Source organism: Pedobacter frigoris, assembly GCF_005116445.1.
In the GTDB taxonomy this organism is placed as follows: domain Bacteria; phylum Bacteroidota; class Bacteroidia; order Sphingobacteriales; family Sphingobacteriaceae; genus Pedobacter; species Pedobacter frigoris.
In genome coordinates this window covers 1,037,768-1,095,438 of the sequence record NZ_SWBQ01000001.1, presented here as the reverse complement: position 1 = coordinate 1,095,438, position 57,671 = coordinate 1,037,768, and the positions used below count along the sequence as shown (strand labels likewise).

Sequence of the window (57,671 nt, the reverse complement as noted above, 5' to 3'; positions counted from 1 at the left end):
CATGGCCTTAAAGGTTATAGTAAACGGACAGCTTACGGGCAAAGTAAGCGAGCTTGTTTAATTTTTGCTTTTGAACTAAATAAGAGGCTGGCTTCAGCCAATTATAGCACCATTTCTGTAGCTGCACATCCTGGACTAGCTAAAACAAACCTAGATCAGTACTTCCCAAGTTTGATTAGGCCTTTAGGCAGTCTTTTCTTACAGCCTGCAGAAATTGGCGCACTACCCGTTTTGTACGCTGCCCTAAGTGATGATATAAAAGGTGGAGAATTTGTTGGCCCAGATGGCTTTCAACAATTAAGGGGTTATCCTACCCTAGTAGAAGCTGATGAATACACAAATGACGAGGAAGTTGCCAAAAATTTATGGCAGGTAAGCGAAGAGATGACTGATGTTTTTTATCTTGATGAGCTTGGTAGAAAAAGGACTAATTCTTAAGAAAGCAAGCTATTTTTTAAATATTATACATAATATCTAAAAATCAAGTTAACTATTTCAACCTAAGAACAAAATATATTGTAGCTATAAACCATTAATTTTAAATATGCAATTAAGTTATCACAAAAAGTATTTAGTGTAAAAAATTACTTATGAAAATTTTAAAAAAAATTATAACTATTTCTATACTGTTAATATTTCCAATAATCGTAAACGCCCAAAACAGCGGTAGCTTTTCTGGAAAAGTAATTGATAAATTAACACAAAAACCAATTCCCAATACCACCATCTTTTTAGAAGGGACATCAAAAGTTGCCGTTGCAGATTCAAGCGGTTCATTTAGAATCAAAGAAATAGTACTGAAAACATATAATATCACATTTAGAAATATTGGGTACAAACCAGTAACGCTATATAACATCACAATAAATTCAGGAAATGAAAACAATGTAAACGTAGAATTAGAACCTACAGCTAGTCTTTTATCAGAAGTAGTGGTAAAATCAAATAAACGGACTGTTGAAGCAGCAACGTTAGAAACGCCTTTGAGTGTACAAAAATTAACTACCGAAGAGATAAAAACCAACCCTGGTGGCAACTTTGATATAAGTAAGGTAATTCAAACTTTACCTGGTGTTGGCGGCGGTGCAGGCGGTGGCGGTTTTAGAAACGACATTATTATTAGAGGTGGTGGTCCAAATGAAAATGTATTTTATTTAGACGGTATTGAAGTTCCAGTTATCAATCACTTTCAAACACAAGGAAGCTCTGGAGGCCCTCAAGGCATTTTGAATGTATCATTTATAGAAGATGTGAAATTGAGTTCTTCAGCTTTTGATGCAAGATATGACAATGCATTAAGTTCTGTATTTCAATTTAAACAACGTACAGGAAACCCAAATAAGGTGCAAGGTAATGTAAGGCTAAGTGCAACAGAATTAGCTACAACGTTTGAAGGTCCTTTATCAAAAAATAAAAAAACAACCTTTCTAGCATCTGCAAGACGTTCCTATTTACAATTGCTATTCTCTTTAATTGATTTACCGATTCGCCCAAATTATTGGGATTTTCAAACAAAAATCACACATCAAATTGATGAAAAAACCACATTATCATTTATAGGCTTGGGAGCATTAGACAAATTTAGATTTGGAGAAATTAAGCAAGCTACTCCTGAAAAACTTTATATTATTAATTCTGCGCCATTTATAGATCAAAACACCTACACAGCAGGCTTAACTTTTAAAAAATTGCTTAACAATGGGTTTTTGAATATTGCATTAAGTCGTAATTATTTTGATAACAATATAAATCAGTTTGAGGATAATAAATCGCAATTGCCATCTCAGCAAATATTATCTCTAAACTCAACCGAGGTTGAAAACAAATTAAGAATAGACATAAACAAAAACAAAAACGGTTGGAAGATTTCTTATGGTGCAATGTTACAATTGGCAGAATATAATAATGAAACATTCACAGTGTTAAGGAAAGAACTTAGAGATAATAATGGTAATATTATTCAACCAAATGTATCTCTCAATTTTAATAGTCCATTAAATAATTTCTTAAAATACGGTGCTTTTATGCAATTAAGTAAACGCTTTTTTGATAACCGCTTGGGTGTAAGCGGAGGCTTACGTACTGATATGAATAGCTTTACAACAAACGGAAACAACCCTTTAGAAACATTATCTCCTCGAGTTTCATTAAGCTATGTTTTAGCCGACAAATGGACAGCTAACGCTTCAATAGGTAGTTATTTTAAAATCGCCCCCTACACAATTTTAGGCTTTGCCGATAACAATAATTCTTTAGTGAATAGAAATAGCAAATATCAAAAAAGCGACCACTATGTAACAGGTATTGAGTATTTACCAAATGATGGCTTACGCTTTACAGTAGAAGGCTTTTATAAAAATTATAACAATGTACCCGTATCAGTTCGTACTGGCATATCATTAACAAACTTAGGCAATGATTTTAATGTGTTAGGAAATGAAGCAGTAACTACCAATGGAAAAGGTAATACTTATGGACTAGAATTTTTTGCACAGAAAAAGTTAACCGACCGTTTCTTTGGCATCTTCTCTTATACTTATTTCAGAAGTAAATATAGCGGTGCAAATGATGTATTGATCTCTAGCAGTTGGGACAATAGACATTTGCTAAGCATTACTAGCGGATATAAATTTAACCGTAATTGGGAGTTAGGTATAAAATTCCGTTATCAGGGCGGTGCTCCTTACACACCTTTTAATGAAGAAGAATCCAGAGCTAATTATTTATCTCAAGGGCAAGGAATATTTGATTATTCAAGACTAAACTCTCTTCGTTTAAACGGGTTTAATGGGAGTGATATTAGGATAGATAAAAAATGGAATTTGAAAAAAGTGACTATTGATTTATTTCTTGATATAACAAATTGGTACGCTGCAAAAAGCACAGCAGTTCCATCATATACATTTCAGAGAACTACAGACAATACTGCTTTTGAAACAACAGACGGCTCGCCAATAAAACCTAACGGTAGCAACGCTATTCCTTTGCTACTTAAAAATGATGAGGCTCAATTTACACCTACAATAGGTTTTATTGTTGAATTCTAATTGTTACAAATAAACCCCGTAAATATCTAAAAGAGTAGAGTTTTCTGATAGACAGGCGATTTTTCCAATGCTTGATATCTATGTAAATTGTCCTCATTGAAACTCCAAATTTTCCGATAAGTTTCTCCAGTCAACATACCATTTTAGACAATTTACGAACTCAGTAATATGCTATAGTAGTGAAATCATAAAAAACTCTACTAGATAACTTTCAATATCTGTCATCTAATTCATCGGCCAAATTAATTATACGTTTTAAATCTGACACAAAGTGGTTCGAGAAAATGTCAGTGAGGTTCACAGAAATTAAAAACCATCTTCAAGGCGACTTAAAGATGGTTTTCTGTTTTCACGACGATTTTACTCTTGCTTAAGATGCCTAAAAACGCAGATTTTGTGTTCGATGTCGGTGATGTTACCAAAGGCGCAAGAAATTGCGCCTTTGGTATTTAAAATGTATTTTAAAAGGCATTTTTCAAAAAATACTTTCCGTACAACTACCAATATCATTACTAAATAGCTAAGCGATCTCTAAATGATGCGTAATCATTTTTAAATAGGCTGTTGGCGTTTGTCCAACAATCTCTTTAAAATACCTATTGAATGAAGATTTAGAATTAAAACCAGCATCATAAGCCAAGGAAAGCATATTTATTTCGATATCTTTTTGCGATAAGTTTTCTATCTGCTGCTTTACATATTTTATCCTATACTCATTCACGAAAGTATAAAAAGGCTTATGTAAAAAATGGTTAAGTGTTTCGCTAATGTGGTACTTATTATGTTTAGTTAGAGATGAAAGCTTATCGAGTGTGAGTTCACTATCACTATAATATCTTTCTATATTCATTGCGTTTTCTAGTTTTAGTGCAATGCTTAACATTTCATCCATGCTTAACAATTCTTTCCTTTCGTTTATCATTATTGCAGATGAGGAAGATAGTGTTAATTTATTTTCTTGTGGCGAATTTTTTATTGCTAATGGTAAATCTTGATCAACATTACCAACCTGCTTAAATTTATCTTGATTATTTTGAGAAATAGAATTTAGACCAAAATTTTCTATTGCAACATTCATAAAAGCCGAATATCTGAAAGTGATAATTCTAATACAAATTACAATAAGCACCGAATAAATTATACTTCTACCAATGTAATTATGAGCAAAGCCAAATGGTTTGATTACTATAAAACTAAAACTCAACAAACTCGTAGCCAAAAATAATGAGGCTAACTGAATAATTAATCTCCTTTCATTAGATTGAGTGTTTAGCTTTTTATTAGCATAAATAATAATCCAACAAGCCATAATGGCATCGAATGATAAAATTGCCCATACACTAATTGCGTTATACCACGATAAAATTTGATGCCCCGCTTTAGTACTGGTGACTAACGCACTTACTACAGAAAAAAAACAGATAGCGCCAATAATAAGCGGAACAAATACATACCATTTAGATGCTGGTATAAAACTAGGCTGAATAGTTTTTAGGGTATATAGATAAAGTAACGGCAAATAACAGAACCATATAAATGTGTTCATCATCGTTAACACCTCAGTATCTAACACAAAACTATATATAAAAAATTTGATAGAAAGGTGTAGGCAAATGCTAACCAAAAGTGCAATCAAAAGATCGTCTGCTTGGTTACGAATTCTACTTCTCCATAATAAAATAGTTGCAGCTAAAGCCTGAAATATGCCTATTGCAATAATATACTTCATATAAGTGCTATCATTTATACAAAAGTAGCAAATCGGTGTTAGCTCCATGTTAACAAAACATCAATAGTCTAGCGTTAACATTTTAATAACAAAGCATAATAAACTGATAATCAGTACTTGGTAGTGCCAATAAAATAATTAATACCAATACAAGTACGTGTTGTTCAAGACGGTCGAATGGGCGAAAATCCCCTTCTACTTTTGTCGAAAAAACAATCCACAATTATGTTTAAAATTTTTACTTTAAAACCTTGGGCAATTTACAAGCAGCTATTTGCAATTGCTATGCTAACTACGGGTGTTACCTTACCTGCATTAAGCCAAACCATTAAAGGTACTGTAGTGAGTGATGCAGGAACCTTGCCAGGAGCTAGCGTTAAGGGCATTTCATTTAAAAGAGCAGTCTCGTCTGATCTGCAAGGTGTTTTTACTTTAGTTGCACCAGATACTGGTTTAGTTACCATTGAGTTGAGCTACATTGGATACGAAATGAAATCTGTTACATTAAAGTTAGTTAAAGGCGTTAATGAAATCGGGTTAGTTAAAATGTTGCCAGACACCAAAGGTACTTTGGGAGAAGTTGTAGTTAAAGGGACAATGGCACCTTCGCAAGCCAAAGCGTATAGCATTAAAAGAAATTCGAACGCAATTATGGATGTAATGGCTGCAGATGCTATAGGTAAATTACCAGATCGTAATGCTGCCGAAGCAGTACAACGTATGCAAGGTGTAGCCGTTGCTCGCTATCACGGCGAGGCAGACCAAGCTGCAGTTAGAGGCACACCTTTTTCTTGGACTTCTACATTATTTAACAATAACCGTTTACCAAGTTCAAATGTATTGGGTAACCGTTCTTCTGTATTAGATGTTGTGCCTTCAGAAATTATCCAATATGTGCAAGTTGCTAAAGCAATTACGCCAGATATGGAAGGCGATGCAATTGGTGGTTCTATCAATTTTATTACCCGTACAGCACCCACTAAACGCACCTTAAATATTAGTGGTGCAGGTGGTTACAATACTTTTAGTAAAAATAGCACCTATAACGGGTCATTAGTATATGGTGATAGATTTTTTAATAATAAACTAGGTATTATTGTAGCTGGTGCCATTTGGAGCAGACAATGGGGATCTGATGAGCTTGTTACTTCTTATAATACTGGATTAGCTAATCTTCAACAAAAAAACTCTATCAATACCGTTTTATTTAAGCGCTACATGGGCGAACGTGAAACCAAAGGTTTAAATGTTGGTGCAGAGTATAAAATTACGCCTTCGCATAAAATTTTCTTTAGAGGAATGGTTAATAAATTTGATGACATACGCCCAGTATACGAATCATATGTAGATTATACCAATACCCGTTTTCAATACAATTACCGTTATTCGCATTACCAAACTACCTTAAATGGAATAGAAATTGGTGGGGAAAATCAGTTATCGTCAAAATTTAAATTAGATTGGAGTTATAGCAACCACAAATCTGACTACTTTTTAGATACCCCTCCTACTGCTAATGGCAAAGGATTACCAATCGCTACCTTCCGCCAAAAAATTACCAGTGGTTTTAACAATTTATCAAGTGATGGTAAACGTTATTGGAGCTTCGATTCTCCAAATGGTGTTGGTGGCACAGCCGATGAATTTCAATCGGGAATAAAAGATGTTACAGAGGTAATTAATCCTAATAAATTATTGCTTTCGCAATTGGTTATTGCACAATTAGATAATAGCGAGCATGATCAAATAGGACAACTTAACCTAAAAGTTGATGCTTCGGCTAAAATTCATTTTAAATTTGGAGCTAAGTATCGTGAAAAAGATCGTACCAGTACTTTCGGATCTAACTTAGTTTATTTACCTGGTGCAGCATTGGGCATACCAAACTCACCTGCATTACGTAGCTTATCTTCATTGCAAACCAGTAGTTTCCCAAAAGGCACAACGTTTTTTGGAACCATGAAAGGCAATTACGACCAATATATTGTAAATCCGTTAGTAAAAGAACAACTGTTTGATATGTTTGGTGCTACTTTTCAAGCTGCAAACGGTGTTATTGATGCTACTGCTAAAACAAACGCTACAGCACTTTATACAGCCGAAGAAAATGTAACCTCTGGCTACGCCATGGCAGAAATTGATGCAACTGAACGTTTAAAAATTGTTGCAGGTATTAGAAATGAGTATACCAGCACTACACTAAACGGCATGAAATCAACAACATCCGGTACTCCTGCTGTTGTAAACGTTAGTCCGTCTGTTGTGGAAAATAATTACAATGCATTTTTACCAATGTTGCATTTTAAATATAAACTTACCGAAAAAGCAAACATTCGTGCTGCTTACACTCGCTCTTTTGTACGCCCAAACTTTGGCGATATGACTCCGGGTGGCTCAACCAATACAACAAGCGCACCAATGACCATTTCTCAAGGAAATCCTGATTTGAAACCAACATTCAGTAATAATTTTGACTTGATGGGAGAATACTATTTTAATAACATTGGTATTTTATCTGGAGGTGTTTTTTATAAAGACATTACAGACATCATCTTCACAGATGTAAATATGCAAAATGTTGGTGGTAGCGATTTTATGGTAACTCAGGCTAAAAACTTAAACAAAGCAACTTTATTTGGTTTTGAAGCAGGTATTAATAAACGTTTCGATTTTCTTAATGGATTTTGGAGCGGATTTGGTGTAGAAGTTAACTACTCTTTTATCGATTCGAAAACCGAAGTACCGCGTTTAGGTAATGCAAACCAATTGGATAAAACTGGTTTACCAAATCAATCTAAACACTTGTTTAACTCTATTTTGTTTTACGAGCGTAATGGTGTTATGGTTCGTTTAGCAGGTAATTATCGTGGTAATTCTGTTGAAACTATTAACCAGCAATTGGGTCCAGATTTTTACACTTGGTCTGCTGCTAACTTTACCATTGATGCATCTGCAACGGTAGCTATCACTAAAAAATTAAAAGCTTTTATTGAGCTTAATAACTTGAGTAATTCTCCTGTTAAAATGTACATGGGCGATAAGCGTCGTTTAACCTCTTCAGAATCTTACGGAAGTAGAGGTCAAGCCGGTATCCGTTTAGATATTTTATAATCACACATCATTAAAAAAAAATAACATAGAAATCATGAAAAAAATAATTATTGCCATCGTTTTACTTACACCAGTTATAGCTTCTGCGCAGTTGGCAGATAGTAGCAAGAGATTAGTACCTGTAAATGCTGCAAATTTTCGCGACATAGGCGGCTATAAAACAACCGATGGGAAAGAAGTAGTTTGGGGTAAAGTTTATCGTAGTGCTGCCATAAATAAACTTACTGATGCAGATTTGTTATTATTAGATAAAAAAGGAATACGTACTGTGGTAGATTTTAGAGGCACTAAAGAGGCTGCCGCAGCTCCAGATCGTTTATCAAAAAATACAGATTATACGTTAAGCCCTGCTGGAAGTGAAAATCTGCCAGATGCTGCACAAATGGTTGCATTATTAAAGCAAGGTGGCTTTTTAGGAAAAATGTACGGTGTAGATGGTGCTAAATACGCTGGTGATCGTTTTCGTTCTTTGTTCATGAAATTGCTTACCGTAGATAAAAAAGAAGCTGTGTTGTATCATTGCACTGGCGGTAGAGACCGTACGGGAATGGCTACAGCCTTACTTTTATATATTTTAAAGGTACCACAAGAAACCATCGAAGCTGATTATGTAGCTTCTAATATTTACCTGGCAAAAGCAAATAAAGATATGTTTGCACCATTGGCTAAAATGAGTGGTTTGACTGTTGAACAAGTGGAGAATGAAATGGTTTTAAAGCCAGACCTTTTACGCGATTTTTTTAACGAATTAAAAAAACAATATGGAAGTGTAGAAAATTTTCTTCAGCAAGAATTAGCCATAGGGCCAAAGGAAATAGCCCAACTAAGAGCAGATTATACTAAATAATACAATAAGTAAGAGGGCGATTTTCATAACGAAAATCGCCCTCTTACTTATTCAACTTATTGTCGATTAGCAGAAATACTTTGAAAATTTAAACAGGTTTTTATGCTCATCGATCCTACAATTAAACTTTAGGGAAAAAATATTTAAATTTTGTTCAATATAATGAAGGCATTTCGCTCTGGATAACTGGATCCTCCATGTCCAAGATCGCCTCCATGATCTGTTGATACGACAATTAACCAGTCTTCATTATCGTAGGTAGATCTTGCTTTTAATGCTGTTAAAATTCTCCCAACCCTTGCGTCTGCCCACTTTACAGAATCCATATACATTTGTGTAGTGATCCGGTAATTACTCGCATGACCTGTTTCTGGATGTGCCAAAGCACCACCCTCAGTTATACTGTCACCTATAAAAACAATATTTATTTTTTTATCTTTTTTTCCGGAAAAAGAAGTCAAAACAAAGACCAAGAGCAGACAGGCATAATTAACTATACGCTTCATTACTTTTAAAAATTGATGATTTGGATTCCTAAAAAACCTAATATAAGCTTAATAACGTGTTAATCCTGCCTTATTCCATCGAAAACAAACCAAAAGGGTTTCCTTCAGTATCCACACAAATAGCGCAAAAGCCAAATTCTCCGATAGAAAACTTGGACCGGTTAACCATTCCACCCGCAGATTGAATACGGGCTTCTTCTACGCTACAGTCCTGGCATGGAAAATACACCATCGTATTGACACAGTGTCCGTCACCTTCTTTGGTGCCAGGCATTTCAATTAAAGCTCCCGAAACGCCCTGATTTTCCGTAGGTGAGAAAAATGACATTTTCATACCTCCGGGTGATTCGCCTGGCATAGGACTATCTATAAAATTAGTACCTAATACTGCATTGTAAAATTTCTTTGCTCGTTCCATGTCCTTAACATAGATTTCAAACCAGCAGACGATGTTTTGATTCATAATTGTAGATTTTAAGTTTTGTTACCCGAATTTAACTAAATTGAGTTGTTAATACCAACTATTCTTCAAGATATCAACTAGTTGAAAATATTTTGCATATTTTAGCTTAAATGACCATTGATTGATATGAATGCATCATGGAATAGATATATATGAGAATTTTAACTTCCTTCCTAACCAATTTGTTTAGTAGCTTTATTCTAAGCAAGCTATGAAAAAATTCATCTTATTTTTATCGCTCCTATTTTCTATCTTTCAGACCGCTCTGGCACAGAAAACTGAAATATGGATTGTCCGTCATGCAGAAAAAGGTGTGAACAATCCCAATGATCCGGATCTTTCTGACAAGGGTAAAAAACGAGCTGAAGATCTCGCTGTTATTTTAGCTAAATTTAAATTTGACGCTGCATTTAGCACGCCTTATAAAAGAACACATCAAACATTAGATCCTCTGGCAAAGAAAAACAAGATCAGTATAACCGATTACAAAAGCATCACCACCCTTGTTGATGACATCAGGAAAAACTATTCGGGCAAAAAAATAATCATTGCCGGTCATTCTAACACTGTTTTGGAAACCATAGAGGCCTTCGGTATTCAGCGGCCAAAAGCAAAAATAACAGATGATGAATTTAACAACATATTTCATTTGACTTTAAACGGCAACAAGACTGAACTTAAAACGAATACTTATGGCAAAATTTAGTCTATTATGGATATAAAGGCACACGAGATTGGCAATATTAAAATAGCAGAAGTAGTATCAGCTGAAGTCATTGTTAAAAATGCAGAAGAGGGCCTCCAACTGCTTGTAGATGTTTATTATCAGGATTTCGATAAAATTATCATCCATGAAAAGAATATCACTCCAGATTTCTTTAATTTAAAATCTGGAATTGCAGGAGAAATTCTTCAGAAGGTATCTAACTATAGAATGCAATTATTCATTATTGGTGAATTCAGTAAATATCCTGGAAATAGCATTAAAGACTTCATCTATGAAAGTAATAGAGGCAGACAGGTTAATTTTCTCGATTCTGTAGCGTCAGCTATAGAGAGATTGTCGAAAACTTAGAAAAGATCGATGAGCGAAGAATTTCCAATATTGGGTCTGGAAAATTTTCATACCAGTGAAGCAGCCGAAATCTGTTTGTTAAATCACGTGACCCACGGTAATAATAAAATTAAGACAGCACACAGTCATGATTTTTACCTGTTTTTCCTCGTAGCACATAGTAGCGGTACACATACAATTGATTTCGTTAATCACCCTGTTACAGATCATCAAATACACATTTTACTTCCCGGACAAGTACATCAATGGGAGTTGCAGGAAAACACAAAGGGCTATCAGCTGATGATCGGTAAAAAGTTGTTTCAAACATTCAGCAATCACCTTAGCTTTTCACCCATTCTTTATTTTAAGCATCCCGTTATTACTTTAAACACGGAATCTTTTGAGCAACTGAATTATGAATTCAAACAATTTGAGCAGGAGACCACGCAAGCAAAGCCGCAATGGGATATCGTTTTGCTGAGAAGTAAACTGATCGCCTTGTTTATCGAGCGGGAAATGGAAAAGTCATTTAAAGACTTAAGTGCTTTAAAAAACAATCCTATCGTTGCCAGATACATCAACCTGATAGATGAATATTACAAACAAGAAAAATCTGTTTCCTTTTATGCTGATTTATTGAACATCACTCCCAACTATCTCAACATCTTGTGTCAAAAATATGCACGTCTATCAGCCAACACGATCATACAAAATCGACAGATACTGGAAATAAAACGATTACTGCATATTTCTGAAATGACGATTAAACAGATTGCTTATGAACTGGGGTTTAATGATCAGGCATATTTTTCTAATTTCTTCAAAAGAAAAATGGGGGTTTCGCCAAAGGAATTCAGAGATAAGTTATAATTATTACAAGTATTAGCGCTTTTTCTATAAAAAAGAATAAGCATTTGACGTTACTTTTGGGTATACAATTTTCAATATGAACACAGACGGCCTTACACGTAAAAAATTTATTAAACAAACCATGAATGTTATGGGCTACGGGTTATTATCTTCCACGTTACCGGGTACGTTATCTGCTATGGAAACAGGAGCGGATTATAAAATAACAGATCGGTTGGTTTTAAAAAATGTAAGGCTGGAAACCGGCTTTACCAAAGACGATTTTGAGGTAACAGGTACAAAAACCGAACTGTATGTAATCATAATAGAAAATGGAAAAATAAAAGAAATAGCACCAAATGGCAATATTGCGGGAACAATAGACGCTAAAGGTTACTTAATGCTGCCGGCGATGAAGGATATGCACATCCACCTCGATAAAACTTATTATGGTGGGCCTTGGAAAGCGCATTCCAAACGTCAGCGATCGGTAAAAGATATGATTGCACTGGAAGAAAAAATCATACCTGAGCTATTAAAAAAATCAACTGAACACGCAGAAAGGATCATAGAACTGTTGCAATCAAAAGGATCTGATTTTGCGAGAAGCCATGTTAATATAGAGCCGACCTCACAATTAAATTCGTTAAAAAACCTATACAAAGCTATTGAACGTAAGAAAGATGGGTTTGGAACAGAGCTTGTTGCTTTCCCGCAGCATGGACTCTTTAAGTCCAAATCGGAATCTCTCATGAAGGAAGCTGCTCAAATGGATATTAACTTTATAGGCGGACTGGATCCATACTCAATTGACGGTAGTGTAGAGAAATCCCTGGATTTTACAGTGCAACTGGCGTTGGATTACCATCGTGGAATTGATATTCACTTACACGAATCAGGAGAAAGCGGTTTGAAAGCCGTGCAATACCTGATTAATAAGGTCAATGAAAATCCTGTTTTGAAAGGAAAAACCTTTCTAAGTCATTGTTTTGTTCTGGGATCCTTATCAGAAAAAACCTTAAAAGATACCTGTGAGCAACTGGCGGCAGCTAAAATTGGAATTATATCCACAATTCCATTCGGTCGCCTGATCATGCCTATTCCAACTTTATATCAATATGGGATTAAAGTAATGACTGGTACGGACAGCGTTGTAGATCATTGGAGTCCATTTGGAACGGGCAGTATGCTACAAAAGGCTAATCTAATGGCTCAGCTTTATGGTTATTCATCTGAGCTAGAACTGTCCAGATGTCTTCGCATCGCGACAAACGATATCTTGCCCTTAGATCAGGGTGGCAACCAACAGTGGCCGAAGGCCGGAGATCAGGCTAATTTTAACTTAATAGATGCGAGTTGTTCAGCTGAAGCTGTTGCACGAAACTCCGATATCAAAGCACTTTATCATAATGGAAGACGTGTTTTTAGTCAGGTTTAGAAAAACAATAACTAATTTTTCCTGCGCATGAAGTTATGCTGCTTATGTAATTTTCGTCTAGTTTAAAACTTAGCTGTTGCCAGTTTTGACTATTACTTACTACGTTCTTTTGAAGTATATGTTCGCCATCCAGGGTTGGGTACAGTTTCAAATCATCGCCAATCCCCTGACCTGTCGCTTTTAAAAATGCTTCTTTTCTTGTCCAAAGTTTAAAAAACCTTTCAGAGGAATTCATCTCATTAATATGACTTATCTCTTCCTGAGTAAAATGATCTTTAATTACCTCCTGATAAGGAAAATCAGGATTGATATATTCTACATCAACTCCTATTGGTGCAGTAGATATAACCAAAAGTATCACATCTGCAGCGTGTGAAAGGTTATAATAGATTTCAGATGTATCGTTCAATAAGAATGGCTTTTTATGATTGTCTAATTTGAATTGTAATGAACAGGCAGGTAGATTTAAATATTTACCCAAAATAATCCGCTGCATGCCTCTGCTTATCCTAAAGCGTTCACGATCTTTTTGCTGAAAGTACCTATTTGCTCTGGCTATTTCATCCGGACTTAATAAAGAAATAAATTCATCTAACCGTTGTAAATACATACTTATCCTAATGTCAAAAACATGTATTTGATTTGACTCCAACTCATACACCGGACCGTCCCAAATGATGTGATCAGCAAATGAATTCTTAAGCGTGTACATTTCAGTCATTATTGATCTTATTTAAGCATTCCTGCAATACTTCAGCAAATATTCTATCATTAGGTGCTTTAAAAATTGTGTTGTGTTCGCCTGGCACCTTATGTATATTCACACCCTTCAATGCATATGGTTTCCAGCCCATATATTCAAAGTCATCTACATAAAATGACCGTTCCTGCGCACTGAAAACTTCTATGGCAATATTGTAAGGTGTAATTTGATAAAGCCTGGAAGCGATATCATTCTTTTCATCTATTTCATTGGCATAACCGAAAAAACCTTCCTGCACCTGCTGCTTTCCATATTTGAGTTTCCAGTAAACTCTTGTTAGCGCACGTTTAACAGCCTGGCTCCTATGTGCAATCGTTTTTTGTATCCCTTCCTGAAAAGTTAATGAATACCACATTTTTCTACCAAAATATAACCCTTTATTGATGTATTTAGTAATAAACGGATCATAATGAGGGGTCCTGTAAGCGTAAGTATCAAACATTGCCAGCATTCTTACCTCTTTATTTTGTGCTTCAAGCTGCTTTGCCATTTCAAACGCAATTATTCCACCAAATGAATAACCTGCAAGTGCATACGGACCGTTGGGATTTTGTGCTAGTATGGCGGAGATATAATGTGCAGCGATATCTTCTATCCTTTCCAACGGTTCGTCTACCCCATTTAATCCTTTTGCCTGCAAACCATAAACAGGTTGGCCCTCATCCATATGCATAGCAAGTGTATTGAACAGCAATACATTTAGTCCGGCACCATGAACAATATAGATAGGGATTTTAGTACCTGATGTTTTTATTGGGACCAGAGAATCCCAAGTTATAGACTTACCATCCATATTTAGCATTAACGCCAGCCTTTCTACTGTTGAATTTTCAAAAAGTACTGCTAAAGGCAACCGCTTACCTGTCTCTTTTTCAATCTTCGACATAACCTCCACAGCGATAAGTGAATGGCCTCCCAATTCAAAGAAATTATCATGGATACCGATATTTTCAATACCCAGGCTTTTTTTCCAGATCTCTGCGACCATTTGTTCTACATCAGTACGAGGCGCCATATGCTGATAATTCCTGGATTCCGGAATCACATTAGCCTGATTACTCAATTGTTTCCTGTCGATTTTACCATTCGGAGTCAAGGGCATTTCTGTCAATATCACAAAATCATCAGGGACCATATATTCAGGAAGAGATGTTTTTAATGTATTTCTCCAGTCTTTCGCAACTTCATTGTTACCTCTTTCAAACCCATAATTCAATACCACGAAAGCAATTAATCTGTTGATGTTCCTGTGATCAGCAAGGGGCATTACTACAGCTTGTTTTATTTCCTTTTCCTGGCATAGGAAATGCTCAATTTCTGCCGTTTCTATTCTATAACCCCTTATTTTAACCTGTTGGTCGATCCTCGAAATATAGATCAGTTCTCCTTCTTCATTAAGTCTCGCCAAATCGCCGGTACGGTACATTTTAGCGTCTTTTATTTCAGAGAATGGATCATCGATGAATTTGTCGGCTGTAAGTGCTGCCTGATTTAGATAACCTTTGGTTACTCCTGCCCCTCCTACATAAATTTCACCCGCCGTCTCGGTTGCCACCGGATTTCCAAATTGGTCGAGCAAATAGATAGTGGTATTATCAATTGGGCGACCAATGCTAACATAGTTGTCTTCAGCCTTAACTTCTGTTACGGTAGACCATACTGTAGTTTCAGTAGGCCCGTAAACATTCCATAAAGATGATGCACGTTTTAAGATGTTCTTTGCCAGATCTAAGGGTAAAGCTTCACCACCACATATGGCTTTTATTTTTTCCTCTCCCCAACCGGCTTCGAGTAGCATTCTCCAGGTATATGGTGTAGCCTGCATTACTGTTATCGCCTCATTTTTTATGATATCTAGTAACGCACGTCCATCTTTTATGGATTCATCATCTGCCAGCACAATTTCAGCACCAGAAATCAAGGGCAAAAAGAGTTCTAGTCCCGCGATGTCAAAACTAATAGTGGTTACAGCAAGTAATTTGTCAGCAGCCATAAGCCCCGGTCGCTTTTTCATGCTATACAGGAAATTAACCATATTATGATGCGCAACCATTACTCCTTTTGGCTGTCCGGTAGAACCTGAAGTATAAAGAACATATAATAAATCCGTACCCGTTATAATTACTTCAGGATTTGTCGAAGGGTAACCATCGAGTTTATGCAGTGTCTCATTCAATACAATCTCCCTTATCCCCGCTTTATTTTCTATTTTACCGGATGAGCTGGTCAGTAAAAATACCGCACCTGAGTCTTCAAGCATATAATTGATTCGGTTTGCGGGGAATTTAGGATCAAGAGGTACATATACACCACCGGCCTTTATAGCGGCCAGTATTCCAACGACCAATTCTGCAGACCTGTCGAGCGAAACTGCAATTTTGTCGCCCTTTTTCAGTCCATTTTCTATCAAGAGTGCGGCAAGCTGATTGGCTTTTGCATTAAGTTCAGAATAAGTAAATGATACGTCTTTAAATGTCAAAGCACTATGATCAGGATACATGGCCACCACATCGCTAATGAGCTGAGGCAACGATTGATCTTCCGGATAAAAACAGGCAGTATTGTTCCACTTTTTCAACTGATCTATCTGTTCATCATCAATTTTTGAAAAAGAATTTCTGATAGGGGTATCTGGTGCAATAACAAGCTGACGCAAAAGGTATTCATAGCGCTGCATCATTTTTTCGATACTGGCTGAATCAAACAACGCTGTATTGTATGACCATTCCAATATCAGCGCATCACCGTTATTGGTGATATTCAGAAAAATCTCGAAGGTTTCATATTCACGGGGATTGCTGATGTATCTGTGGGTAAGGCCTTCAAATTCCACACCTTCGTCCATACCTATGTCAATATTGAAGATTACAGGTATTAAAGCCAATCGTGAAGGATCCCTCCGCAGGTTTAATTTCTTAAGTAAAGTACCAAAAGTATAGCCCTGGTGATCATATGCATCTAATATCTCCGTAGTCCTTTGTTTCAGATAACTTGAAAAAGATTTGTTTACATCCGGAAAGCTCCTTAAAGGTAAAAGATTTACGCAATGACCTACCAAACCATATTTACCTGTTGCAGATTGTCCGGCAACCGGCAATCCAATTATGATTTCTTCCTGCCCTGTTAATTGTTGCAAAAATAGCTCAAATGCTCCAAGCATTGTGGTTACAAAGCTGCTGCCTGCCTTACGTGCTACCTGTTTTATTTCTTTAACCAAATCAGCATCCAGATCAAAATCTGCACGCTTGCTTTTGTATGTCCTTTGTACTGGTCTTGACTTATCAGTTGGTATATCCAGTGGATTATGACCGCCTTCAAATTGCTCAAGCCAGTATTTCTCATTTTCAACATTAAGTTTACGATGCTCTTCCTCTGCATATTCACTGAAAAGTTGTGCGGGAGGCAGCTGTAATGGCTCTCTTTTAACAAGCGACGAATAAATCTTACTAATTTCCTGCATCAGAATGCCAATAGACCAGCCATCGCAAATGATATGATGGAGCAGCAACTTCACTATATACCGGGTATGACTTAGCTTAAATATTGTAGCTTTAAATAATGGTCCATTCGCCAAGTCGAGTTCCATGGTTGCAGACTCATAATTGTCCTTAGCAATAAACTCTTCCTTTAGATTCTCCTTTTTTGCCGATAAATCATGGACACTTATATTTACAGGCAACTCTTTTCGGACGATCATCTGCTGACCCTCAGCGCTGAATACAGCACGTAGAGATTCATGTCTGTCAGAAATTATCTGTAATGCTTTTCGCATCGCTTCTTGATTAAATGCCCCGCTCAATTCGATTGAAGCCGAATCATTGTAAGCACAGCTGGCCTGCGAACCGCCAATCAGACAAGCAGTCCAAATTTCAAGTTGCGATTCAGTTGCCGGTACAGTCAAAATATCTTCCCTGTTCGTAGCTTCAACAATTTTAGAATCACCTGAAGTATATAAAAAACCAGCCTTGATCATTTCCTCAATGCTCTCTTCAAAAGCCTTTACTATCGCGGAAATATCTGCATCAGTATGTGCTGTAGTCATAAAACATGGGAAGCCATCCAATATATGAATCCCTTTCAACCGCATCAGGGTAAATAACAATTCGCTATACGGAACATCTTCGGTAAATCTGAGTCTCCATAAAGATCCAAAACCCACCACAGTAAGTGGCAGTTTTTCTCTCTTGCAAACAGCATCCATATCCAGAATAAACTGCTGTGTAATTCTAGTTAAATTCTCCTGTAATGTATTTCCTGCTTGCTTCATATGCAGCAAAGAAGCCTTTGCTGATGCCAAAGCCAGCGGATGCCTCACGAAAGTACCTGCAAAATAAGTAACCCCTACCTCTGGCATCGAAGCATCTCCGTATTTCCAGTAACCTCCGTCTAATGCGTCCATGTATGCTTTAATACCCGCAATAACCCCTATAGACAAACCTCCGCCAATTACCTTACCGTAAGTAGCAAGATCAGCCTTGATTCCAAACAGGGCCTGTGCCCCACCCGGATGCATACGAAATCCTGTAATCACTTCATCAAATACAAGCGCTATCTGATTTCGGCCCGTGATCACTCTTAGTTCCTTAAGAAACTCAACAGGTTGGAAATCGGGCCGGCGACTTTGAACAGGTTCCACCAATACCGCCGCTATTTCATGTGCCCTTTCTCCGATGATCTTTAAAGATTCATCTGTGCCGTAATCAAGAATCAGCATATTCTGCACTGCTCCGGGTAAGATGCCGGACGCCGCAGGAATACTTTTTAAGTTTTTTGTGCCTCGTACAATCACTTCATCAATGATTCCATGGTAAGAGCCGCTGAAAGCAACAATCAGCTGCTTACCAGTTACGCTTCTCGCAATCCGCATAGCACCCAAAACAGCTTCAGACCCAGTATTACAAAGTCCTGCGCGGTCAAAACCAGTAAATTCACACAACAGTTTAGCAACTTCTCCGGCCAGTTCATGCTGGGGACCGATCTCATAACCCCTTTCAATTTGTTGATGAAGGGCATCTTTAATGAACTCAGGCTGATAGCCGAACATATTGGAACCAAACCCGTTGAGCGCATCTATATATTCATTACCATCCACATCCCAGAGACGGCTACCTTTAGAGTGTTTTACTATAACAGGATAAACCAGCTCTTTCGTCATAGGTCTGAAACCACTGACAACACGCGGATCTGCCATGTAAGAACGACTTTCCTGTGTTTTATTTTTACTCCCCGAGGTCCTTTTGTTATAGTCAATAATCAGTTTACTTAAAAAAGACTGTTGACTGTCAATCAATCCTTTACTTTGTTTTTCTATACGAGCAGCAGCACCGAAGGGTTTATTAACTAAACTCATCTCTTCCTCATCGAGTACGGGCAACACCGGCTCTACGGTAACAGCAGACGACAAAGACTGAGGAGAAAAATTTTCACTCAGAAAAGCAGATAGACGGTCTATAGAATTTAGGGTTTCAAATAGTCTTCTAAAGGTGATATGAACTTTAAAAATCTTGTTAATGTTGGTCGCAATCTGTGTAAGTAATAAAGAGTCAAATCCAAGTTCAGCAAAACTGATATCACCTGCTACATCCTTCATTTCTATACCTGAAGCATCTTCAAAAATCGCTTTCAGTTGTTTTTCCAGCAAGCCGCCCGCTATCTTTGCATTTTGAGGTATCGATACAGTTACTGTGTCGGGGGTATTTATAATAATTTGTTGATTTGGTTTTACCCAATATCTTTTATGGTCAAAAGCATAAGATGGCAACCTCAATCTTCTCCCCTCTGTTTCGTAGAAGGATGTCCAATCTATGTCTACGCCATTAAGCCAAAGCTGTCCGGCCGACTTTAAGAACGATCGGTATTCATTCTGTTCTACTGAATGTGTTATTCCTCTGATGATTGCGCTTAGGTTTTTACCTTGTGTCTGTTGCTTAGCAAATGTTGTAAGAGCGTGGCCGGGTCCCGCTTCAAGCAGCAGACAATCTCCTTTTACTGAGAGTGTATTGATTGCCCTATCAAAACGTACTGTTTTTCTGATGTGCTGCGCCCAATATCGGGGATCCGTTGCCTCTTCATCAGTCAGATAATCACCTGTTACCGTAGATATTATAGGCAAAGATGGTTTATTGAATTTAACAGTTCTTAAGACTGCTTCAAATTTTGCCACTATGGGCTCCATCATTTCTGAATGAAAGGCATGGCTTGTATTCAATACGATCGCAGGTACCCCGTGTTGTTTGAGGACAGCAGAGAATTTATCAACCTCTGTAGTCTCGCCAGCCACAACACAAAGCTTGTCCGTATTTATCACAGCAACCGATAATTTTTCCGGCAATATTTTTTTCAGCTGTTCACTTTCCATCCTTACGGAAAGCATGCTTCCCCCAGGTAATTCTCCAACTAATTTAATCCTTTCTGTAATCAGCCTTAATACATCAGACAGACTAAATATCCCGGCAAAATGAGCAGCTACAAATTCACCTATACTATGTCCAACAAACATTGTTGGCGTTATCCCCCAGCTCAACCATAGTTTACTGACTGCATACGAGGTTACAAACATAGCAGATTGTGTAAACCGTGGATCCCCACTTATTAACTGCTCATAAGAAGGACCATTGAGTATAGACAAGCATTCATCCACTGCCTCACAGAATACCCTTTCATTTTGATACAGTTCAAGCCCCATGTTTGCATATTGAGATCCTTGTCCGGGAAACATAAACACCAGAGTATTTGCTTTATTTTTTAAAGACAACGAACTCTCGCTATTTCTTCTAAAGTCGCTCAATTGCTGTAAGAGTTCATCTCTATTGGCCGCTACTATGAAATTTCTCTCTTTAAAGCCGGCTCGGCGGGTATGCAGGTTCCAGGCAATATCTGCCAATTCTACGTCGGGATTTTTTTGAACATACTCTAAAATTCTTTCTGCATAATGTACCGCACTTGCAGGTGTTTTTGCCGACCAGGAGACCAGCTGCAGAGAACGCGAAGATGAGGTTTCCTTAGGCTCCGGTAAATATTCTTCCAGGATCACATGTACATTTGTTCCGCCTACACCAAAAGAACTCACACCGGCAATTCGCTTATTTTCGGTATTCCAATGCTTTAACTTGTCATTTACAAAGAAGGGACTGTTTTCAAAATCAATATTTGGATTTGGCTTGTCATAAAATAATGTAGCCGGCAATTGCTGATGATGTAATGAAAGTACGGTTTTGATAAATCCAGCTACACCCGCTGCTGCCACCAGATGCCCCATATTGCTTTTTATAGAACCAATGGCACAAAACTGTTTGCTTTCCTGCTTACCAAAAGCAAGTTTCAATCCTTCAATTTCGATAGGATCTCCCAAAATAGTACCAGTACCGTGAGCTTCTACATAGCTGATAGACCCAGGTTCTATACCTGCATCATTTATTGCCATAGCAATAGCTCCCGCTTGCCCTAAAGCACTTGGCGCTGTAAAGCTGGCTTTCGCATGGCCATCATTATTTAGTCCCACCCCTTTGAGCACTGCATATATGACATCACCGTCTCGTTGTGCTTCTTCAAGCCCTTTAAGCACTACTATACCCGCTCCATCGCTAAATATTGTTCCGTCAGCCTTTGCGTCAAATGACCGGCAGTGCCCGTCACCACTCAACATAGTCCCCTGTTGATATAAATGTCCGCTATTGACCGGAGTATGTACTGATGATCCACCAGCCAGAGCAACGTCACACTGTCCGTTGCGTATACTTTCTGCAGCTTGTACAATAGCCAGTAAAGATGTTGAACATGCTGCATGCACGCTCACAGCCGGACCATTCAAATTCAATTCGTATGCCGCTCTCGTGGCTATATAATCCTTTTCATTTAAAGTAGAAACCAGAAAATCACCCACATTACTCACGAGCTCAGGATTGGAAAGCACATTTTTTGTATAGTAAGTATTGTTTCCACTACCAGCAAATACACCTATTTTTCCGCTATATTTTTCAGGAATGTGACCACTGTTTTCAAGTGCTTCCCAAGCTAACTCAAGGAATATGCGCTGCTGAGGATCCATCAGTTCAGCTACGTTAGGTGGAATTCCAAAGAAGTTAGCATCAAAATCTCCTGCGTTTTCAATTACTCCTCTAGCTTTTACGTAGTGAGTTGCATCTTTCAGTTCCTGGGCTATACTTGCATCCAGTTCAGCATCAGTAAAAAAGGATACCGTTTCCTTTCCTTTGGCCAATATCTCCCAAAGTTCCTCTATGCTATTGGCACCAGGAAAACGTAGTGACATACCAATCACCGCAACGTCTTTCTTTTTTTCTGATCGACCTATTTTAAGTGGGACGAATCTTGAAATTGTCTCCTTGTTTTCCAGATAGTCACCAATACCGCTTACTGTTGGGTATTGGTATAGCTTTGTGATGGGCAATACTTCCTCATACCTCTTTTTCAATTCAGTAACACTCTTGACTGCAAGTAAAGAGTTACCTCCCACTTCGAAAAAATTGTCATTTCTTCCAATCCGGTTAAGCTGAAGCAATTCAGCCCACAATGCTGCTATCCGAATCTCTGTCGCAGAAATTGGTGCAGAATAAGGAATTGATAATTCCGGACGTTGCAGATCAGGCAAGGGCAGTGCTTTGCGATCTATTTTACCGCTGCTTGTCTTTTCAAAACTATCTACCCAAATAAATAGAGCGGGGATCATATAATCAGGAAGCTGATCACCCAGATTAATTCTTAAAAATGAAAAATCCTTTTTGATACCCGAAGATTGCATATAAGCGATGAGGCGTTTTTGTCCCTGAGGATCCTCAGATGCAACTACAACACATTGTTGTATACCTTCAATTTGATTTAAGTGTGCTTCTATTTCACCCAGCTCTACCCTGTTACCTCTAATTTTTACCTGGGTATCTTTGCGTCCCAGAAATTCAATATTGTTATCTGAAAGTATTCGACATAAATCACCACTCCTATACAAATGCACAATGTTTCCATCCTCATCTATCCAATCAATAAATTTTTCAGCCGTGAGTTCAGAATTGTTAAGATAACCATTAGCTACGTTAATTCCGGTGATACAAAGTTCTCCCTCCTTTCCAATAGGAACTTGTTTCATTTCTTCGTCCAATACAAATATTGATGAATTGGCCACAGGTTTCCCAATTGAGGGCAGTAATGGCCAGCTTTCCGGTTTACCTTCTAGTCTTAATGCTGTCGCAAATACAGTAGTTTCAGTTGGCCCATACATATTGTAAAATACGCAACCAGGCAAGGCCTGAAAAAACCGGGAAATCTGCGGGCTGATCTTAAGCTGTTCACCAGCAGTAATCACCTCCTGCAAAGAAGAAGGGTGCCGCTTTTCAATATCTGCAACTTCTGTAAGGTATTGTAAAGCTACAAATGGTAGACTGAGCCTGTTGATCTCATATTTTTCAATATAATCCAACAATTTTAGGGGATCAAGGCGTGTTTCTTCGTCCACAAGCACTAAAGTACCACCAGAGCAAATGGTACAAAATATTTCCATTACCGATACGTCAAATGACAATGGGGAAAATTGAAGAGTGCGGAAACCTTGCTCTAAATATGGAGAAATTTCCTCATGCCACTGAATCAAATTGATCACCGCAGGATGATCAATACCGACCCCTTTCGGTTTTCCTGTCGACCCTGATGTATAGATGACATAGGCTAACTTTTGTTTCTCAGAAATAATTTCCGACTCCCTTATAGAAACATTTTCGTTAGGCACAATGACCTTATTAATCAAATCTTCAAAAATTTTCTTATCTAAAAGCGGAGCAACACAAATATCCAAACCTGCATCTTCAATGATGTCTTTCAACCTTGCATAAGGCATAGCAGGATCAAGAGGTAAATAGGCCTTTCCTGCTTTTAATATAGCAAGAAGACAGACAATTGTATCAATACTACGCGTTGTGCTTATACCTATAATCTCAGATTTAGGGGCTGCATGTCCAATGGTTGCTGCAAGCGCATTAGCCCTTTCGTTGAGCTGCTGATAGCTGAGATATTGATCTCCCATTTGAACAGCGGTGAGATGAGAATTATTCAAAACTCGTGCTTCGAACAATTGATGTATTACTACATCCGGGTTAATTTGATATGCTTTGTTGTGGCTCAATTTTATTCCTTAATAGCGTTAATGACTATCAGTATATACCAATAACTCCGCCAATTTAATTCATGCATCAAAGTTGTTATAAAAGGCCATCACAAGGATGGCCTTTTTCAAAAACACTAAACTAAAAAAACTGCTATTTGGATTTCTCTTTCAAAAGATTTAACTCTTTTTTCAAGAGTTCAATTTCTGCCTGTTGTTCTTTGATAGCTGCAACCAGTAAAGGAATCATACTTTCGGTATTAACTTCACTGTATCTGGCTACCTTTGAGGCATTTTTTCCTTCGTTGTACACTTTAGAAGCTTCATAAACCATTTCTGGAAATTCTGGTCTTACATTGCTGGCCAAAAAACCATACTGCTCTCCCACCGGAAGTTTAAGGTATTTATATTTATCTACATCATATTTAAAAGTAACCGGTTCCAGGTTCTTTAGGTGTTGTGTAGAGTTTTCAATCTTACCTATTTTAATCTTCAATTGTTGTTCTTCAATTTTTTGTGCATTTGCGGATAAAGTAAATGCAGTAAATAAAAGGCCTATTGCAGACCCCTTCAGTATTAATGGATATCTCATAAAATTATAATTGGATTCAAAATTTCCCTGACATGATAATGCCCGGATCTCGTTAATAAATAAGTATTCTTTTTTAATTTAACCAACCAGGATGTTGGGAGGAGGACTAGGGAGCGACAAATGTACCTTAACGGTTTCTGGAAAACTAAAATGATTCAGTTTCTCGGAAGACCGAAGCTGTTCGATCCATTCAAAGCCAGGACTTATTTCATCATCCAGTGAAAACTCCACTTGTTTGTCTTCTTTTGAATCATCTGGGAATTCTTCACCTGGTTGTTGCAAATGATAACTGATCAAAACCTCTTCATCATTACACATTACAAACGAGGCACTCTTTATCATCAAAAATGATATTAGAATAAGTAAACCTGTTAATTTTTTAAACATTTGTCCCTGATCGTGATTGGTGTGTCAACATTGCAAATATAGAAACCTAATCAAAACACACAAGTTTCATTGAATAAATTACATAAAAAAGTCAATTGGATTCTATTCAAAAGTTTGCTTTTTTTCGTGAACATAGGCCGACGGTGTAATTCCAAATTGCTTTGTAAATGACCTACCAAACTGTGCCTGGGAACTAAAACCCGTCATGTCTGCAACCTGTTGAATCTTATGATCTGTTTTGATCAGCAGTTCCGCTGCCCTTTTCAATCTTGTGATATTGATGAGTTCATTAGGTGAAAGGTTAGATATAGATTTGACTTTCCGATAGAAAGTAGCTCTGCTCATGTTCATGATGTCTGCCAGCTGATCTACATCCAGATCTCTATTGGAGAGATTTTTGACAATAAAGCTATTCAGCTTATCCAGCAGTATCTCATCCGGTTTAGAATGGGCAATACTCTTTAGGTGTATCAAAGGAGAACTCGCAAAATATGCTCTTAGTTTAGCCCTGTTATTTAATAGGCTTTGTATTTGTGCCATGAGATGATTAGGTGAAAAAGGTTTTTCCATGTAAGCATCTGCCCCAATCTCCAGTCCGGTTATTTTAGACTGAGATGTAGTTTTTGCGGTAAGCAAAATCACAGGGATATGACTGATCTCTATGTCCGCTTTAATAGCAGTACAAAGCTCAAAACCATCCATCAGTGGCATCATGACATCACTAACCACGAGTTGTACAGCATGAGTCTTGATAAGACCTAATGCTTCGAATCCATTTGCGGCTTTCAAAATGTTGTAATTACTACCAAGTTCTCCGGACAGATAATCAATAATATCTAAATTATCATCTACCAGCACGATCAATGGTTTTTCCTCCAAAGAGTTTGTCTTTCCTGAAATTTGTTCATAGGAGCTGCCGACATCAACGCCTTTAAAGGGGCGACTTTCCTGTTTCTGTTGTATTGGAAGACTAAGAACAAAAACATTCATTCCCCCTTCATCATGAACACTAAGCTTTCCGCTATGTAATTTTGCTAAAGAACGTGCAAGGGCAAGACCTATACCTGTACCAACTTCAGAAGAAGTTTCGTCGAGTCTTACAAAAGATTCAAAAATCCGCTCCCTCATACCATAAGGAATTAAGTAACCGTCATTTCTAAAAATGATCTGCAAAGTTTCATCAGGATCAGCACAAACTTCGAGTTTTACATTAATGGTGCTTTTTGCGTACTTAACTGCATTGCTGAGCAGGTTACTAAGTATTTTATTAACTGCCTCAGAATCTAAGGAAGCATAAACCGGATTTTCCGGCAATTGGATTTCATAATTAATTTTCTTCCCTTCTGTCGCAGCTTCAAATCTCACAAAGTTTGCATGTAACAAGGCACAGACGTCCGATTTAATGTAATGCAATTGATATTCCTTCGATTCAATTTTCCTGAAATCCAGTAACTGGTTAGTGAGATCAAGTAACCTGTCCGCATTTTTTTCCATAGTATGCAGGTAATTTAACACCTCCGTACCTGGATTAAATTTATTTATTACTGTTTCTATTGGCCCCTTAATCAAAGTCAAAGGGGTCCTGATCTCATGCGTAATCTGTGTAAAGAACTCGATTTTAGCTTCATAAAGCTCCTTTTCTTTCTGATTTTTCAACACCTCCAATTTTCGTTGGTTACGAAGCTTTACCTTGTTGTTAAAATATCGAACAGTAAAATATAGTACAGATAAACACAGTACAAGATAAAAAATATAGGCCCAGATGCTCAACCAAAATGGAGGTGAAATACGAATAGTCAATTTTCTGGGTGTCTCATTCCACTGGCCACTACTATTCGTTGCCTTCACCAAAAAGGTATAAATACCTGGAGACAGTTTGGTATAGAATACCTTTCTGTTCTTTTTGAGATAGGTATAATCCTTATCCACTCCTTCGAGTTTATAGGCATATTCAGCAGTTTCATAGTCTGTATATACTGGAGCCGCAAAATCAATACTAAAAGTAGACTGGTCATAGGTGAGATTAATCTGGTCGGTAAAAGTGATAGATCTTTTCAATGGCGAATTGCCTTCATCAATACGCAACTCTTCATTGAACACCTGGAAACCTGTAATCTGCACCTCCGGAACGATGGCGTTTTTTACAAAACCAGATGGATTAAAAGCGATCATTCCATTTACACTTCCAAAGAACATCTTTCCTGAATCATCTTTAAAGGACGAATTGTAATTAAACTGATCGTTCAACAGGCCATTAGCCTTTGTATAGACACGCATTTTTTCTGTGATGGGATTAAAACATACCAAACCCTTCGAAGTACTCAGCCATAAATTACGCTCTTCGTCTTCTTCTATCCTGTAAAAGACATTACTTGGAAATCCCTCATCTGTCCCATACCTGGTAAACGTACCTTTTGCCTTATCCAGTTTGTTAAGTCCGTTTTCTGTAGAAACCCATATGGTATTGTCTTTTGCAATAAATACATTATTCACAAAATCATTACTTAGACTATTGAGCTTTTCAGGGTGATATTTATAAAATCCCTTTTTCCTGGTGACTGGATTATAAAAATAGAGCCCTTCCCGGATGGGTCCCACCCAAATGTTTCCGTCTTTATCCTCATTGATGCTCATGACGAACAAATAATCCGGAACATCTTTAATCAAGGTAAAATCGTTTGAACCTGTATTGTATTGGTATAATCCATAAGCAGTACCGACCAAAATCTGTCCTGCACGAGTACGATAAATACATTCAATGAAATTGGAATTAAGGGAATTCAACCCAGCTCCCTTTTCGTAATGGCGGACAACTTTACCAGTACGGATATTCATCACATCCAGCCCCTGCTCGTAAGTACCAATCCATAGTTCATCATCAACTGCCATGAGCGCATGGATATTGGTATGTGATATATTGGTTTTTGCACCATCAGGACTAAAAACGCTAAGTATATTTTGACCTGCAGCTAATTTATTCAATCCGGCGTCTTCAGTCCCGATCCATAAATTGCCAAACTTATCTTTAGTAATTTCCCGAACTGCATTCCCACTGAGCGACTTCTCTTTCCCTTTGCCCTGAGCGAAGAATTTATCAAAGGAAGTAAAAGGTTTAGGATAGTAATTAACGCCTCCAAAATAAGTACCCACCCATACGCCACCCTCCTTATCTTTAGACAGCGCATAGATTGCGTTGTCTGAAATGGCATAAGGATCACTGAAGTTTTTTCGTAAATTAGCATACTTGCCCGTACTGATATTGTATACAAATACGCCGGACTCGGTTGCGATCCAATAGATATCTCCTTCGTAATGAAGAAAATTCTTAGCATAAATGCTGGTTTTATCCTGATTAAAAGTCAGCACATCTCTATATGATAATGATTTAATGTCAAACAGCTTAACACCCTGATGTGAAGTACCTATTAAGATAGAATTCCCTGCCGGATAAATTTTATCTATCCATTTTGAAATGACCTCAGACGAATGGTTATACAAATCAAATCCTTCAAAGTAATCTTTGGCTTTGTTGTAACGTTGAATCTCTCCCGTCCTTGTTGATGCCCATAAAGTACCGTCAGCTGTAAAGCAAATGGACGATGCTTCAAAATTCTGGTTATTACTGAGCGGTACTACCTCATTCCTGGCTTTATTGTATCGATAAATGGTAAAATTAGAAATAAAAAGTATGCTGCCTTCCCTATCATCCAATAAATCCCATACTGCTGATTTCCTCGTCGATGCTATACCCTTAAATACCTCCGTAGTATTCTGATAAAGATATAATCCAAAAGAAGTGCCAATCCATAAGCTACCGGATTTATCTTCGCAAATGGAGCGAATTACATTATTCCCTATACTCTTCTGGTCCTTGGGATCATTTCTGAATACCTTAAAATTATAACCATCGAAGCGATTGAGTCCGTCTTTAGTGCCAAACCACAAAAATCCTTTGGAATCCTGCAAAATACTAAATACAGAGTTGTATGACAGCCCCTGTTCAACCTGGTAATGTCGGAAATGAAAAGGCTGTGCTTTCAGTAAATTAGCGCAGTTACACAGAAAAAGCAAAATTAAGAATAACCTTTTCAATTTATATTTGGTTGTTAGACATGATACAATTGTAGCGGACGCATTATGTTGCTGCCAGAAATTTGAGACAAAATGCATAAAAATTGAGACATATTAATGAAGCTAAAGCGTTTTATTTGAATATTAATTGTCGCAACACCTAAGACTGCGCCAATAAATATTTTAACCACAAAAAACCAAATATTCGATTTTATGAAACTAAAGACCTATGTAGTCGGACTATTCCTTAGCCAATCTCTTATCGTCTCAGCACAAACATGGAAGCCTGTACCAGGAAAAATTGCTTCACCATGGGCGGAAAAAGTAGATCCTTTAAAACCTTTACCAGAATACCCTCGGCCACACCTGACCAGGAACAACAACTGGAAAAATCTAAATGGCTTGTGGGATTATGCCATCACTGGAAAAAATGAAACACCTAAGGCGTATCAGGGAAAAATCCTTGTTCCTTTTGCTCTGGAGTCTTCTTTATCAGGAGTTGGAAAAACCATAGATAAGAACAATCTGCTTTGGTATAAAACCAGCTTTATTATCCCTTCGACAATGAAGAACAGCATTTTGCTTCATTTTGGTGCCGTAGACTGGAAAACAGACATTTGGGTAAACGGACAAAAAGTTGGTTCGCATGAAGGTGGATTCGATCCGTTTACATTTGATATTACCGTGTTTGTTAGAAAAAGCGGGAAACAGGAACTTACCATCAGCGTATGGGATCCAACAGATGAAGGACCCCAGCCAAGAGGTAAACAAGTAAAAAAACCTGAAGGCATTTGGTATACTCCGGTTAGTGGGATTTGGCAGACAGTCTGGCTCGAAAGTGTACCTAAAACTTATATAGCTTCAACCAAACACACACCTGATATTGATGCGAAAACAATCTCAGTAAGCGCAGATGTACAGTCGATTGTTAGTGGTGACAAAATCAGGATCACTGCTTTTGATGACAAAACCAAGATAGCGGAACAGGAAGTTGATGCAAATACAAACGCCACATTAGCTATCGCCAATCCAAAATTATGGTCACCAACCGACCCATTCTTATACGACCTGAAGATTGCCGTTATTAGAAACGGTAAAGTGATTGATGAAGCAGGCAGCTACTTTGCCATGCGTAAATCTTCAATCGGCTTGGATAAAAATGGTGTGCAGCGCATGCTGTTAAATAATGAATTTGTATTTCAATATGGGCCCTTAGATCAGGGATGGTGGCCAGATGGATTATACACAGCCCCTACTGACGAAGCGTTGAAATTTGACATCATTAAAACTAAGGAAATGGGTTTTAATATGATCCGAAAACACATTAAAGTTGAACCTGCACGCTGGTATTATGAATGCGATAAAATGGGGATGCTGGTATGGCAAGACATGCCAAGCGGAGATCTAGGTAACCATTGGGAGCCTAAACTGGGCCAAATGGGCGGAACAGATAAGAACCGGACACCAGAATCTGAAGCAATGTACCGCAAAGAATGGAAAGAAATCATGGATGATCTACATAACTTTCCGAGCATTATTGTGTGGACACCTTTCAACGAAGCATGGGGACAGTTTAAAACCAAAGAGATTGCTGAATGGACTAAAGCAAAAGATCCTTCTCGCCTGGTCAATAGTGCGAGTGGCGGCAATCATGTGATCACCGGTGATATCGTTGACCTCCATCATTACCCTGACCCTCAGATGCCTCGTCCTGATCTATTTGGCCCTACTCATGCCATCGTATTGGGTGAGTATGGCGGATTGGGATTACCGGTACCCGGGCATACCTGGAAAGAGAAAGATAACTGGGGATACCAGAGTTTCAAAACTGCTGATGAGCTTTTCGAGAAATACGCATCGTTTATGAACAGAATGGAATACCTGATCAAAAAAGGGCTTTCAGCTGCTGTATATACACAGACTACAGATGTGGAACAGGAAACCAACGGATTGATGACTTATGACAGAAAGATAATCAAAGTACCTGAGGCAAAACTTAAAGAGGTGACGAATAAATTGTACAATAAATCACTGGTAGAACTTAAATAATAAGCGTATTATGAGTTTTAACATAAAAAATACAATAATCCTGATGGCTTTCTCGCTGTCAGGATTACCTGTACAATATAGTATTGCCCAAAGTATCAAAGCGGAGGTAGTAAAAACGACCAGCAATAATATACCTAACAGCTACTATGTAAGTAATAAAGCTCCCCTGCTCAACAATCACTTTATAAAATTGCCTATTGGCACCATTAGCCCGGGAGGATGGCTTAAGCAAGCGTTAGTACTCCAAAAAAATGGCTTGACAGGAAATCTAGGAGAGATCAGTATTTGGCTTTCTAAAAACGACAATGCATGGTTGAATAAAAGCGGTGTGGGAAAACACGGATGGGAAGAATTGCCCTACTGGCTAAAGGGCTATTCCAATATAGGCTACATGCTCAACGACGATAAAATGATCACAGAAACCAAATTCTGGATCAATGCGACATTGAACAATCAACGTGACAATGGTGATTTTGGCCCATTTGTAGAAAAAGGAAATGGTAAACGGGATCTTTGGACAAATATGCCGATGCTTTGGTGCCTTCAATCTTACTATGAGTATACTAAAGATTCAAGGGTTATCGATCTGATGACCAAATATTTCAAATGGCAATTGAGCATTCCTGATGATAAATTATTGGAAGATTACTGGGAAAAAAGCCGGGGCGGAGATAACATTACCAGTATCTATTGGCTTTACAACCGTACCGGTGACAAATGGTTGCTTGATCTCGCAACGAAGATTGACAAGAACACTGCCAACTGGAGACAAACAGACAACCTGCCCAACTGGCACAATGTAAATATTGCACAATGTTTCAGGGAGCCGGCTACCTATTACCTGCAAAGTCATGACAAGAATGACCTGGCAGCTTCTTATAGCAACCATCAACTGATCAGGAATATCTATGGACAAGTTCCCGGAGGTATGTTTGGAGGCGATGAAAACTCCAGAAAGGGTTATGACGATCCCAGACAAGCTGTAGAAACCTGTGGCCTGGTAGAACAAATGACTTCTGACCAAATGATGCTCGGCATAACAGGAGATACATTTTGGGCAGAAAACTGTGAAGATGTAGCTTTAAATACCTTTTCTGCAGCGTTTACTCCAGATTATAGGGCTTTGCGTTATTTAACCGCCCCGAACATGGTGATCAGTGATGCGAAAAACCACCATCCCGGCATAGATAATACCGGCCCCTTTCTGATGATGAATCCTTTCAGCAGCAGATGCTGTCAGCACAACCATGCTGCCGGATGGGTATACTATGCTGAGAATACCTGGATGGCTACACCTGATAACGGAATTGCTGTCCAGCTTTATGTGGAGGGTGAAGTTAAAGTAAAAGTAGGCACCGGCACTGATATCACTCTTACCCAAACTACGAAATATCCTTTTGACGATTTGATCAACATCACAGTTAAAACGCCAAAAGCAGTAAACTTCCCGCTATACCTCCGTGTACCGGAATGGTGCAAAAATCCCATTGTAAAAGTGAATAACAAAATGATCCCTGTAAATACCAGCGGCAGTGAATACATTAAACTGAGCGGATCATGGAAGAACGGAGATAAAATCGCTTTAGAGCTCCCAATGAGTTTAAAGGTAAAGACCTGGGAGAAAAACAAGAACAGTGTAAGCGTAAACTACGGCCCATTGACGTATTCTTTAAAAATCGAAGAGGATTATATACAAAAAGATAGTAAACAAACTGCTATTGGAGATTCACAATGGCAGCCTGGTGCTGACCCCAAAAAATGGCCTTCTTATGAAATCCACCCTAAAACCGCATGGAACTACGGACTGATACTGGATGCAAAGCATCCTGAAAAGTCTTTTAGCATTGTTAAAAAAGCCTGGCCTAAAGACAATAACCCCTTCACAAACAGCAATGCTCCTATCGAGCTAAAAGCTAAAGGGAAACTGATCCCCAAATGGGGAATCGATCAATATGGATTAGCTGCTGTGCTTCCTCAGAGCCCTGTGATAACTGAAGAAGCAGTAACTACGTTAACCTTAGTACCTATGGGCGGCGCGAGACTGAGAATTTCTGCTTTCCCGGTAGTAAAATAAAATAACAGGGATTAAAAATTCTTTATAAAAGGCTGATCTTTAGAAGATATCAGCCTTTTATTTATTTAAAAACAAAGATTTTTTGAATGCATTATTTTCATACATTTGGCGCATTATTTTAACAGCCATGGGCCATCATAAAAACATTCAAAAATTAAGTGCAGCGGGTTTATTAATTAGTCTTGGAATCATATACGGTGATATAGGTACATCTCCACTTTACGTTTTTAAAGCAATAATTGGAGAAAGGTTGATCACCCAGGATTTGATTCTGGGGGGACTCTCCTGTATCTTCTGGACGCTAACACTTCAAACTACCATCAAATACGTGGTCATCACCTTACAAGCAGACAATAAAGGTGAAGGTGGTATTTTCTCGTTATATTCTTTGGTGAAGCGTAAGGCGAAATGGCTCATCATTCCTGCGATGATTGGTGGTGCAGCACTGCTGGCTGATGGAATTATGACACCTGCTGTAACTGTTTCTGCTGCCATTGAAGGATTAAGTCTCATTTACCAGGACCTACCGACCGTCCCTATTGTACTTGCCATTATCACAGCACTCTTCATTCTCCAGCAATTTGGAACTTCACTTGTGGGAAAAGCCTTTGGCCCCATCATGTGGTTATGGTTCACCATGATCGCCGTGCTGGGCTTTATTTACATATTGGAACTTCCGGAGATCCTTAAGGCGATTAACCCTTATTATGCCATTCATATTTTAACTACAAACCCTGAAGCCTTTTTAATCATCGGAGCGGTATTCCTTTGTACTACCGGAGCGGAAGCTTTATATTCAGATCTCGGACATTGTGGCCGGTCAAACATCCGCATTAGCTGGATTTATGTAAAGGCTTGTCTGGTTTTGAATTATATGGGCCAGGGTGTTTGGTTATGGAAGCTACAGGGTACCAAACTTGGCGATGTAAATCCGTTTTACCACCTGATGCCAGATTGGTTCCTGATTTACGGTATAGCCATTGCAACGGTTGCTGCTGCCATAGCCAGTCAGGCATTGATCTCCGGATCTTTTACGCTGATTGCTGAAGCTGTAAGGCTGAATTTATGGCCTAAAGTAAAAATCAACTATCCCAGTGAACAAAAAGGACAACTATATGTACCATCTATGAACTGGATTCTCTGGGCAGGCTGTATTATAGTGGTACTTATATTCGAGAAATCAGTAAATATGGAGGCTGCTTATGGATTGTCTATTACTGTGGCAATGCTTATGACTACCATTCTTGTTTCGGTTTTCCTGATGCGGAAGAAAGTACCTATGGGTTTTATCATTGTATTCCTGACGATTTATGGAATCATCGAACTGACGTTCCTGGCAGGAAACGCAGCGAAGATACTTCATGGTGGCTGGTTCACATTAATTCTTGGTATCGCTTTATTCTCAGTTATGTGGACCTGGTCTAACGGACGTAGAATAAGGAATAGATACATGAAATTTGTTGATATTGAGGAGTTTTTCCCGATGATCAAAAACATCAGTGCTGATGCTTCGATTGCAAAGTATGCCTCTAACCTGGTTTACCTGACCAGTGCGAATTTCAATACAGAAGTTGAATCTTCTGTTATTTACTCTATCATTCAAAAACATCCAAAAAGAGCCGACGTATACTGGTTGCTGCATGTGGACGTTACCGATGAACCCTATACTATGGAATATGAAGTCGACCCAATGATTCCCGGGAAACTAATAAGAATTGACTTCAGATTGGGCTTCAGGGTTGAACAACGTGTTAATGTTTTATTTAGAAAAGTAGTCGAAGAACTGGTAAAAAGCGGCGAAATCGACATTACAAGTAAATATCAATCCCTACAGGCGCTCAAAATCCCTGGAGATTTTCGTTTTGTTGTGTTGGAAAAAATCCTGTCCAATTCAAATAGCCTTAAATTTATAGAGCGTATCACCATGGCTTACCATAGAATACTAAAACATCTGAGTATATCAGAAAGACGAGGTTTTGGATTAGATTCAAGTTTTGTTACCGTTGAGCAAGTACCATTAACTGTAGACATACCAGATCCGATCATATTGAAGAGAATTAAATAGTAATGAGAATAAGTGAGTTAGCTACTTTCATGAAAATAACCTAAACTTTTTTGCAATTTATTTAGCAAAATAAATTTAAAATTCTATCTTTGCACCCTCTTCAAACAGAAGATGATTCCGTAGCTCAGCTGGTAGAGCATTACACTTTTAATGTAGTGGTCCTGGGTTCGAATCCCAGCGGGATCACAAAAAGCCTCAGAGAAATTTGAGGCTTTTTTGTTTAGAATCAATATGCAAATCCTTATAGTATAATTTACATCCTTCATCAATAAAAGCAACTAACTATTTTGCAGATATGGTATCCTTAAAAAACACAAATCTCTTACTTTCGTCATAATCAATCGGAGTATTTGGATTGTAATGAGGTATTCCTACTGTATACATTACCATTCCTTCCCCCATGATCAGTCTATCTCCTCTTTTGAGTAATGCCAATGGATTTCTGTTCCATTTTGGCAAGCCATAATGTTGGAAATTATAATCTCCGATCATCGTATCTCCCCTCACAACACCACGTATATCGCCTGAATCTTTATATGCGCCACGATAACGAATCTCCAGTACCCCTTTGAAGGTTGCCGGTGATAGCATCTCAATCGTAGCAATGGCAGTATCTCCATTGTTATCCGCTACATACCTTATTATAGGGTTTTTAGAGACATCCTCATAACCTGTCTGAATACATCCCTCTAGTGCCATAATCAATATGGCAAATAAGCCGGCTTTTTTTAAATCCATATCCTGCGAATATACTCAGTTTAAAAAAGCATCTGTTTATCATATCACTTTTTTAGAATTCAATTTATGTAGACAATAGAGAATTACAGTAACAACAACATTACTTAACACTACTGTCTTTCAGACACTTTATTTCTTCATAGCAAAAATTATCTGTAAATTTAATTACACACACAAATGATGCATTATGAAAAAAATCTTTATGATCCTATTGGCATTGCCCATAGGCCTGGCTGCACAAGCCCAACTCAAAACTGATACCTGCCTGACAAAAACCATTGTCAATCCTTCGGGAGGCATATCTACTTTGGTTAAAAATGGACACATCAGCACATTGATCAATCCTGCCGGAGGTTTATCGACGCTTATTAAAAACGGAAACATTACCACCATCATTAAACCGAATGGCCAGGTAGCTACAGCAGTAAAAAATGGCGACGTTACAACAGTTATTCAACCGAATGGCGGAGTTTCAACAGTGATCAGTCATGGTAGCGTTTCAACTATTGTTAATCCAAACGGAACCCACTCTACAATGATTGATCACGGCGCTGTGAGCATCATCGTAAATCCCGATGGCACACATTCAGTGGTCGTAAATCAGTAAGTTAGTTTTTATCCACTTTTTGGAGGGTCTTAGCCACTCCTTTTATAAACAGGTAATTTACAGTACCGCCTATCGCTCCCCCTACTATCGGGATCAAGCGCTGGGCGGTCTTTGAACCCACATTCAGGATAATTTTCTCTGCCACTTCTTCCATAATGTTTTTACTAATGGCAAGCCCTGTATCAGCTTTAACAGAAGAGGCAACAATCTTAAAGAAATCTTCGAATCTGATTTTATATCTTCCGGTATTATGATAAGATACCGCTAAAGTTACCCTAAACTGTTGAGTGATTAGGTTAATGACATCCAGAGGAATACCTATAGCCATTGTACTTATCCCCCCGGCTCCTGTAATCAATCCAGACCCCGCAGCCATTAAAGCACATTGATTTACAAATCTATCAATGCCGATTGTATCCACACCTTTCTTTATCCCTAACTGGTCTATCTGACTAAAGATCTGTTTAAAACCGCCTTTCGAAAGCTCATTAAACCCGAATTTGATCCCTGACTTTACTCTACTCAGACTAAATCCCTTCTTCATATTCATCCTGCTCATCCGTTTATATTAAGTACTTTACACTACCTGTACTACTTTCATGCCAGACCCATAGATGAACCGATAATAAAATAAAAGTCTATCTGTTAGTAAAAAGATCTTTTATGTATTTACCAGCTTTACCAATCGCTCCAATTTGCTCAGAAATTGTTTCTATAAGATTACTATCTGCCTGTTCTATATCGCCCATATTGATTCCTGATTCCAATTGCTTAGGATATAAAATGATCAGACTCTGATCCAGGAAATAATTCGACAAATAATAAGGCAATTTGTTGAGTTGAGGAATGTGAGAATTGTGCCCTTTACGCGATGAGACAATGATAAATAAATCATTTGCTTTTAACTCCCTGCTGAAAATCAGAAAATCATCCCAGTTACCGAACTCGTTAAAGTTTATTTTCACCACATCGGGAGACCGCTCTATAATCTTTTCAATGGCGTGATTGGTAACCGGTGTACCATAAAAATTGACAGCTATACCGGCTTCTTTAGCAATCATCATTAGTTTCTTCAGCCAGTGAAGAAAGCCTGGCTCTGTTTCCGCTTTGGGTGGCATAGCAACTACAATTCGCTTAAAGGTATTAAGAGGCTGCGTAGGCCTGTAGATATAGATGGTTTCATGAACCCTTCTGATAATATTCTCGGCCTTAGTACCCAAAAAAGTATGCTGATCTGATTTCTTGTGCAGTCCAATCACGATATCGCTAACTTCGTATTCTTTAATCGTGTAGACAATACCATTACTGATACTTGAATCATATCTGGTAACCGGAATGATATTATTTTCTGAAGCCGCAGCATGAGAAACAGCTTTTTCCAGAATTTTCCTCGAAGCCCCTAAAGTATTGTTCCCCTCATCATCGATCACATTGAGGCCGTAAATTGGAGCATGTGCTTTCTTAGATTTCAGCATTACCCCAAAATCCACAAGTTGGGTCACCATATCCGGGTAGGCCAGCGACACCAATATCTTTTCATTTATCTGTTCATCTGACACATTTGTATCTTCTTGATCCTGATCAAGCGCCATTTTTTTTGATGCATCTTCTACGACAAATGAACTCACGCCACAGCTCACCAATATCAGTATGATCGTTCCGTTAAGCACATCCTCATTTAAAAGTCTGATGGGTTCTCCTGAAGCAGTTTCTCCGGTTATGATATTATATCCCACCAAGATGATGGCCAATGTTGCAGCCGCATGTGAAGCACTCAGACCAAATATCATTTTCCCTTCAGTAGCCGTAAGTTTAAAGATCCTTTGCGTAAGCCAGGCAGCAAGATATTTTGTCGCCAATGCAACAAAAAGAATAATCCCGGCGACCCTCAACGCCCCCCATCCTTTAACGAGCATAGTAACATCAACGAGCATACCCACGCTGATCAGAAAAAAAGGAATAAACAAAGCATTTCCAACAAAGTCTATTCTGTTCATTAATGGAGAACTGTGCGGTACAAATTTATTCAGCACCAGTCCCGCGAGAAGAAGGCTCCAATGATAGCTTCAACACCCGCAGCTTCTGCAAGAAAAGAAGCCAGAAAGACCATAGCCAGGACAAAAATATATTGAGAAATACTATCGTCATAATGCTTGAAAAACCAACGTATAATAATGGGGAAAACCGCAAAAACAATAGCTACGAAAACTATAGTCGACAAGCCCAGTTGTAACCAGAAGGCAGAGGATACATCTTCTTTCGTCATTCCAGCGACACCAGCCAGAATTAACAACGCAAGAATATCTGTGATCATAGTCCCGCCTACCGTCAAGCTAATCGCCCTGTTGCGGATCACACCATATTTACTGGCTATAGGATAAGACACCAAAGTATGTGTAGAAAACATACTGGCCAGCAATAAAGAAGATAAAAAACTATAGCCCAACACATAGTAACTGGCAATTGTGCCTACTGTCAATGGAAATATGAAGGTAAGCAAGCCAAATACCAGGATACGCTTCCTGTTCTTTTTAAATTCTGCAAGGTCAATCTCCAATCCAGCCAGGAACATAATATATAGCAGACCCACCGTGCCAAACAACACAATGCTACTATCCCTTTTTAGTAAATTTAAGCCATATGGACCAACAAGAACTCCAGCTATGATTAGCCCTATAATATGAGGAACTTTTATTTTATTAAAGATGATCGGTGCAAATAAGATGATAAATAGCACCAGAGAAAAGATAATAACAGGATTATGCAGTGGTAAGGTAAAATCTAAAGAAGATAATAATATCATAAGCAATTGGTTTGAAAAGTTATTTTAACTTCTCTGCAGTTAATGAGTACACTATTTTACAGTCTTTTTGAACGATCTCTCTTTTTCCGTCCATCCGGTTATTAGATATCTTCAGCATCGCACTGATCATAACACCTGAATTTTGTTGTTCGTCGATGATGTGCAGCAAATGGTCTTTATAAGTACCCACATAAATACGGGTCAATACTTTTCCCGAATATGCTTTAACTACAATAGTATTGCCGTTGTAACTAAAATTCCATTGCTCCGTTTTAGTATCTCCGAGGGCAGAACCTTCACACGTAGTTTCAATACAACTCATCTTAACAGCCCATTTGCCTATGATCAAAGGTTTTTTTACACCAACAAAATCTATTTGTTTTTTAGCACTATCCAGAGATTGCTTTGTATACTCCAACTGCTGCTCTTTCATCTTCAGGCGTTGTCCCCATAAAATGAGCTGTTGTTCTTTTTTTACAATTTCCGCTTGTTGTGCTTTGATCTTTTTTTCCCGTTCATTCAGCCCGCAGCTTTGCAAAAAAACAATCAAAATGAGCAGTAGAATTGAAATCTTCCTCATAAGTATCCGGAGTTAAAATTGGCTTCTAATCTCGCTAACTTACAAAAAAATGCTTTTTTAAGGATGGAATCTGAATCTAATGTCGCAATTCACCCATTTATTGTCGTGTTGACACAGTATATTTTTCTATCCATAAATGTAATTTTGATAAACAAAACTAAGATTATGAAAACCTCTATTTATCCTTGTCTAACCCTTAAAGGAAAAGTCGCTGAGGCAGCAGACTTTTACATTGCTACTTTTGGCGACGGGAAGATTACCCAAACCTCCCCTTTTGTAATTAGCATCTCATTAAGCGGAGAAAAATTCATGTTATTGAACGACGGCCCAACCTCATTACCAAACCCATCAATTTCGTTCATGGTGATTAGTGAGACCGCGGATGAAACCGAGGCTTATTGGCATAAAATTATTGAAGGCGGCAGCAGTCTAATGGAGTTGGGCAGTTATCCCTGGAGTCCAAAATATGGATGGGTACAGGATAAATTTGGTGTTTCATGGCAGCTATATACTGGAAGTAAAGCAGATACGCCTCAGAAATTCTGTCCTACACTGATGTTTACAGGCAAACAGTCGGGAAAAGCTGCCGAAGCAATGGCTTTTTATACTAACCTGTATCCTCGTTCGGGGATAAACGGAATCATGAAATATGCTGAAGGAGAAGGTGACAACACGGATTATGTAAAACATGGACAGTTTAAAATAAAGGACTATATCACTATGGCAATGGACAGTTCCTTCGAGCACGGCTTTGGCTTCAATGATGCCATATCATTTGTAGTAGAATGTGAGGACCAGGCGGAAATTGATAAATACTGGGACACACTTACTTTCAATGGTGGTCGGGAAATTCAATGTGGATGGCTGGTAGACAAATATGGTCTGAGCTGGCAGATCATTCCGAAGGTACTTATGGAATTAGTTAAAGATCCAGAGCGTGCACAACGCGTGATGGGAGCTTTAATGAAAATGAAAAAGCTCATCGTAGTCAATCTGGAAAATGCCTAATAAGGTGTTTACACTAAACAGGGAGTATATACGCTTTATACCCGGTTAATTACCGTGTATACTCCCTTGATAAGCCTTGTCATAAGCTTGTATTTACCTGGTTAGCTACTTACCTGCTAATAATAGGCTAAATAAATGGGGTTAATTCTACATATCGCCAGTGGTATCTGACTTCTTTCTTGATATTTTGGCTTGCTTTATATTTTGAAGGTGTACTGCAGCATCAATAGAGTGTGATGTATGAATGTCACGGTCTTCTTCTGCGATGTCAGAAAGCTTTTGGTAATATTTGTGCAGCACGTCCAATTCAGATTCACTTAAATCTTCAATATCCACCATTCTGTTGCTAGCATGTCTGCTCGCTGCGATTAGTTCATTAAGTTTCAATTGTATAGCTTTTGAATCCTTATTTTGCGACTTCTGAATCAGAAAGACCATTAGAAAGGTGATAATAGTAGTACCAGTATTGATCACCAGCTGCCAGGTGTCAGAATAGTTGAAGACCGGACCTGATAGGATCCAGACAATGACAATACAAAATGCTACGCAAAACGCCACAGGACTTCCCGTCCAGGTCGTAATTTTAGTTGATGCTTTTTCAAAAAAATTATCGTTTTTGCTTTTCATAACGAATTAGTAATTATTGATTCTATAATTAAAGAACAATGATAGTAACAAAATGCACAATGATTTGTTTATTCATAAAATTACCTCGTATGGACACGCCAATTTACTGGATTTTTATACTCGCATTGCCTGTAGCCTGTGTAGCATGGACAATAACTAAGGAAGAAGTATTCAAAGAACCCCGTGAATTTTGTATCTCAAGATCCAAAAACTGCGGAAATATCCTGCAGAGGAAATTCTTTTACCTGTTTACCTGCGAGTATTGTTTTAGTCATTATGTGACGCTTTTACTAATGATTATGACAAAATACACCCTGCTTTATCATGACTGGAGGGGCTATATCATAGCGGGTTTTTCAATCGTTTGGATAGCAAACGTCTATATGAGCATTTATAACCTGATCCGAATAGATCTTAAAAAAGAAAAGATCATTGCGCAAAAAGAACAGGACGAATTGGATAGAAACAAGGTATAATGCATTTATCGAATTCGTCCTGTATAAGAATTTATGTTTTTGCTTTCTCGTAGTTATTGTCTCCGTTTCTTACTTTCTTTGTGGTTTCCAGCACAATAACAAATGGTGTTGCTCCCTTAGTTTTATTGAGGTGAATAAAATATTCATTGGCATGGATTTCTTCAACCTTCAAAGTTTCAGATGGACTGGCCAATTGGTATGATTTTGCTATAGCTGTACCTGCAGGTAATTTTACCCGATAAGTTCCTGAAATTGGTGTGTTAAAAATGATCATATTTATCTTATCAGTTCCTTTCTTTTTAGTGAAATAACCCCAATCTTGTTTTTCCAGACCGGCGTAGGTGCTACTGTAGATTGCGTCTCCATTAGTTTTCATCCAGTTTCCAATTTCTGAAGCAAGTTTCTTTTCTTCAAGCCTAATTGATCCATCTCCCGTAGGTCCAAAGTTCAGTACAAAGTTACCGCCTAAGGATACAGATTTTGCGGTCATTTCAATCAGCTCATTGCTGGTTTTTATGTGTCCTTTCCAAGCTTTATTATATCCCCACTGATTTTCAGGAACGGTCATTACACAGTCCCAGTCATTGCCATGCACGTCTTCTATCTTGTTCGGCAGTTTTCTTTCCCAACCTTGTTCATAATCCCCCATCAAATCACCGTTACTATCAAAATGCCTGCTGCCATTTTCGTCTGCTCTGAATCGGCTGCCAATGATCAAACCCGGACGTAGTGCCCTTAATTCTTTTTCCAGACTATCGGTAAAACCGTCTTGCTTCATCCAGGCGGGATCCCATGTACCATCAAACCAAAGACCTTTAGCTTTGGGATAATTCGTCAGCAATTCAACCAGTTGGTTCCTCGTAAATTTTTTAAATTCTTCATACTTATCTTTTTTCTCTTTAGATGAGAATGGATTATAGGTTTTCCAGCTTTCTACAGTAAACGGATTTGGCTTCGCATTACCAGCTTGATATCCGGGGTGATTCCAATCGATAATAGAAAAATAAAGATAAACATCTATGCCCTGTGCATCATAGGCGTCTACAACTTCTTTAACCACATCCTTCTTAAAGGGACTGTTTTTTATCGTGTAACTGGTGTATTTACTTGGCCACATACAAAACCCGTCGTGATGCTTTGTAGTGAATATAACATACTTTGCTCCCATCTGCTTTGCTTCTATGGCCCATTGCTTTGCATCAAATTTTATAGGATCAAATTTGTAGATCAGAGAGTCATAAGTAGATTTCGGAATTCCATTCCAGGAACGGATCCACTCTGCAGCGCCATTGTATTGTTTTCCATTCCATTCACCACCGGGAATCGCGTATAAACCCCAGTGTATGAACTGTCCAAGCCCGTAACTGCGCCATCTTTCCATTATCGCGTCATCACGCTTTCCAATACGGTGACTGCCGTATTTCAGTTCTACTTTTTCAGTTTTCTTTTGCTGTCCTAATACAGCAATGGATTGCGCCAGGAATAGCATTCCTAAGGCGATCGTAATTGATCTCTTCATTTGTTAAATTGTGTGTTTTAAAATGAGGGGACTTGAAAGCCCCCTCATGGTATTATTGATTAATTATTGACATTTAAAAAGGAGGATATGGATATGGCCATGGGGTAATCGAGATCAACCCTTCGTCTGGACCACCAGATCCATCCCCATCTACAGGAAGCGTTAACGCCATGGTATAAATCTGGATACCGTCACTAAAATAGCAGTATCCTTCATAGGCCGACATTTCGTAGCCACCATGCGTACCGGAAAAAGTATTGATCTGAGTAGCAAATGTATATCCGGGATCTGTTACATCTATTACCTGGATCCCTTGATCCGCAGTAAGATATACAAACAAAGTAAACACTTTACTGTCAGTAGCGGTTATCTCGTATTCCTTTAAAACAGTAGTTTGAGCTTTAACATCAGTTGAAATTGCAAAATTGAATGCAGCAATTAAGCTGAATAATAAGATTGTCTTTTTCATCATTATCAAGATTAAGGGTTAGTTATAAGCTACTTTTACTGAGGAAACGACATCATTAAATCCACCACTCAGACAACTGTTGCCACCAGTGTACACTGCAGAGGCACCACCGAAATTATCATCCTTGTAAATGGTTACTTTCAAACCATATGGAATTTTAAAGGACGATAAATCATTATTTACTAATCCCAGTGTGCCCATTTGCGATTGTGTATAGGTGCCAATTGGCAATGTTGCCGTCCAGCCGCCATAACTGCAATGCTGATAAAACTGTATTGAATTTGGAAACTGTGGCACATCACTTACAAAACTGAAGTTATACGTATAAGTAACAACGGTACCATTCTGACAAACCAATTTGATTTTCAATTCATAGGGTGTATTTCCTTTTACCTGAAGATCGCCTACAGGCAGTGCAACATTGAAACTGTCGGTAGGTGTGACCGATGATCGGAATGCATTGGCATTGTAATCTTTATTTACTCCTGTTCCCTCATTGTTTACATTTGGATCCAGGAAGTAAAGCACATTTGTTACGGGACTGCTACTGGTAAATTTACCCCTTACGTAAATATTTCCATCGTAGGGATTCGGATTGCCATAGGTTTTTAATGTGGTAGTCACTGCGCCATAAAAAGTAGCCGACGTAGTTGGTTGAAATACTTCACAAGTGTTCAGCACCGCACAATCTGCTTCCGTCATGAATGTTGCCGAACGTCCATAAGTGGTATTACCTGCTCCCATTAAAGAAGTACCTAGCGTACCCGCCTGCGAAACACGTTGCTTGTTATGCGGTAAACCTAGTCCATGCCCCAACTCATGCAGCATACCTGCCATTAGGTTGGATGTTGTAGTTGCCAGATTCGCCACATCAAGTCCGTTGTAGTCCACAGCAAAACAGTTACGTCCTACCCCATAAAAAGGCGTACTACCACCGTCTGTTCTTAAAGGCATGATGATCAGACTATGCTGACTGCTGAACTCTGAAGCATGTGTTGCTTTGTAAGCATTTACTTCTGTAAGCACCGTACTTCCGCTAGTCGAATAACCATAATTGGCTTGTCCGTACTGTCCCATGATGGTAATAATGTTTACATTGCCGGTAGTGTCATTGATGGACAATCCAAAGGTCTTTGTGCCATAACCATTCCGGTCCATCTCTCCTGCCACAAAATCCTGAAAGTTGAACAGCAGATCACTGATCCTGGTTTTATAATTAGCCAGTGCAGGATTGTCATTCGGAATGAAGTAAATTACATTCAGATTACGGCTGTTTGTCACGGGCGAACTAAGTGTACTTTTTTCGCCTGGCGGCTTTCTTGAAGAAGCCTCCTCCTGGTTGGTAACAGGCTTCTTACATGCTGTAAAAAACAGACTGCAACACATCAGTTTAACTGCGAGAATAGGGATGATTGTTTTTTTCATGTTGTTTTGGTTTTATTAGGTTTGATATTTAATTGGTTGCGTTTTAGATTACCAGCCAGGATTTTGAATTAAACTGCCTTTACCTTTTAAAACTTCAGCTAGTGGCAATGGTGCCAGATACATTCTGGTATTGAAAGCAGGTGATAGCACGGTGATAGAACTATAAGCAAATTTTCCGTCCAATTGCTTTAAAATGCTGGTACCGGTTACTGTCTGATTTTCTACCACTTCGGCTATCTTCCAACGGCGGCAGTCATAATACCAGTGACCTTCCTGAAAAAGCTCTATGCGGTATTCATTTTGGATCAATGAACGAAGATTATCTTTGGAAATACCAGTAGCGATTCCATACCTGTTATTAGATCCCGGTTCTATACCTGCACGTTTTCTGATCATGTTTACGTAGGTCACAGCCAACTCTGTCTGGTTCATCTCATTCAATGCTTCTGCATAGCCCAAGATCATTTCTGCCAACCGGATCACCGGATATGCGCGTTGTACCGATAAACTGGCATAAGGAGATTCGGTATTGCACATTTTACGGGTATAATAACCTGTTCTGGTATAATACTGTTCGATCCTGTCGGCAGCAGGTATTGGAGCTCCTGTAGGACTGGGATTTGCAGTATAATAGATATCTACTGGCTGCATTGCGGTTGTGGTTCTGTTGGCAAGCAGCGCCTGATTGAAAATGATTGAATAGTTGAAACGCGGGTCGCGGTTTACGTAGGGATTTTCAGGATTATACGGATAAGCAGAAGATGCATCGGTAATTGCCTTTCCATCTTTCATACCGAAGGCCTTCACCAGATTTTCTGAGGGATTACTGAAAGTAAGCGCCTGAGAAGTTCTGCTTCTCGGAAGCCAGAAAGTCTCCAGATCCTTTCCATTGGCGATGTTATACACGTAAATATATTCAGTATTTTTTCGTCCGTTGATGAACATGTTGTAAAAACCAAAACCCGGCTTCGTCGTATTGTCTTCTACTAAAGCATAATCTGTATTATCTACAACCTGCTTTAAAGCATCAGCAGCTTTTTGCCATAAGGTTTCATCCTTGGTTACCGAGTAGGCTATCAGCGGAGCTACATTGGCAATGGTTGATGCTGGACTTCCGTTAAACAAAGGACTTGCAGCAGTAAGCAATACCCTGGCTTTAACTGCCTTACAAGCTCCTGACGTAGCCCGCCCATAGTCTGCAGAAACAAGCTGTGATGCTGGCAGCAATACTGCAGCAGCGTCATCTAATTCTTTGACGATATAATCAACACACTCCTTGTAAGTATTTCTCTTATACTCATAAGCAGGCAAATCATCGATTGCTTCATCTCCCATTAACTGGACTCCGCCATAAAGTCTGACCAAAGCAAAGTAATACCAGGCCCTTAAAAATTTTGCTTCGGCGATAGCCAGTGTTTTCCTTCCGTTAGATATAGGTGTTTTAGAGATGTTTTTCAGGAAAATATTCGCATTTCTTATTTTCTTATAATAAGTTGTATAGAAAATATTCATGTAATGTGAATCTGGAGTCTGAGTTCCTCCAATAAAGGTAGCTTGTGGACTGGAGCCATATCCGGCAGCTACATTGGTAGTCAGCGTCTCAAAATTGTCATTCATTGTTCCGAAATAAGTACTTGTATAGGGTACAATATCCATCCCCGTGAAAGCATACAAATCCGATAGAAATCCAAGCGTACTGGCACTGTCTGCAAATACTTTTTCTTCAGTAAGTGGTTCAATTTTAGGGTCTAGAAACCCTCCCTTTTTACAAGATTGAAATGCCATAACGCCGCAGCATAAAGCAATCAGTATATATTTATTTTTCATCTTTATATTTTTTAAAAGTGATGAAGTGATCATGTTCATTAGCGTTCAATTATAATCCCACCTGTATACCAAAATTGATAATACGTTGCTGTGGATATTCACCAGCAGATGAACTTACTGCAGATTCAGGATCTATAAACACAGGCAAAGCGGTATATACCAAGCCCATATTGTATCCGTTTGAATACACGCGAATGTTATTCAGCCCCAACTTCTTACTGAAGCTCACCGGCAGTTTATAACCCATCTCAAAGTTCTTCCAGCGTATGTAATCCCCACTTTTATACCAGAATGAAGAAGCAGCTGTATTGTGCGCTGAGCCTGACAAATCAGGGAATATTGCATCTTGCGCATTGAATGGTGTCCATCTACCCAGGTTATAAGGTATAGACTGTCTATCCGGACGCTGATAACCAATGATGCCACGCTGAATATTGATGATATAATCAAAGGATCCCTGAAATAGCGTGCTGATATCAAACCCCTTGTAAGAAAATCCAAAACTTAGGCCCGCAGTATAAGTTGGCTGATTATTGCCGATATATTCTTGATCGTAGTTATCAATTACTCCATCGTTATTCAAATCTGCAAACTTCAATGAACCCAATTGCAACGTATTCAACGGGGTGGTTCCACTGATGCGTGGTAAGGTGTATAGCTCAGCAAGATTTTGGTAAAATCCTGTGCTGGTGTACTGGAACACACCACCTACCGGGCGGCCTGTTCTTTCCTGCCAAGGATACAAATAGTCAGGATCATTTCTGTACAACACTTTATTTTGTGCGTAGGTCACATTGGCATTACCGAAGAAAGAGAGATTTGAATTAATTTTATCACGGTAAGTTACATTTACTTCGTATCCTCTGTTACTCACAATACCCAGGTTATACTGTGGTACACCAGCACCAAAACTTCCGGCCAAAGTACCCGGTGTAGTCAGGATATCCTTTCTTTTCTTATAGAAATAATCTGCCTCAATTTTCAGTTTCGATTTAAACATGTTGAACTCCAGTCCAATATTGGCATCACTCTGAACTTCCCAAGTGATTTCTGTATTGGCTAAAGTTGGCTCTACAGTGCCATTTGAAGCTGTTGGTGCCTCTCCGAACATGTAAGATCTTCCAGATGGATAGGTATAGGCCTTTACGTAAGAATAGATACTTGAGCCAATGTTTTCATTACCTGTAATACCATAAGATGCTCTTATTTTCATGAAATCTATGAAACTAATATTGTTTTTGAAAAAAGGCTCTTCACTGATATTCCAACCTATGCTTCCAGCGGGGAATAACTGGTATTTTTTGCTGGATTCAAATTTATCTGAGCCGTTATAACCCGCACTGATATCCAGCAGATATTTGTTTTTGTAGGCATAGTTCAATTTGCTGGCAATACCACGAATATTGGCAGGTATGGTTGCATTTGAGGAACTGGTAGTCTGATTTAAAAGGGCTAATGCCGTGATGTTGTGATCACCAAAATTCCTGGCATAATTTAGACTGGCTTGTAGGTTAACCAATCTGCTGGTACCTGTAGCTCCACCTTGTCTAATCAGATAACCCATCCTTGGTACATTAGGATTCCAAGGTTCAAAAGCTTTGGTCGTAGGATTAAATGCATAGGCAAGTATCTCCAGATTAGTACCGCTTCCGCTCCGGCGCAAAAGCCTGTTGAATCCATAATCACTGGCAAAAGAAACCAATGCATTTGCAGATAATCCCGGGGTAATAAAATCAAGTTTTTGCTTTGCCTGGGTAACCAGATTGATATTGTTAGTATAAGACCGTGTGTAACCAGAGTATTTTAAATTTGCTATCGGATTAGGTTTTATACCACTAGGATTACTACTGGTTGCCAGTTGACCATCCGGTGTGTATACGGGATAACTGAATGATGAGAGCTCACCGTTCCACAAATACTGAAAAGTAGTACCACCATTATTCCAATCTTTGTCAAATGGTTCATTCGTGATTCCAAACCTACCTGACAGATCCAGACGTATATGGAGATCTTTAGTCGGATCAATATCTACATTTGACCTAAAGTTGTACCTGTTGTAAAAGTAATTTGTCTCATAGCCCTGATCCTTTGAAAAATCCTTAAATATCCCCCCCTGGTCTATATAACCTAAGGACACAAAATATTTTGCAATTTTAGAGCCACCGCTGATATCGAAGTTGATGCGGGTCTGCAAGCTTACATCTTTCAATACCTCGTCCCACCAGTTTACGTTTGGATAATTATAAGGATCATCATTTAACCTGTAATGTTCCAGATTATTACCGGAAAAGAATTGAGGTGCGACGGTTGCAGGATCTACAAATGTGTTAGTGAGGCGTTCCCTATACAGAGACAGCGTCGTATAACCGTCATTGACTTTAGGCCTTTGAGTTGGCATTTGAATACCGGTTTCGCTACGTACTGATAATAGTGGCTTGCCTGATTCACCTCTTCTTGTCCTAACGATCAATACACCATTTGCTCCCCTCACCCCATAAATAGCAGTAGTAGATGCATCTTTTAGTATCGTTACGCTTTCTACCTCATTTGGATCAATCTGGTTAACCTGATCAATCGTAAATTCGATATCATCAACAATGATTAAAGGATTCGATCCACCTGCATAAGTACTGACACCACGAATCTGGAAAGCAGCGCCATCTCTCCCTGGCTGTCCGCTCCGTTGTTGTGAGAAAAATCCAGGTAAGCGCCCGGCCAGTGAATTTTGCAAACTTGCACTCGGGCTCTGACGGATCTCAGTACCTGTAATTGAGCTTGTGGCGCCTGTATTAGTTAGTTTTGAGGCTTTCTGACCAAATCCGAGTACCACCACCTCTTCCAGTCCTTTTACATCGTCTTCAAGTACTACATTGATTTTAGTTTTACCTTTCAGACTAATTTCCTGTGTTAAATATCCTACCAGTTTGAAAACTAGGATTTCGCTGCTACTGTTTAGTGTGAGCTTAAAATTCCCCCTGTTATCTGAATTTGTACCATTGGTATTCTGATCTTTTTCAAAAATAGATACTCCTGGTATCGGACCTGCATTATCAGAAACAGTACCGGTTATTGTACGGCCAGACTGTCCCATTGCAGATGAACATGCAATAAAGATCAGGACCGCCATGTATATAATTTTTTTCATATTTAATTTCTTAAATCGTTACCAATTAGGATTTTGGATCATTGATGGATTAGCTACCACCTCGTTAAATGGAATCGGAAACAGGTACATCTTTGAAACATCAAATTTTACTGGTATTACAGGCACCATATTGTAGGTAACTGTTGTTCCTGACAAAGTGCCTTTAACACCATTTAACGTTCCGTTGAGTACTGTACCAGCGATTTTCCAGCGTCTGATGTCCCAGAAACGCTGTTCTTCAAATGCCATTTCAACCCTTCTTTCATTTCGGATTCGCTCTTTCATTGCCGCCGGTGTAAGTCCCGCAGGCAATGCTGGCATATTTACCCGTGCCCTGATATCATTGATCGCTTTATAAACTGATGCATCTGCCCCAACCGCTTCATTCTGTGCTTCAGCATAGTTCAGTAACACCTCTGCATACCTAATAATCGGAAACACGTGGTTGGTATTAGCAAAACTCGTAGCACTTGCATTACTGGTCATGAATTTACGCATGTAATAACCTGTACGGGTCTCGCCATTATTGGTATTACCAAAGCCCAAAGGACGATCCAGACCTCCGTCATAAGTCTGTACTTTACGGGTAAGCCAATAGAGTCCGTCAAACGTGACTGTACCCACCAAACGTGGATCCCTGTTGTAATACGGTGTATTACTGTTGTAATCGGTACTCGACTCTGAAATTGTCTTTCCACTGTACATTTCGAAAGCATTTACCAGTTCCTGTGTTGGATTAGTTTTTCCTGAACCACTTCTGGCATAACCAATAGGATCATTGGCGCTTTCCACGGTCTGATTGGTCGTACTCATGTAAGGTAGAATGATCTCGTTGTTGCTGGCGGTAGAAAAAATACTCAGGAATTTGTTCACAGAGGTTACATAGGTGCTTAGATTAGCTGAACTTGTGATTCCCGCCAACGTAGTTGTCGTATAATGCGCCGTCGTAGCTGCATCATTTAGCTTATAAGTAAATTTGTTTGCTGCTACACTATCAATGATATCTTTAGCCGCCTTTGCTGCTGCAGCCCATTTTGACAAGTCATTATTTGGGTTGTTTAGCGGACTTGCAGCATATAATAATACTCTCGCCTTTAAAGCCATTGCAGCTCCTCTGCTGAAACGTCCGTAAAAGGTCGCTGAAAATGTTCCGGTCGCATTGGGTGATAATAGAAGAGGCATTACAGCATCTAACTCTGAAGTGATGTAAGTCACGCATTCCTGGTAAGAGTTTCTTGGAACTTGAATTTTTTCATTCACAGCAAATACCTTATCACCAATTAAAGGTACACCGCCCCATCTTTTCAATAGTTCAAAATAAAACATGGCCCGCAAGGCTCTTGCTTCTGCTTTCCAACGCTCTTTATATCCTTTTAAACTGGCTTTTAAATTTACCCTGTCTACCTTGTTCAGGAAAATATTTACTTTCCTGATATTGCTGTAATTTGCATCCCATACATTGTCAGGAAGTACGGTGGAATTGATTGCTCCTGTTGAGAAATACTGAATGTTGTCCAGAATGTTATTAGGCACAGCATCATCAGAACCTGCATCCAGAATATTATTTCCAATCCGGTTGAAACCTTTTGGAAGACCGGAGTAAATGTTGTTTAGGTATTGGTCTGAATAAGTTCCCAGGGAATCTGCAGGGTTAAAGATCCTGTCCTCATCGATAAATTCTAGAGGACCATCTTCTATCATCTTTTTACACCCTGTTGCTGTAAACATCAGTGCTACTACGATTAAAATATAATATCTTTTCATCATCTTATTTTGATTAAAGTCTTAAGGAAATACCACCGTTAATGATGCGTTGATTCGAAAAACCTGACAGTTGAGATTCAGGATCGAAATAATCAAGATCAGTAACCGTAAACAGGTTATAGGCGTTAACAAAGAGTCTTAATTTGTTAATTTTTGCTTTGCCTAATAATTTAGCCGGGAAGCTATATCCCAGTTCTAAATTCTTCAGTCTCAAATAATCTGCATCCTTAATCCAAAAAGTAGAAGTTTGAGTATTGTTGGTATTTCCTCCCAAAGTCAGTCTGGGAAGAGTAGCATCAACATTATTTTCAGTGGTCCAGCGGTTTTCGGTGCTATAGTCGAGCACATATCCCGTACCATTTGAAAAAGCGGACATAGATGATGGACTAAGGGTAACCTGCCGGTTTACGATACCTTGCAATAAGCCAGTCAGGTCAAAATTCTTATAGCTGAAACCGAAGTTAAAACCAAAGTAAATGCGTGGTTTTGTACTATTGATGAGTTTTTGATCAAGGAAATTGATGACACCGTCATTATTAAGGTCTTTGTATTTAAGATCACCAGGCTGTGGGTTATAACCAAGAATGCTTGGGGTATTACCTGAGTTTTCTCCCTGCTGATAAAAACCGACAGCTTCATAACCTCTGGTTTGTGTTACCGGAGCGCCTTTTTTATACAACCAGCTGTATGGCAAATTAGGCTCGTCATTGTCTACAATCTTGGATTGCTCTATGGATACATTAGCACCAAGTTCATAACCGAACTTAACCGCATTAGTTTTATTTCCATAATTTAAAGCAACTTCAAAACCAGAGAAATTTTGTTTTCCAATATTCTCATTAGGATAAGTCTGTCCAAATATCGCTGAGCTATAGCCCCCTCCTTTTTCCTGTAATAAATCGTAGTACCTATTGCTATAGTAAGTTAGGGAACTGTTTAATTTATTATTGAAAAATCCGGCTTCGAGACCAACATCGTATTTCCATGCTTTCTCCCAGGTTTGACCTACTGCAGCCACACCACTTTCAGATATACCACTTACGCTACCTAAACCTGTACCAAAAACATAACCTGTACTGCCAATAGTATAAGTCTGTAGATAGTTGTAATATCCGGGAGCTCCCCAGGCAGTCTGGCCTATCGTCCCGCGTAGTTTAAGAAAGCTGATCGCCCCTGATTTAAACCAATCTTCAGCACTGGTTACCCAGCCAAGTCCAAATGAAGGTAAAAAACCCCAGCGGTTGCCAGGCGCATACCTATTGAAAGCACTAAAATTGGCTACCGCTTCGGCAAGATATTTTCCTTTATAATTATACCTAGCTGTTAGCCCCGAATTTTGGTAAATCCGATTTAACTGTGTATAAGATTCTAAAATATTGTCATTATTATAACTGGCAAGTAAGCTGATACCATGGTCATTAAACTCTCTATCGTAGCCCAGCAGGAAGTTTGTATAAGTTTGTTTGAATTGTCCATCAATTGAATAGGATCCATTTGAAGCATCCAATACTCCGTCATTGCCCACTTTCGTAAAAGTTGTACCTGAACCAGTAGTCGTTGGATAGAAAATAGCAAACGTTTTCACACGAGAAGTTGTCTGTGCATAATAATTATTAATAGACAGTGTTCCCTGTGTCCATAACCCCTCTGTAATATCATCAAGCTTATACAACAACGTAGCATCAACATTTACTGTCCGGTTACTGGTGGTAATGTATCCCCTGTTGACTGTAGATCCAAGTATGTTATTGGAGATAGTAGCTGAACCGCCATAGGTACCATCTTGATTCTTTGGAGCATAAGCCAGTGGCGAAGTTGAGTAAATGCCGTTCATAATATTTGAAGAACCAGCTCCAGGTTGATTATTGGATTCAACTGATCCAAAGACATTTAAAGACAAGCTAATGTCTTCGTTAAAATTCATCTGCGCATTGGCGCGAACATTATATCTTTTATAAAAGTTATTGGTGTTATAAGTATTATCTGCATCGGTCAGGAAGTTCCCCTTGGAACTAAAGTTTTCAATACTCGCATAATATCTATAACTCTTGCTATTACCCATTACATCAATATTATACCGCTGCTGGCTACTTTGTTTTTTATAAACCAGATCATACCAATTGGTGCTGGGCTGTAAAAATTGATTATTTGTCCCATTTTGATAGGCTGCTATAGTTGTTGCATCATAAAAGGGTGTTGCATTTGGACTGGTATTCTTCTGAGCCTCATTGTAAAGCCTCGCATAATTGGCACCGGTGATGAAATTAGGTGTATTTAAATGCTGTAGATTTCCGTACTGGGCTGTAAAATTTAATTCAAACGGTTTATTTTCAGCCCGGTCTTTGGTAGTAATATAAACCACTCCATTTGATGATCTCAATCCAAACATTGCTGTAGATAAAGCATCCTTCATCACCGTAATGCTTTTGATGTCATTCGCGTTGAAACTCGTAAAAGACCTGATGACCCCATCAATTACAATTAAAGGTGTCTTTCCTCTTAGGCCAAAACTCGCTGCATCACTACCAGGAGCAGCTGAAGATTGTAATGTATACAAGCCAGGCAGCCTTCCTGCCATGACATTGGTGATGTCTGCAACAGGTGTAGTACTTATATTTTCCGAATATATAGTAGAAGTACCTCCCAGGTTTACCTGGCGGGAAGTTACTCCATTCCAAACGTTAACACCCCTTTTTATATAAGGGAGTTTGCCGTCCATTTTGTCTGCAGATAAGCTGTCTGCTGCAGTTGAAGCTTTTTGCTGGGCAATAGTATATGCAGGTACTACGCCGCAAAAGAGACTGTATGTTAGTCCCCGCTTTAGCAGCTTCGCAAAGGCACTGGTTTTATTTGATGTACTAATTTTAATCATTTTTTTTCTTTTAGCTGTAATACACTAATTATTATCGAAGTTGTCCACGCACTAGTCCATCGGTTTTCTGACTTGAACTTACTTGCATGTAAACAGATTCGCTTTGTAGTTTTTGTATGGTAACATCATCCAGATTGAGAATGCCGCTTATTTCACGCTGAGCATTGAATGAACCATTTTTCAAATCGAGCAATACAGCACCATTTTCCGTGGAACTGCCAGTATATAGTTTTGCGGAAGTAGCATTGTCGCCATTTTCAAAGGGTTTATCAAAATAGATATTGTAAGACAACTGCTTATTGTCCATAAGGTAAAGAATAGCAACAGCATGATCTGTTCTGCTTGATATAGCCGGAATTATATTAGAAGTGTTTAGATCTATTTTCCACTCTTTTTTTATAAAAATATCTGATTTAAATACATCCTTCTTGCATGAAATCAATGTGAGCATGATCACGACAACAAGTATATTCTTTATACTCATGTTAGTACTTTTCATTTTATTGGTTTGGTTAATTGTTAATGTTGATTTTTGCGAGAGATGATGGTTAGTTTTTCTTCATATGGTTGTGGTTTAGGTTAACAAATCTGTTGTTTGCTTCAAATTGATGGTTCTTTACGTTGTTAGTAATGAAATATTACATGTAAAATGCAAACGTTTTCATTAATCACACAACCATCACGATGATATATTTGGCTTAACCAAAACTCAGATATTATTCAACTAAAAAAGATGAAAATCTTAAAATAAGAGATAGACAGGATTAAATTTACCATGAAAATGTTACATTTATTCGAAGATTATAAAACGCTCTTTTAACTTGTAATAAATTATCAAGCAGGTGAAAAAAGAACTGATTGTATTCTACTTTCTATTTATCTTATTACTTCAAAAAAAGGGCTTTGCGCAACACGATATTTCTTTCGGCAATCTAACCCTGGAGCAGGGACTTTCGCAAAATTCTGTTGTTAGTATCGGCCAAGACAAAAATCAATTTATGTGGTTTGGGACCAGACATGGCCTGAACAGATACGATGGTTCCCAATTTAAAATTTATACCAACAACCCTAAAAATGCCAATAGTATCTCCAATAATATTATAGAATCCATATTTACCGACTCTAAAGGAACACTTTGGCTGGGAACATCAAGCGGGTTGAATAAATATGACAGTAAAAACGATAACTTTATCCGAATTACGACTAAAAACAATGGGCTGAGCAATGACATCATCAATTGTATTTACGAAGATTGGGACAAAAATCTATGGATTGGTACAGACAGCGGCCTTAACCTGCTGATCAATAGGAAAAAGAATATCTTTAAGAAATTCTATTTTAAAGATGATGGCAATAACCCTCGACTGAATTCCATCTATAGTATATTAAGAGATAAAGATGGCACCATTTGGATTGGATCGAACAGCGGGCTAATCAAAATGAACATCACAAAAGAAGGAAAAACACTTGCCCAGGTATTCAGGAAAACACATAATGTCGGCAGCATCAGCTCTGATTACATCGCAGACATCGCAAGAGACCATGATAATAATCTATGGATAGCAACAGATAAGGGGGTAAATCTTTATAATCCCTGGAAAGGCTCTTTTCTAAATTATTCACATCAACAAGGCATTGCAAATTCGCTTATACATGATGATATCAGAGAAATTCTTGTCCACAAAAATGGAAATCTTTGGATAGGCACACAGGAAGGATTAAGTATTCTGGATCCTACAACTAAAACTTTCAGCAATTACAGACATAACCCAGACATCAATACCAGTCTAAGTCAAAACTCCATTCATAGTATGTTTCAAGATCTGAATGGAACAATATGGATCGGCAGCTTTTATGGTGGGATTGATTTGGTGTACCCCTATCCTGGTGCTTTTCATAATTACAGAGCAAGTGGTTTTGTACCTAGTATAAATAGCAATATAGTAAGAGCGATCGTTGAGGATAAGCAAAAAAATCTGTGGATAGGAACGGAAGGTGGAGGATTAAATTATTTCGACAGGAGAAATCGCAGATATTCACATTACAAGATGATACCCGGACATCAAAATGCCATGCCTTCCAATCTCGTAAAAAGCCTTTTTCATAATAGAAATGGTAAAATTTTCATAGGTATGCATGAGGGATTTATCAGTGTCTTTAATCCTGATACAAAAAGATTTGAACACATTACAAATACCGCTGACAAACTCGGAAACAAAGGCAATGCGGATATTATGACCTTAATGGAAGACAGTTGGGGTACCTTCTGGGTCGGTTCACGTGATGGTTTAAACAATATCGTTAGGACACCTGGAGGATTTGCAAAAAAAACCGTCAAAAGCGATCTGGAGAAACAATTGATTAATAAATATGTACAGACAGTCATTGAAGATTCATCGCGAAACATTTGGATTGGCACGGTAAAAGGCTTACACATATACAATCCAGCTACTCATAAAATGGAGGTCTTCCTCAAAAAAGAAGGAGATATAGATTGTCTGCAGTCTGACTACATCAACTGCATCATTCAGACTTCAAAAAACCAGTTCTGCATAGGAACTTACTTTGGTGGAGTCTCAGTATTTGATGTTGCAAATAGAAAGTTCAAAACATATACTGAAACTGACGGCCTGTGTAACAATAATGTGCTCGGTA

Annotated in this window: 37 protein-coding genes and 1 tRNA gene (2 of these 38 running past the window's edge); 16 read left to right on the top strand and 22 right to left on the bottom strand. The window is 38.5% G+C overall.

What is annotated here, in order from left to right; translation table 11 throughout:
* Both FA047_RS04795 and FA047_RS04790 read left to right on the top strand, forming a co-directional pair.
* Window positions 1–438: the 3' portion of an oxidoreductase gene (locus tag FA047_RS04795; RefSeq protein WP_136834827.1), read on the top strand. It extends 489 nt beyond the left edge of the window; only the last 438 of its 927 coding nucleotides appear in the window; the start codon falls outside the window, past its left edge; it ends in the stop codon at window positions 436–438.
* A gap of 152 nt (window positions 439–590) precedes the next feature.
* On the top strand, window positions 591–3,047 hold the full coding sequence (locus tag FA047_RS04790; protein WP_136834826.1) for a TonB-dependent receptor: 2,457 nt from the start codon (window positions 591–593) through the stop codon (window positions 3,045–3,047).
* A 520-nt stretch (window positions 3,048–3,567) separates the two neighbouring features.
* On the opposite strand, the gene FA047_RS04785 is transcribed toward FA047_RS04790, so the two are convergent.
* Window positions 3,568–4,776: a helix-turn-helix domain-containing protein gene (locus FA047_RS04785; RefSeq protein WP_169304315.1), complete on the bottom strand. Its 1,209-nt coding sequence runs from the start codon at window positions 4,774–4,776 to the stop codon at window positions 3,568–3,570.
* 225 nt (window positions 4,777–5,001) lie between these two features.
* On the opposite strand from FA047_RS04785, the gene FA047_RS04780 reads away from it, so the two are divergent.
* Together FA047_RS04780 and FA047_RS04775 are read left to right on the top strand one after the other, a co-directional pair.
* On the top strand, window positions 5,002–7,887 hold the full coding sequence (locus FA047_RS04780) for a TonB-dependent receptor (protein ID WP_136834824.1): 2,886 nt from the start codon (window positions 5,002–5,004) through the stop codon (window positions 7,885–7,887).
* A gap of 34 nt (window positions 7,888–7,921) precedes the next feature.
* A complete protein-coding gene (locus tag FA047_RS04775) occupies window positions 7,922–8,734 on the top strand; it encodes a tyrosine-protein phosphatase (RefSeq protein ID WP_136834823.1) in 813 nt (270 codons plus the stop codon).
* 143 nt (window positions 8,735–8,877) lie between these two features.
* Here FA047_RS04775 and FA047_RS04770 read toward each other — a convergent pair whose 3' ends face one another.
* Both FA047_RS04770 and FA047_RS04765 read right to left on the bottom strand, forming a co-directional pair.
* Entirely contained in the window at window positions 8,878–9,240 is a 363-nt protein-coding gene (locus FA047_RS04770) for a hypothetical protein (RefSeq protein ID WP_136834822.1), read from the bottom strand.
* Between the two features lie 70 nt (window positions 9,241–9,310).
* A complete protein-coding gene (locus FA047_RS04765; RefSeq protein WP_136834821.1) occupies window positions 9,311–9,703 on the bottom strand; it encodes a VOC family protein in 393 nt (130 codons plus the stop codon).
* Between the two features lie 211 nt (window positions 9,704–9,914).
* On the opposite strand from FA047_RS04765, the gene FA047_RS04760 reads away from it, so the two are divergent.
* The 4 genes from FA047_RS04760 to FA047_RS04745 all read left to right on the top strand — a co-directional run bounded on the left by FA047_RS04760 (window position 9,915) and on the right by FA047_RS04745 (window position 13,047).
* Window positions 9,915–10,409 (top strand): phosphoglycerate mutase family protein, encoded by a 495-nt coding sequence (locus tag FA047_RS04760; RefSeq protein WP_136834820.1) that lies wholly within the window; start codon window positions 9,915–9,917, stop codon window positions 10,407–10,409.
* A gap of 6 nt (window positions 10,410–10,415) precedes the next feature.
* Window positions 10,416–10,778: a DUF4180 domain-containing protein gene (locus FA047_RS04755; RefSeq protein WP_136834819.1), complete on the top strand. Its 363-nt coding sequence runs from the start codon at window positions 10,416–10,418 to the stop codon at window positions 10,776–10,778.
* A gap of 9 nt (window positions 10,779–10,787) precedes the next feature.
* Window positions 10,788–11,630, top strand: a complete 843-nt coding sequence (locus FA047_RS04750) for a helix-turn-helix domain-containing protein (RefSeq protein ID WP_136834818.1) — start codon at window positions 10,788–10,790, stop codon at window positions 11,628–11,630.
* Between the two features lie 76 nt (window positions 11,631–11,706).
* Window positions 11,707–13,047: an amidohydrolase gene (locus tag FA047_RS04745; RefSeq protein ID WP_136834817.1), complete on the top strand. Its 1,341-nt coding sequence runs from the start codon at window positions 11,707–11,709 to the stop codon at window positions 13,045–13,047.
* Here the strand turns inward: FA047_RS04745 and FA047_RS04740 are convergent.
* From FA047_RS04740 to FA047_RS04720, 5 genes are all read right to left on the bottom strand, one after another.
* Window positions 13,034–13,768: a 4'-phosphopantetheinyl transferase family protein gene (locus FA047_RS04740; protein WP_136834816.1), complete on the bottom strand. Its 735-nt coding sequence runs from the start codon at window positions 13,766–13,768 to the stop codon at window positions 13,034–13,036. The genes FA047_RS04745 and FA047_RS04740 overlap by 14 nt on opposite strands.
* On the bottom strand, window positions 13,761–23,888 hold the full coding sequence (locus tag FA047_RS04735; RefSeq protein ID WP_394347557.1) for an amino acid adenylation domain-containing protein: 10,128 nt from the start codon (window positions 23,886–23,888) through the stop codon (window positions 13,761–13,763). Before FA047_RS04735 ends, FA047_RS04740 begins: the two co-directional genes overlap by 8 nt.
* A gap of 184 nt (window positions 23,889–24,072) precedes the next feature.
* Complete coding sequence (locus FA047_RS04730; RefSeq protein ID WP_136834814.1) at window positions 24,073–24,510, bottom strand: tail fiber domain-containing protein; 438 nt, start codon at window positions 24,508–24,510, stop codon at window positions 24,073–24,075.
* A gap of 78 nt (window positions 24,511–24,588) precedes the next feature.
* The gene (locus FA047_RS04725; RefSeq protein ID WP_136834813.1) at window positions 24,589–24,852 is read right to left on the bottom strand and encodes a hypothetical protein; all 264 of its coding nucleotides are present in this window, start codon (window positions 24,850–24,852) and stop codon (window positions 24,589–24,591) included.
* 147 nt (window positions 24,853–24,999) lie between these two features.
* A complete protein-coding gene (locus tag FA047_RS04720; RefSeq protein ID WP_225872630.1) occupies window positions 25,000–28,989 on the bottom strand; it encodes a hybrid sensor histidine kinase/response regulator transcription factor in 3,990 nt (1,329 codons plus the stop codon).
* Between the two features lie 192 nt (window positions 28,990–29,181).
* Here FA047_RS04720 and FA047_RS04715 point away from each other — a divergent pair, with 192 nt between their 5' ends.
* The 4 genes from FA047_RS04715 (at window position 29,182) to FA047_RS04700 (ending at window position 35,342) form a co-directional block, all read left to right on the top strand.
* Window positions 29,182–31,017 carry a glycoside hydrolase family 2 protein gene (locus tag FA047_RS04715; protein WP_136834811.1) on the top strand — a complete coding sequence of 612 codons (1,836 nt, stop codon included), beginning with the start codon at window positions 29,182–29,184 and terminating at the stop codon, window positions 31,015–31,017.
* 10 nt (window positions 31,018–31,027) lie between these two features.
* Window positions 31,028–33,091, top strand: coding sequence for a beta-L-arabinofuranosidase domain-containing protein (locus tag FA047_RS04710; RefSeq protein WP_136834810.1), 2,064 nt, complete (start codon window positions 31,028–31,030; stop codon window positions 33,089–33,091).
* A 127-nt stretch (window positions 33,092–33,218) separates the two neighbouring features.
* Window positions 33,219–35,156 (top strand): KUP/HAK/KT family potassium transporter, encoded by a 1,938-nt coding sequence (locus tag FA047_RS04705; RefSeq protein WP_136834809.1) that lies wholly within the window; start codon window positions 33,219–33,221, stop codon window positions 35,154–35,156.
* Window positions 35,157–35,269: 113 nt separating this feature from the next.
* A tRNA-Lys gene (locus FA047_RS04700) sits at window positions 35,270–35,342 on the top strand.
* Window positions 35,343–35,438: 96 nt separating this feature from the next.
* Here FA047_RS04700 and FA047_RS04695 read toward each other — a convergent pair.
* Window positions 35,439–35,894 (bottom strand): hypothetical protein, encoded by a 456-nt coding sequence (locus tag FA047_RS04695; RefSeq protein ID WP_136834808.1) that lies wholly within the window; start codon window positions 35,892–35,894, stop codon window positions 35,439–35,441.
* Window positions 35,895–36,081: 187 nt separating this feature from the next.
* Between FA047_RS04695 and FA047_RS04690 the strand changes: the two genes are divergently transcribed.
* Window positions 36,082–36,501 carry a hypothetical protein gene (locus FA047_RS04690; RefSeq protein ID WP_136834807.1) on the top strand — a complete coding sequence of 140 codons (420 nt, stop codon included), beginning with the start codon at window positions 36,082–36,084 and terminating at the stop codon, window positions 36,499–36,501.
* A 1-nt stretch (window position 36,502) separates the two neighbouring features.
* Here FA047_RS04690 and FA047_RS04685 read toward each other — a convergent pair whose 3' ends face one another.
* From FA047_RS04685 to FA047_RS04675, 4 genes are all read right to left on the bottom strand, one after another.
* Window positions 36,503–37,060, bottom strand: a complete 558-nt coding sequence (locus FA047_RS04685; RefSeq protein ID WP_225872629.1) for an EcsC family protein — start codon at window positions 37,058–37,060, stop codon at window positions 36,503–36,505.
* 79 nt (window positions 37,061–37,139) lie between these two features.
* Entirely contained in the window at window positions 37,140–38,498 is a 1,359-nt protein-coding gene (locus FA047_RS20985; RefSeq protein WP_262709968.1) for a cation:proton antiporter, read from the bottom strand.
* A 29-nt stretch (window positions 38,499–38,527) separates the two neighbouring features.
* On the bottom strand, window positions 38,528–39,304 hold the full coding sequence (locus tag FA047_RS20980; RefSeq protein ID WP_262709967.1) for a cation:proton antiporter: 777 nt from the start codon (window positions 39,302–39,304) through the stop codon (window positions 38,528–38,530).
* Window positions 39,305–39,323: 19 nt separating this feature from the next.
* Window positions 39,324–39,884 (bottom strand): hypothetical protein, encoded by a 561-nt coding sequence (locus FA047_RS04675; protein ID WP_136834806.1) that lies wholly within the window; start codon window positions 39,882–39,884, stop codon window positions 39,324–39,326.
* A 165-nt stretch (window positions 39,885–40,049) separates the two neighbouring features.
* On the opposite strand from FA047_RS04675, the gene FA047_RS04670 reads away from it, so the two are divergent.
* A complete protein-coding gene (locus tag FA047_RS04670; protein ID WP_136834805.1) occupies window positions 40,050–40,892 on the top strand; it encodes a VOC family protein in 843 nt (280 codons plus the stop codon).
* Between the two features lie 147 nt (window positions 40,893–41,039).
* On the opposite strand, the gene FA047_RS04665 is transcribed toward FA047_RS04670, so the two are convergent.
* A complete protein-coding gene (locus FA047_RS04665; RefSeq protein ID WP_136834804.1) occupies window positions 41,040–41,519 on the bottom strand; it encodes a low affinity iron permease family protein in 480 nt (159 codons plus the stop codon).
* Between the two features lie 89 nt (window positions 41,520–41,608).
* Between FA047_RS04665 and FA047_RS04660 the strand changes: the two genes are divergently transcribed.
* A complete protein-coding gene (locus FA047_RS04660; protein WP_136834803.1) occupies window positions 41,609–41,995 on the top strand; it encodes a hypothetical protein in 387 nt (128 codons plus the stop codon).
* 31 nt (window positions 41,996–42,026) lie between these two features.
* On the opposite strand, the gene FA047_RS04655 is transcribed toward FA047_RS04660, so the two are convergent.
* The 8 genes from FA047_RS04655 to FA047_RS04620 all read right to left on the bottom strand — a co-directional run bounded on the left by FA047_RS04655 (window position 42,027) and on the right by FA047_RS04620 (window position 55,515).
* A complete protein-coding gene (locus tag FA047_RS04655; protein WP_136834802.1) occupies window positions 42,027–43,514 on the bottom strand; it encodes an alpha-L-fucosidase in 1,488 nt (495 codons plus the stop codon).
* Window positions 43,515–43,587: 73 nt separating this feature from the next.
* Window positions 43,588–43,986: a hypothetical protein gene (locus tag FA047_RS04650; protein ID WP_136834801.1), complete on the bottom strand. Its 399-nt coding sequence runs from the start codon at window positions 43,984–43,986 to the stop codon at window positions 43,588–43,590.
* A gap of 15 nt (window positions 43,987–44,001) precedes the next feature.
* On the bottom strand, window positions 44,002–45,408 hold the full coding sequence (locus tag FA047_RS04645) for a hypothetical protein (protein ID WP_136834800.1): 1,407 nt from the start codon (window positions 45,406–45,408) through the stop codon (window positions 44,002–44,004).
* A 48-nt stretch (window positions 45,409–45,456) separates the two neighbouring features.
* Window positions 45,457–47,235, bottom strand: coding sequence for a RagB/SusD family nutrient uptake outer membrane protein (locus FA047_RS04640; RefSeq protein WP_169304314.1), 1,779 nt, complete (start codon window positions 47,233–47,235; stop codon window positions 45,457–45,459).
* Between the two features lie 49 nt (window positions 47,236–47,284).
* Complete coding sequence (locus tag FA047_RS04635; RefSeq protein ID WP_136834798.1) at window positions 47,285–50,380, bottom strand: SusC/RagA family TonB-linked outer membrane protein; 3,096 nt, start codon at window positions 50,378–50,380, stop codon at window positions 47,285–47,287.
* An 18-nt stretch (window positions 50,381–50,398) separates the two neighbouring features.
* Window positions 50,399–52,147, bottom strand: a complete 1,749-nt coding sequence (locus tag FA047_RS04630) for a RagB/SusD family nutrient uptake outer membrane protein (RefSeq protein WP_136834797.1) — start codon at window positions 52,145–52,147, stop codon at window positions 50,399–50,401.
* Between the two features lie 10 nt (window positions 52,148–52,157).
* Entirely contained in the window at window positions 52,158–55,016 is a 2,859-nt protein-coding gene (locus FA047_RS04625; RefSeq protein WP_136834796.1) for a SusC/RagA family TonB-linked outer membrane protein, read from the bottom strand.
* A 31-nt stretch (window positions 55,017–55,047) separates the two neighbouring features.
* Window positions 55,048–55,515, bottom strand: a complete 468-nt coding sequence (locus tag FA047_RS04620) for a CHRD domain-containing protein (RefSeq protein ID WP_136834795.1) — start codon at window positions 55,513–55,515, stop codon at window positions 55,048–55,050.
* 343 nt (window positions 55,516–55,858) lie between these two features.
* Here FA047_RS04620 and FA047_RS04615 point away from each other — a divergent pair, with 343 nt between their 5' ends.
* Window positions 55,859–57,671 carry the 5' end (the start) of a hybrid sensor histidine kinase/response regulator transcription factor gene (locus tag FA047_RS04615; RefSeq protein ID WP_136834794.1) on the top strand. 2,258 nt of this gene lie beyond the right edge of the window, so 1,813 of the gene's 4,071 nt are visible here — the first part of the coding sequence; it begins with the start codon at window positions 55,859–55,861; its stop codon lies beyond the right edge, outside the window.

Excerpts from the sequence above, each read along its gene's own strand:
- FA047_RS04750 (WP_136834818.1), top strand. The coding sequence starts at position 10,788 with ATGAGCGAAGAATTTCCAATATTGGGTCTGGAAAATTTTCATACCAGT.
- FA047_RS04655 (WP_136834802.1), bottom strand. The coding sequence starts at position 43,514 with ATGAAGAGATCAATTACGATCGCCTTAGGAATGCTATTCCTGGCGCAA.
- FA047_RS04675 (WP_136834806.1), bottom strand. The coding sequence starts at position 39,884 with ATGAGGAAGATTTCAATTCTACTGCTCATTTTGATTGTTTTTTTGCAA.
- FA047_RS04790 (WP_136834826.1), top strand. The coding sequence starts at position 591 with ATGAAAATTTTAAAAAAAATTATAACTATTTCTATACTGTTAATATTT.
- FA047_RS04635 (WP_136834798.1), bottom strand. The coding sequence starts at position 50,380 with ATGAAAAAAATTATATACATGGCGGTCCTGATCTTTATTGCATGTTCA.
- FA047_RS04665 (WP_136834804.1), bottom strand. The coding sequence starts at position 41,519 with ATGAAAAGCAAAAACGATAATTTTTTTGAAAAAGCATCAACTAAAATT.
- FA047_RS04705 (WP_136834809.1), top strand. The coding sequence starts at position 33,219 with ATGGGCCATCATAAAAACATTCAAAAATTAAGTGCAGCGGGTTTATTA.
- FA047_RS04730 (WP_136834814.1), bottom strand. The coding sequence starts at position 24,510 with ATGAGATATCCATTAATACTGAAGGGGTCTGCAATAGGCCTTTTATTT.
- FA047_RS04690 (WP_136834807.1), top strand. The coding sequence starts at position 36,082 with ATGAAAAAAATCTTTATGATCCTATTGGCATTGCCCATAGGCCTGGCT.
- FA047_RS04785 (WP_169304315.1), bottom strand. The coding sequence starts at position 4,776 with ATGAAGTATATTATTGCAATAGGCATATTTCAGGCTTTAGCTGCAACT.
- FA047_RS04745 (WP_136834817.1), top strand. The coding sequence starts at position 11,707 with ATGAACACAGACGGCCTTACACGTAAAAAATTTATTAAACAAACCATG.
- FA047_RS20980 (WP_262709967.1), bottom strand. The coding sequence starts at position 39,304 with ATGATATTATTATCTTCTTTAGATTTTACCTTACCACTGCATAATCCT.
- FA047_RS04765 (WP_136834821.1), bottom strand. The coding sequence starts at position 9,703 with ATGAATCAAAACATCGTCTGCTGGTTTGAAATCTATGTTAAGGACATG.
- FA047_RS04760 (WP_136834820.1), top strand. The coding sequence starts at position 9,915 with ATGAAAAAATTCATCTTATTTTTATCGCTCCTATTTTCTATCTTTCAG.
- FA047_RS04775 (WP_136834823.1), top strand. The coding sequence starts at position 7,922 with ATGAAAAAAATAATTATTGCCATCGTTTTACTTACACCAGTTATAGCT.
- FA047_RS04685 (WP_225872629.1), bottom strand. The coding sequence starts at position 37,060 with ATGAGCAGGATGAATATGAAGAAGGGATTTAGTCTGAGTAGAGTAAAG.
- FA047_RS04710 (WP_136834810.1), top strand. The coding sequence starts at position 31,028 with ATGAGTTTTAACATAAAAAATACAATAATCCTGATGGCTTTCTCGCTG.
- FA047_RS04755 (WP_136834819.1), top strand. The coding sequence starts at position 10,416 with ATGGATATAAAGGCACACGAGATTGGCAATATTAAAATAGCAGAAGTA.
- FA047_RS04640 (WP_169304314.1), bottom strand. The coding sequence starts at position 47,235 with ATGAAAAATAAATATATACTGATTGCTTTATGCTGCGGCGTTATGGCA.
- FA047_RS04740 (WP_136834816.1), bottom strand. The coding sequence starts at position 13,768 with ATGACTGAAATGTACACGCTTAAGAATTCATTTGCTGATCACATCATT.
- FA047_RS04660 (WP_136834803.1), top strand. The coding sequence starts at position 41,609 with ATGGACACGCCAATTTACTGGATTTTTATACTCGCATTGCCTGTAGCC.
- FA047_RS04670 (WP_136834805.1), top strand. The coding sequence starts at position 40,050 with ATGAAAACCTCTATTTATCCTTGTCTAACCCTTAAAGGAAAAGTCGCT.
- FA047_RS04725 (WP_136834813.1), bottom strand. The coding sequence starts at position 24,852 with ATGATAAAGAGTGCCTCGTTTGTAATGTGTAATGATGAAGAGGTTTTG.
- FA047_RS04715 (WP_136834811.1), top strand. The coding sequence starts at position 29,182 with ATGAAACTAAAGACCTATGTAGTCGGACTATTCCTTAGCCAATCTCTT.
- FA047_RS04645 (WP_136834800.1), bottom strand. The coding sequence starts at position 45,408 with ATGAAAAAAACAATCATCCCTATTCTCGCAGTTAAACTGATGTGTTGC.
- FA047_RS04780 (WP_136834824.1), top strand. The coding sequence starts at position 5,002 with ATGTTTAAAATTTTTACTTTAAAACCTTGGGCAATTTACAAGCAGCTA.
- FA047_RS20985 (WP_262709968.1), bottom strand. The coding sequence starts at position 38,498 with ATGAACAGAATAGACTTTGTTGGAAATGCTTTGTTTATTCCTTTTTTT.
- FA047_RS04695 (WP_136834808.1), bottom strand. The coding sequence starts at position 35,894 with ATGGATTTAAAAAAAGCCGGCTTATTTGCCATATTGATTATGGCACTA.
- FA047_RS04650 (WP_136834801.1), bottom strand. The coding sequence starts at position 43,986 with ATGATGAAAAAGACAATCTTATTATTCAGCTTAATTGCTGCATTCAAT.
- FA047_RS04770 (WP_136834822.1), bottom strand. The coding sequence starts at position 9,240 with ATGAAGCGTATAGTTAATTATGCCTGTCTGCTCTTGGTCTTTGTTTTG.
- FA047_RS04620 (WP_136834795.1), bottom strand. The coding sequence starts at position 55,515 with ATGAAAAGTACTAACATGAGTATAAAGAATATACTTGTTGTCGTGATC.
- FA047_RS04630 (WP_136834797.1), bottom strand. The coding sequence starts at position 52,147 with ATGATGAAAAGATATTATATTTTAATCGTAGTAGCACTGATGTTTACA.
- FA047_RS04625 (WP_136834796.1), bottom strand. The coding sequence starts at position 55,016 with ATGATTAAAATTAGTACATCAAATAAAACCAGTGCCTTTGCGAAGCTG.